Annotated in this window: 45 protein-coding genes and 1 riboswitch (1 of these 46 cut by a window edge); of the genes, 19 read left to right on the top strand and 26 right to left on the bottom strand. The window is 69.4% G+C overall.

Annotated features, from left to right (window positions below; genetic code table 11):
* The 4 genes from AVR91_RS16220 to AVR91_RS16205 form a co-directional block, all read right to left on the bottom strand.
* On the bottom strand, positions 1-684 hold the 5' portion of the coding sequence (locus AVR91_RS16220; RefSeq protein WP_063277118.1) for a glycoside hydrolase family 88 protein. The gene continues 528 nt to the left of window position 1, outside the view; 684 of the gene's 1212 nt are visible here — the first part of the coding sequence; its start codon is at positions 682-684; its stop codon lies beyond the left edge, outside the window.
* Between the two features lie 94 nt (positions 685-778).
* Positions 779-2164, bottom strand: a complete 1386-nt coding sequence (locus AVR91_RS16215; protein WP_063277042.1) for an FAD-binding oxidoreductase — start codon at positions 2162-2164, stop codon at positions 779-781.
* Between the two features lie 142 nt (positions 2165-2306).
* Positions 2307-3527, bottom strand: coding sequence for a hypothetical protein (locus tag AVR91_RS16210; protein ID WP_063277041.1), 1221 nt, complete (start codon positions 3525-3527; stop codon positions 2307-2309).
* Between the two features lie 135 nt (positions 3528-3662).
* Positions 3663-6614: an AfsR/SARP family transcriptional regulator gene (locus AVR91_RS16205; protein WP_143254017.1), complete on the bottom strand. Its 2952-nt coding sequence runs from the start codon at positions 6612-6614 to the stop codon at positions 3663-3665.
* 144 nt (positions 6615-6758) lie between these two features.
* On the opposite strand from AVR91_RS16205, the gene AVR91_RS16200 reads away from it, so the two are divergent.
* Complete coding sequence (locus AVR91_RS16200; RefSeq protein WP_063277039.1) at positions 6759-7415, top strand: SH3 domain-containing protein; 657 nt, start codon at positions 6759-6761, stop codon at positions 7413-7415.
* A gap of 43 nt (positions 7416-7458) precedes the next feature.
* The gene (locus tag AVR91_RS16195; protein WP_063277038.1) at positions 7459-9030 is read left to right on the top strand and encodes an alkaline phosphatase D family protein; all 1572 of its coding nucleotides are present in this window, start codon (positions 7459-7461) and stop codon (positions 9028-9030) included.
* Here AVR91_RS16195 and AVR91_RS16190 read toward each other — a convergent pair whose 3' ends face one another.
* Both AVR91_RS16190 and AVR91_RS16185 read right to left on the bottom strand, forming a co-directional pair.
* A complete protein-coding gene (locus tag AVR91_RS16190) occupies positions 9031-10035 on the bottom strand; it encodes a winged helix-turn-helix domain-containing protein (RefSeq protein ID WP_063277037.1) in 1005 nt (334 codons plus the stop codon).
* A 144-nt stretch (positions 10036-10179) separates the two neighbouring features.
* Positions 10180-11340: a glycoside hydrolase family 88/105 protein gene (locus AVR91_RS16185; protein WP_063277036.1), complete on the bottom strand. Its 1161-nt coding sequence runs from the start codon at positions 11338-11340 to the stop codon at positions 10180-10182.
* A 229-nt stretch (positions 11341-11569) separates the two neighbouring features.
* On the opposite strand from AVR91_RS16185, the gene folP reads away from it, so the two are divergent.
* Positions 11570-12436 (top strand): dihydropteroate synthase, encoded by an 867-nt coding sequence (gene folP / locus AVR91_RS16180; RefSeq protein WP_016332020.1) that lies wholly within the window; start codon positions 11570-11572, stop codon positions 12434-12436.
* Between the two features lie 216 nt (positions 12437-12652).
* Here the strand turns inward: folP and AVR91_RS16175 are convergent, their stop codons facing one another.
* Positions 12653-14173, bottom strand: a complete 1521-nt coding sequence (locus AVR91_RS16175; RefSeq protein WP_143254022.1) for a sensor histidine kinase — start codon at positions 14171-14173, stop codon at positions 12653-12655.
* Between the two features lie 216 nt (positions 14174-14389).
* Here AVR91_RS16175 and AVR91_RS16170 point away from each other — a divergent pair, with 216 nt between their 5' ends.
* From AVR91_RS16170 to AVR91_RS16155, 4 genes are all read left to right on the top strand, one after another.
* The gene (locus tag AVR91_RS16170) at positions 14390-15448 is read left to right on the top strand and encodes an ABC transporter substrate-binding protein (protein WP_063277035.1); all 1059 of its coding nucleotides are present in this window, start codon (positions 14390-14392) and stop codon (positions 15446-15448) included.
* 16 nt (positions 15449-15464) lie between these two features.
* Positions 15465-16247 (top strand): ABC transporter ATP-binding protein, encoded by a 783-nt coding sequence (locus AVR91_RS16165; protein ID WP_037346592.1) that lies wholly within the window; start codon positions 15465-15467, stop codon positions 16245-16247.
* On the top strand, positions 16234-17127 hold the full coding sequence (locus tag AVR91_RS16160) for an ABC transporter permease (protein ID WP_063277034.1): 894 nt from the start codon (positions 16234-16236) through the stop codon (positions 17125-17127). The genes AVR91_RS16165 and AVR91_RS16160 overlap by 14 nt, the downstream gene beginning before the upstream one ends.
* 90 nt (positions 17128-17217) lie before the next feature.
* Entirely contained in the window at positions 17218-18150 is a 933-nt protein-coding gene (locus tag AVR91_RS16155; RefSeq protein WP_063277033.1) for an acyl-ACP desaturase, read from the top strand.
* A 135-nt stretch (positions 18151-18285) separates the two neighbouring features.
* Here the strand turns inward: AVR91_RS16155 and AVR91_RS16150 are convergent, their stop codons facing one another.
* The gene (locus AVR91_RS16150) at positions 18286-19935 is read right to left on the bottom strand and encodes a DEAD/DEAH box helicase (RefSeq protein ID WP_063277032.1); all 1650 of its coding nucleotides are present in this window, start codon (positions 19933-19935) and stop codon (positions 18286-18288) included.
* 274 nt (positions 19936-20209) lie between these two features.
* Between AVR91_RS16150 and AVR91_RS16145 the strand changes: the two genes are divergently transcribed.
* Together AVR91_RS16145 and AVR91_RS16140 are read left to right on the top strand one after the other, a co-directional pair.
* Positions 20210-21547 carry a serine hydrolase domain-containing protein gene (locus tag AVR91_RS16145; RefSeq protein ID WP_063277031.1) on the top strand — a complete coding sequence of 446 codons (1338 nt, stop codon included), beginning with the start codon at positions 20210-20212 and terminating at the stop codon, positions 21545-21547.
* A gap of 25 nt (positions 21548-21572) precedes the next feature.
* Positions 21573-23303: an acyl-CoA dehydrogenase gene (locus AVR91_RS16140; RefSeq protein WP_063277030.1), complete on the top strand. Its 1731-nt coding sequence runs from the start codon at positions 21573-21575 to the stop codon at positions 23301-23303.
* A 69-nt stretch (positions 23304-23372) separates the two neighbouring features.
* Here the strand turns inward: AVR91_RS16140 and AVR91_RS16135 are convergent, their stop codons facing one another.
* Positions 23373-25745: a Tex family protein gene (locus AVR91_RS16135; RefSeq protein ID WP_063277029.1), complete on the bottom strand. Its 2373-nt coding sequence runs from the start codon at positions 25743-25745 to the stop codon at positions 23373-23375.
* A gap of 162 nt (positions 25746-25907) precedes the next feature.
* On the opposite strand from AVR91_RS16135, the gene AVR91_RS16130 reads away from it, so the two are divergent.
* Positions 25908-27398 carry a chitinase gene (locus tag AVR91_RS16130; RefSeq protein WP_063277028.1) on the top strand — a complete coding sequence of 497 codons (1491 nt, stop codon included), beginning with the start codon at positions 25908-25910 and terminating at the stop codon, positions 27396-27398.
* Positions 27399-27557: 159 nt separating this feature from the next.
* Here the strand turns inward: AVR91_RS16130 and AVR91_RS16125 are convergent, their stop codons facing one another.
* Genes AVR91_RS16125 through AVR91_RS16115 form a run of 3 tightly spaced genes read right to left on the bottom strand, consistent with a single transcriptional unit; the run spans position 27558 to position 31848 of the window.
* Positions 27558-29225 (bottom strand): GMC oxidoreductase, encoded by a 1668-nt coding sequence (locus AVR91_RS16125; protein WP_063277027.1) that lies wholly within the window; start codon positions 29223-29225, stop codon positions 27558-27560.
* Positions 29222-30679, bottom strand: a complete 1458-nt coding sequence (locus AVR91_RS16120) for a flavin-containing monooxygenase (RefSeq protein WP_063277026.1) — start codon at positions 30677-30679, stop codon at positions 29222-29224. The genes AVR91_RS16125 and AVR91_RS16120 overlap by 4 nt, the downstream gene beginning before the upstream one ends.
* 53 nt (positions 30680-30732) lie before the next feature.
* Positions 30733-31848: a winged helix DNA-binding domain-containing protein gene (locus AVR91_RS16115; protein WP_063277025.1), complete on the bottom strand. Its 1116-nt coding sequence runs from the start codon at positions 31846-31848 to the stop codon at positions 30733-30735.
* An 80-nt stretch (positions 31849-31928) separates the two neighbouring features.
* On the opposite strand from AVR91_RS16115, the gene AVR91_RS16110 reads away from it, so the two are divergent.
* On the top strand, positions 31929-32957 hold the full coding sequence (locus tag AVR91_RS16110) for an AraC family transcriptional regulator (protein WP_063277024.1): 1029 nt from the start codon (positions 31929-31931) through the stop codon (positions 32955-32957).
* Here the strand turns inward: AVR91_RS16110 and AVR91_RS16105 are convergent.
* Positions 32884-33549: a TetR/AcrR family transcriptional regulator gene (locus tag AVR91_RS16105; RefSeq protein WP_063277023.1), complete on the bottom strand. Its 666-nt coding sequence runs from the start codon at positions 33547-33549 to the stop codon at positions 32884-32886. The two genes, AVR91_RS16110 and AVR91_RS16105, sit on opposite strands and share 74 nt — an antisense overlap.
* A gap of 125 nt (positions 33550-33674) precedes the next feature.
* Between AVR91_RS16105 and AVR91_RS16100 the strand changes: the two genes are divergently transcribed.
* Complete coding sequence (locus AVR91_RS16100; protein WP_063277022.1) at positions 33675-33941, top strand: hypothetical protein; 267 nt, start codon at positions 33675-33677, stop codon at positions 33939-33941.
* A 183-nt stretch (positions 33942-34124) separates the two neighbouring features.
* Here AVR91_RS16100 and AVR91_RS16095 read toward each other — a convergent pair whose 3' ends face one another.
* The 3 genes from AVR91_RS16095 to paaI are packed head-to-tail and all read right to left on the bottom strand — an operon-like array spanning position 34125 to position 36387.
* Complete coding sequence (locus tag AVR91_RS16095; RefSeq protein ID WP_016332037.1) at positions 34125-34718, bottom strand: TetR/AcrR family transcriptional regulator; 594 nt, start codon at positions 34716-34718, stop codon at positions 34125-34127.
* Positions 34715-36001: a phenylacetate--CoA ligase PaaK gene (paaK, locus tag AVR91_RS16090; protein WP_063277021.1), complete on the bottom strand. Its 1287-nt coding sequence runs from the start codon at positions 35999-36001 to the stop codon at positions 34715-34717. Before paaK ends, AVR91_RS16095 begins: the two co-directional genes overlap by 4 nt.
* Entirely contained in the window at positions 35998-36387 is a 390-nt protein-coding gene (gene paaI, locus AVR91_RS16085) for a hydroxyphenylacetyl-CoA thioesterase PaaI (RefSeq protein ID WP_063277116.1), read from the bottom strand. The genes paaK and paaI overlap by 4 nt, the downstream gene beginning before the upstream one ends.
* A 199-nt stretch (positions 36388-36586) precedes the next feature.
* Between paaI and paaZ the strand changes: the two genes are divergently transcribed.
* From paaZ to paaE, 6 genes are read left to right on the top strand one after another with little or no spacing between them, the layout of a single operon-like run.
* Positions 36587-38617 carry a phenylacetic acid degradation bifunctional protein PaaZ gene (gene paaZ / locus AVR91_RS16080; RefSeq protein ID WP_063277020.1) on the top strand — a complete coding sequence of 677 codons (2031 nt, stop codon included), beginning with the start codon at positions 36587-36589 and terminating at the stop codon, positions 38615-38617.
* Positions 38614-39555, top strand: a complete 942-nt coding sequence (gene paaA, locus AVR91_RS16075) for a 1,2-phenylacetyl-CoA epoxidase subunit PaaA (RefSeq protein WP_037346626.1) — start codon at positions 38614-38616, stop codon at positions 39553-39555. Before paaZ ends, paaA begins: the two co-directional genes overlap by 4 nt.
* On the top strand, positions 39552-39836 hold the full coding sequence (paaB, locus tag AVR91_RS16070) for a 1,2-phenylacetyl-CoA epoxidase subunit PaaB (RefSeq protein ID WP_016332042.1): 285 nt from the start codon (positions 39552-39554) through the stop codon (positions 39834-39836). Before paaA ends, paaB begins: the two co-directional genes overlap by 4 nt.
* A gap of 1 nt (position 39837) precedes the next feature.
* On the top strand, positions 39838-40695 hold the full coding sequence (gene paaC, locus AVR91_RS16065; RefSeq protein ID WP_063277019.1) for a 1,2-phenylacetyl-CoA epoxidase subunit PaaC: 858 nt from the start codon (positions 39838-39840) through the stop codon (positions 40693-40695).
* A complete protein-coding gene (paaD, locus tag AVR91_RS16060; protein WP_016332044.1) occupies positions 40689-41177 on the top strand; it encodes a 1,2-phenylacetyl-CoA epoxidase subunit PaaD in 489 nt (162 codons plus the stop codon). The genes paaC and paaD overlap by 7 nt, the downstream gene beginning before the upstream one ends.
* A 1-nt stretch (position 41178) precedes the next feature.
* Positions 41179-42249, top strand: coding sequence for a 1,2-phenylacetyl-CoA epoxidase subunit PaaE (gene paaE / locus AVR91_RS16055; protein ID WP_063277018.1), 1071 nt, complete (start codon positions 41179-41181; stop codon positions 42247-42249).
* Positions 42250-42253: 4 nt separating this feature from the next.
* Here paaE and AVR91_RS16050 read toward each other — a convergent pair whose 3' ends face one another.
* The 3 genes from AVR91_RS16050 to AVR91_RS16040 form a co-directional block, all read right to left on the bottom strand.
* Positions 42254-43075, bottom strand: coding sequence for an ATP-grasp domain-containing protein (locus tag AVR91_RS16050; protein ID WP_143254015.1), 822 nt, complete (start codon positions 43073-43075; stop codon positions 42254-42256).
* Positions 43076-43088: 13 nt separating this feature from the next.
* Positions 43089-44387, bottom strand: coding sequence for a gamma-glutamylcyclotransferase family protein (locus tag AVR91_RS16045; protein WP_063277016.1), 1299 nt, complete (start codon positions 44385-44387; stop codon positions 43089-43091).
* A gap of 81 nt (positions 44388-44468) precedes the next feature.
* Positions 44469-46052 carry an ABC-F family ATP-binding cassette domain-containing protein gene (locus AVR91_RS16040; protein ID WP_063277015.1) on the bottom strand — a complete coding sequence of 528 codons (1584 nt, stop codon included), beginning with the start codon at positions 46050-46052 and terminating at the stop codon, positions 44469-44471.
* A 423-nt stretch (positions 46053-46475) separates the two neighbouring features.
* On the opposite strand from AVR91_RS16040, the gene AVR91_RS16035 reads away from it, so the two are divergent.
* Positions 46476-47564, top strand: a complete 1089-nt coding sequence (locus AVR91_RS16035) for a dihydrofolate reductase family protein (RefSeq protein ID WP_063277014.1) — start codon at positions 46476-46478, stop codon at positions 47562-47564.
* A gap of 204 nt (positions 47565-47768) precedes the next feature.
* On the opposite strand, the gene cobN is transcribed toward AVR91_RS16035, so the two are convergent.
* The 7 genes from cobN to AVR91_RS16000 all read right to left on the bottom strand — a co-directional run.
* Positions 47769-51350 carry a cobaltochelatase subunit CobN gene (gene cobN / locus AVR91_RS16030; RefSeq protein WP_063277013.1) on the bottom strand — a complete coding sequence of 1194 codons (3582 nt, stop codon included), beginning with the start codon at positions 51348-51350 and terminating at the stop codon, positions 47769-47771.
* Positions 51351-51403: 53 nt separating this feature from the next.
* Positions 51404-51476, bottom strand: a riboswitch (cobalamin riboswitch).
* A 53-nt stretch (positions 51477-51529) separates the two neighbouring features.
* Positions 51530-52207: a response regulator transcription factor gene (locus tag AVR91_RS16025; protein WP_016332050.1), complete on the bottom strand. Its 678-nt coding sequence runs from the start codon at positions 52205-52207 to the stop codon at positions 51530-51532.
* On the bottom strand, positions 52192-53637 hold the full coding sequence (locus tag AVR91_RS16020; protein ID WP_063277012.1) for a sensor histidine kinase: 1446 nt from the start codon (positions 53635-53637) through the stop codon (positions 52192-52194). Before AVR91_RS16020 ends, AVR91_RS16025 begins: the two co-directional genes overlap by 16 nt.
* Positions 53627-53863, bottom strand: coding sequence for a hypothetical protein (locus AVR91_RS16015; RefSeq protein WP_063277011.1), 237 nt, complete (start codon positions 53861-53863; stop codon positions 53627-53629). The genes AVR91_RS16020 and AVR91_RS16015 overlap by 11 nt, the downstream gene beginning before the upstream one ends.
* 56 nt (positions 53864-53919) lie before the next feature.
* The gene (locus AVR91_RS16010; protein ID WP_063277010.1) at positions 53920-55074 is read right to left on the bottom strand and encodes a glycerate kinase family protein; all 1155 of its coding nucleotides are present in this window, start codon (positions 55072-55074) and stop codon (positions 53920-53922) included.
* Between the two features lie 17 nt (positions 55075-55091).
* Positions 55092-56528 carry an SLC13 family permease gene (locus tag AVR91_RS16005; protein WP_083737587.1) on the bottom strand — a complete coding sequence of 479 codons (1437 nt, stop codon included), beginning with the start codon at positions 56526-56528 and terminating at the stop codon, positions 55092-55094.
* A gap of 277 nt (positions 56529-56805) precedes the next feature.
* A partial coding sequence (locus AVR91_RS16000) for an HNH endonuclease signature motif containing protein (protein WP_228709218.1) occupies positions 56806-57671 on the bottom strand: 866 nt, incomplete at its 5' end.

The following is a 57671-nucleotide window of genomic DNA, read 5'->3' as shown; positions in this document are numbered from 1 at the left end:
CGGGTCGAAGTCGAACACGTGCGGGGTCGAGCCGTCCGGGCGCACGAAGACCCGTTCGGTGGTCTTCGCGTGCGAGACGGCGATGTCGAGGTACTTCCGGTCGCCGCTCTGCTTGCTCGCGAAGGCCAGCAGGTCCAGGTTCATCATCGTGTCGACGATGACCCGGCCCGCGTTGCCCGGGGTGCCGAGCGCGCCCCACGCCCGGATGAACCGCCCCTTTTCGTTGTAGCGCTGGATGAGCGACGCGGCGGCGTTGAGCGCGCCGGCGCGCCACTTCTCGTCGCCGGTGAGCCGCCAGCCGGTCACCCACGACGGATAGAAGAGAAATCCGAGGTCGTGGTCCCGTGTCTCGTATTGACGCGGTGCGAGCTTTTCCGCCGACGCCATGGCGAGCGTGCGGAATCGCGTATCACCGCTGTAGATCGAGGCGAGCCACAAGGTGCCCGGCCAGAATCCGCCGATCCAGCCGCCGTTCTGCGAATAGGTCCATTTCTCGAATCGGGTGATCTCCGGAAACGCCGTCACGCCGGGGGCGACGGCACGCAGTTTGGTCACCGCGTAATCCGCCGTTCGGCGGAAAGTCCTCAGCCCGTCGGCCGCACTGGCGGCCGGGGTGATCGTCGTCGTCGCCGCGACGGCGGCACCGGCAGCGGTGGTCAAGAGTGTTCGCCGGGAAACGCTCACCATACCCGCCATTCGTCAGTGGGAAATGCGTTCACGGGAGTTTCGCACGATGATTACGGACTTGTGAAGAGCGTTCATGGTTGTGAATAGTGCGTCACTCAGCGGGACGGATATTCGCGTTGTGCCGGAACACGTTGTCCGGGTCGTACACCGCCTTGATGGCGGCCAGCCTCGCGTATTTCTCCGCGCCGAACGCCGTGCGCACGCGGTCTTCGTCGTATTCATTCATGAAGTTCAGATAGCCGCCGTAGTTGTTGGAATGCGGCAGGAGTTCTTCCCACAGCGCCCGCACCCAGGCGCGGTCGGCGGCCAGGAGTTCCGGTGTCGGCGCGGTCGCCGCGAGGCCGATGACGAAGCCGGGTGCCCGCGGCCCGCCGAACGCGGTCGCGTCGTCGGGCACCGTCGAGAACGTGTCCTGCAACGGCACGATCGGCAGCACGGTCGTCGGCGACGCCTTGTCCGGCAGGCGCGTGGCGATCACGTCGATGACCTTTTCGGACAGTGAGGAGACGTAAAGCGACTTCTCGTAGGCGAGGATGCCCCGTGGCGCGGTCGGGTCGAGCAGTTTCTGCAGTTCCGCGTACGGCATCGGGGTGACGAGTTCGAACGCCGCGGGCAGCCCGTCCCAGATCCGCTCGACGATCCGGGCGTGCCGCTCGGGACCGTCGAAGCCGGCGACGACCAGCGCGAGTCCCGGCGCGAGGTGATGCTCCGGCGGGACGAACGGCGCGGGCGGCGCGGTGATCCCGACGAGCATCGAACCGGTGCCCGGTGGCAGCGTCGCGATCACGTCCTTCGCGAAGCGCAGTGCTTCGGGCGCGTCGTCCAGTGTCCAGAAGAACAGCCCGACCTCGGCGAGGCCGACCCGGTGCAGCCGGAACTCGAATTCCGTGGCCACGCCGAAGTTCCCGCCACCGCCACGCAAGGCCCAGAACAGATCCGGATGCTCCGCCTCCGACGCCCGCAGGATCCGGCCGTCGGCCGTCACGACCTCCGCCGAAAGCAGATTGTCGATCGTGAGCCCGTGTTTCGCCGTCAGCCAGCCGAAACCGCCACCGAGGGTGAGCCCGCCGACGCCGGTGTCGCTCACCGTGCCGCCCACCGTCGCGAGCCCGTACCGCTGCGTCGTTTCGTCGACGTCGGCCCAGACCGCACCGCCCCCGACCACCGCGGTGCGGGCGTCGGGATCGACGGTGATCCGGCGCAGCCCGCCGAGGTCGATCACCAGGCCGTCGTCGGCCACGGCGGCGCCGCTGAAACTGTGCCCGCCGCCGCGCACCGTGATCTCGAGGCCCTTTTCACGGCCGAAGGCCAGCGCGGTGACGACGTCTTCGCGCGTGGCGCATTCGGCGACCACCGCCGGACGCCGGTCGATGTCGCCGTTCCACACGGCGCGGGCGGCGTCGTAACCGGGATCGGCGGCGGTGATCACCGTGCCGGAGAGCTTCTCGCGCAACGTGGTCGTTTCGGGCGGATTCATGGGACCCCCTCAGGTCGTGGCTACCGCCAGTCTCGATGGCGGACGCCCCGGCCCCAGGTCCGCACGAGCGGCGGAAAGGGCGGACAAAAGGGCGAAGGCCCGGCGTTATGGGGTACGCCGGGCCTTCGCGATCAGGAGTGCGTCAGCACTTGGGAGCCACCGGCAGGTCCGAGCCGGTCTGCAGGTAGGTGTCGGAGATGTAGTGTCCCGGGCCGATCCGGTCCCAGATGTTGCTGGTGCCGAACTTGCCGGTGACGGTCTCGCCCTCGACGTAGCATTCGATGTTGACCTTCGCGTAGTTCGCCGCGAGACCCTTGATCGCCGCCGAGGTGCTCGCCGACGCGCGGACGTTCATCGGGTCGCCCGCCGTGCTGACGACGCCGGTCGGGCCGGAGCCGGTCCACAGGTAGGAGACGTTGACCCAGCCGTTGTCCGTCATCTTCAGGCCGTCCCAGAAGGTGCCGTCCGCGAGGTCGATGCCCGCCGGGTTGGCCACCCGGCGGCCGAACTCGTCCTTGCCGCCGTTGTAGCCGTCCTGGTACGCGGCCTGCGCCTCGGGCTTGCCCTGCGGCAGGTTCTTCCACATCTGACGGGTGGCCGACGGGTTCCAGTAGTCGTCCTTGGTGTTCCACGGGCCGACGTCCCACACCGGCGCGTATTCGCAGCGGCTGTTGTCGGTGCGGCAGATGCGGACGGTGTAGTTGCCGGTGTTCTTCGGCGCCAGGCCGCGGCCCGACGGGAGCGCGACGAAGTGGTCGCGGGACTTGATCACGTGCCCGTTGGCGGTGGTGCCGCCGACGAGGCCTTCGCGGGTGCCGTAGACCTTGTACGTCAGGGGGGCCGCGGCCGCGCCTATCGCGTTGACCTGCGGGGCGAGCTCACCCAGGAGGGTGACGTCGCTGACCTTGGCGGTCACGCCGTCGTTGACCGAGCGCAGTCCGACACGGACCTGGACCGTGGAGACCGAAGCGGACAGCTGGGTGCCACCGTCGGCGGGCGTCCACTCCGTCCAGTCCTGCGAGTTGAGCTTGCCGCGGACGTCGACCTCGACCTCGGTGCCCTTCGGCGCGTCGGCGGTCACCTGGGCGGTGACGCGGTTGACCGGCTTCCCGAGCTTCTGCTCGGCCAGCAGCAGGTAGCCCTGGCTGCCGATGGAGTCGGGTTTTCTGTGCCAGGCGGCGTTTTCCAGGCTGAGCACGCCGCCGTCGCTGCGGACGTTGACGTCGTCGCCGTCCACAGTGGACAGGTCGGCGCGCCAGCTTCCTTCGGGCGCGGCGTTCGCGGGGCCGGCGGCGAGCGCGGTGACCGCCCCCATGGCCAGCACGGCCGCCATCACCCGGCGGGCCTTCACGGTCCGGACCATTCCGGTCTCCCTTCGAGCACTCTCGGTTGCTACGAAGGGAGCTTCGCCGGGACCTGTACACGATCGATACAAACGCAAGTCGGCACCTGATCGCGGTGCGTGAACACCGCGATCAGGTGCCGAAAAGCTGGAAGGTCAGGCGCTCGCGGAGTCGTTGTAGGACGCTTCGGCCGACTCCTGAAGGCGCGAAGCGAGCGCGGATTCCTGCGGCCGGGCGGAGAGTTCCCGCCACAACGCCAGCGCGCGTTCCGAATAGGTCCGCGACCGCTCGGGCTGGCTCAGCGCCTCGTGCAGTTCCCCGAGCAACTGCGACACCTCGGCCTCGGACCGGCGGTCCCCGTTGCGCCGGTGCACGCTCAGCGAATTGACCAGCAGCAGTTGCGCGTGCGCCAGATCGCCGCTGTGCAGGTACAGCTCGCCGAGATTCTGGTTCGCGTAGCCGACGCAGTGGTCGTCGCCGAGTTCGTTGAAGAGGGCGATGGCGCGGTCGACCCACTCCCTCGCCCCCGCGAGGTCGCCCTGGTGCTGCCGGAGCATCGCGAGCCGCTTCAACGCGTGCGCCTCCCGATGCCGGTCCCCGATCCGGGCGGACTGATCGAGCGCCTCGGTGAACCAGCGTTCCGCTTCGTCGAACCGGCGCCGCGCCAGCCACACCGCGCCGATCGCGATCCGCGCGACGGCCTCGCCGTGCGGATCACCCGCCGCCGAGAACTGGTCGAGCGCCGCGTGACAGTGCTCCAGCGCGACGGTGTCCTCGCCCTTGATCCGCAGCACGGTGCCGAGCCCGGCCAGCGCGATCGCCGCGCCCTGCGCGTCGCCGACCTTGTCGAACAGCAGTTGCGACTGCTCGAACGCGACCAGGGCTTCGGCGTAACTGTCCTGGTACAGCTGGATCTGCCCGAGGTTGCGCTGGATGATCGCCTCGCCGCGGACCTCGCCGGACCGGCGGGCGGCGGCCAGCGCGACGGCGTGCGTGTGCAGCCAGTCGTCCTGGTGCCCGCGCTGGTCGAAGTACGGCGCCAGCGCGGCGGCGAGCCGCCAGGCCAGCGCATCGAAGCCGAGGTCGGCGGCCAGCGAGACCGCGGCGACACAGGTGTGCCGCTCGGCGGCGAACCACGCGGCCGGATCCTCGATCAGCCGTCCGGTTCCGCGGGGGAGGGCGGGCTGGGCCGCGGCGTCGTCCCGGTACAGGCCGAAGAAGTGGATCGGCAGCCGGTCCGCGGCCTCGATCGCCAGCGCGAGATAGCCCTCCAGCACCCGTTTCGTGGCGGCGTGCGCCTTCGCCGGGACGTCCTGCGCGCGGAGTTCGAGCGCGTAACACCGCAACAGGTCGTGCAGGCGGTAGCGGGGCTCGCCGGTGGCGTCCGAGCCGCTGAGCTCGACCAGATGGGCGTCCACCAGCACGTCGAGGACGTCGTCGCCGTGCTCGCGGCCGAGCAGGGCCGCCACCACCCAGCCGGGGAACTGCACCGAGCCGAGGCCGCCGAGGCCGCGGAACGCGGTCGCCGCCGACATCGGCAGCAGGTCGTAGCTGAGGGTGACACTCGCCCGTACGGCGAGATCGCCGACGCGAAGTTCGTCCAATCTTCGTCTTTCGTCCCGCAGCCGGTCCGCCAGCACACGCAACGTCCAGCCCGGCCGGTGCGTCAGCTTCGCCCCGGCGACCCGGATCGCCAGCGGCAGATACCCGCAGTGGCGCAGGATCGCGGTCGCGCAGTCCGGTTCCGCGGCGACCCGCTCGGCGCCGACGATGCCTTCGAGCAGCGCCGCGGCCTCGGCTTCGTGAAGGAGCTCGATGTCGACCGGGGTGGCCCCGGCCAGATCCGGCATCCGGATCCGGCTGGTGATCAGCACCGCGCACGAACCCGCGCCGGGCAGCAGCGGCCGGACCTGCGCCGCGCTGCCGGCGTCGTCGAGGACCACGCACATCCGCATGGTCGACAGCCGGGACCGCAGCAGCGCGGCGCGTTCGGGGAGATCGCGCGGCAGTCCCGCGTCCGGGACGCCGAGCGCGCGGAGCAGTTCGGCGAGCACGGTCATCGGGGGCCGGGGCGAGGACGACGTCCCGGCGAGGTCGACGTGCAGCTGACCGTCCGGGAAATCGTCGCGGACCGCGTGCGCCACCCGGATCGCGACGGAGGACTTGCCGATCCCCGGTGCCCCCGAAAGCACCGCGATCGCGGGCTTTCCCTGCTCACGGCGTTCGCGGAAGAGGCCGACGAGCTCGTCGACCACGTCGTCGCGGCCGGTGAAGTCCGGCAGGTCCAGCGGCAGCTGGCAGACCGGCGCCATCGGCCGGGTGAGGGCGGCGGCCACCGCCTCCTGGGCCGCGGACGGCGTGCTCACCAGCGAGGCCCGCAGTTCCCTCAGCCGCGGGCCCGGTTCGGTGCCGAGCTCCTCGGCCAGCACCTTCTCGGCCGTTTCGTAGGCCTCGATCGCGTCGGCCGTGCGGCCGTCGGCCCGCAGCGCGACGATCAGCTGCTGCCAGAGCTCCTCGCGCAGGGGATGCTCGGTGACCAGGCCGCGCAGTTCGGCGACGGCCTCGGCGGTCCGGCCGAGTTCGATCCTCGCCCGCAGCCGCTGTTCCTGCACCGCCAGCCGCAGTTCCGACAGCCGCGCCACGGTCGCGCCCCAGCCGTGGTCGTGGGGGAGACCTTCGAGTACTTCCCCGCGCCACAGGGCTTCGGCTTGATCCAGCAGGTCGAGTGCGGATCCGGCTTCGCCCCGGCCGAGCGCGTCCTGCGCGCGGGCGGCCAATTCGCCGAACCGGATGTGGTCGATCTCCTCCGGCGTCGCCTTGAGGATGTAGCCGGACGCCCGGCTCCCGATGCGTTCCCCGAGTGCGGGGTCGTGGTCGGCGAGGCGTTTGCGGAGTGAATGGACGTAGGTACGGATGTTCGCGGCCGCCGACCGGGGAGCCGACGACGGCCACAGGACCTCGATCAGCAGCTCGGTGGAGACGACGACGTTGGGCTGGAGCAGGAGAGCGGCCAGCAGCAGACGTGGTTTGGGGCCGCCGAGCGGCACCACCTGCCCGTCCACCGCCACTTCGAGCGGACCGAGAACGCGAAACCCGAGAATAGTCACCTAAACCGCCAATACGGCAGGAGCCCCATATCCGCCGATAATATTGCCGTCCCGCCATGGTTGGCTAGATCCATTCGCATGCATGTGCAGACACCGGGCCGGCGTTTGTACGTGATGTGTACGACGCCGGTCGACCCTGCGGTCATGAAGCGTTCAAGTGTCCGGCGGCTCGCCGGTTTCTTTCTCGTGCTGGTGACGGCGGGCGCCTTGGGCCTCGCCGGAGCCACTCCCGCGGTGGCAGCGGCCACCGGGACCGTGAAGACGGCGGGTGATCCGCTGAACGTCCGCCGCGCCCCCAGCACCTCCTCGACGGCGGTGCGCACGGTGGCCAACGGCGCCACGGTGACCATCGACTGCCAGACGATCGGGACCTCGGTCGCCGGCCCGCTGGGCACCACGACGTTGTGGGACTACGTTCCCGCGCTGGGCGGCTACATCTCCGACGGCTACGTCTACACCGGCTCGGACCAGCGGATCGCACCCGACTGCGGAGTCGGTTCCGGCAGTGCCGAATGCTCCACCGGCGTCTGCGCGGGTGAGGGGCAGTTCCGTTCGTCGGACGCGCATTTCCTCGTCTACGACAAGAACGCCGACGGCAAGTCCGCCGTGGTCGCCTACTGGCTGAAGGGCGGCGCCGGTCCGTTCTACGTCTGGGCCTCCGGCGGCAACGGCACCCACGTCGACAAGGCCGTGCCGGTCGCGAAGGGATCGTGGGTCTATTACAAGGTCTGCGTCGCCGACGCCGCCGCCAATCCGACGCTCGAAGCCTGTAGTGGCGGCATCACCGATTACGCCTCGTGAAATCCCTCCCCGTTCTTTCCCCACTTCGAAAGGTTGAATTTTCATGGGCCAGGTGAATCGGCGCGCGGTACTCCTCGGCGGGGCCGCGGCGGTTTCTGCGGCGGCGTTGTCGTCGACGCTGCCTTCGTGGGCGAACGCGAGAACGCTGGCGGCGGCGCCCGCCATCCACGACCCGTTCCAGCTCGGTGTCGCCTCGGGTGACCCGCTGCCGGACAGCGTCGTGCTGTGGACGCGGCTCGCGCCCGCCCCGCTGAACCCCGACGGTTTCGGCGGGATGCCGGACGCTTCGTACACAGTGGACTGGGAACTCGCGAACGACCAGGCGTTCACCTCGATCGCGCAGCGGGGCACCGTGACCGCGGCCCGCGCCTCCGGGCACAGCGTGCACATCGAACCGGTCGGACTCGAGCCGGGACGTGAATACTTCTACCGGTTCAAGACCAGCGGCTACATCTCACCGGTCGGCCGGACCAGGACCGCTCCGGCCGCCGGTGCCGCGGTGAACCAGCTGAAGTACTGCTTCTCCTCCTGTCAGCATTGGGAGGAGGGCTGGTACCACTCGTACAAGGGCATGCTCGCCGACAACCCGGAACTGGTGCTGTTCCTCGGCGACTACATGTACGAGAAGAAGTCCGGCCGCGCCGCCGCCGAGCGGAATCCGCGACGGCTGGCGTTCACCGAGGACGTCACGACGCTCGCCCAGTACCGCGCGCGGCACGCCCAGCACAAGACCGACGCCGATCTGCAGAACGCGCACGCGATGGCGCCATGGCTCGTGGTCTTCGACGACCACGAGGTGATGAACAACTGGAACGGCACCACCAGCCCCGCGACGGACGCGCGCAAGGCCGCCGGCTTCCAGGCGTTCTACGAGAACATGCCGATCCGGTCGACCGCCAAGCCGAGCGGCGCGTCGATCCGTCTGTACCGCCAGTTCACGTGGGGGAACCTCGCGCGGTTCCACATGCTCGACACCCGTCAGTACCGCAGCGCGCAGGTGCCCGACCCGTCCGGTTCGGCCGGACCGTCGTGCACGGACATGCGGTCGACGTCGCGCGGCATCCTGGGCACCACGCAGGAAGCGTGGCTGCTGAAGGCGCTGGAGACGCACCCGGCGAAGTGGGACTTCCTCGGCCAGCAGGTCTTCTTCGCCACCCGTGACGGCGACGGCAACAAGGCGACGTGCGAGAGCCCCGACTCCTGGCAGGGTTATGAGGCTTCGCGCGACCGGATCGCGAAGGGCATCGTGGACCGCAAGGTGCCGAACCCGATCGTGCTGACCGGCGACGTCCACCGGCACTGGGCGGCCGATCTGCGGCGCGACTACTTCAACCACAGCGACCCGGTGTTCGGTTCGGAACTCGTGACGACCTCGGTGACGAGCAACAGCGACACCGCGACCGACCCGTCGTCGACGTGGCTTTCGCACAATCCGCACATCAAGTACTGCCGGGGAAAGCGCGGCTACGTCCGGGTGACGGCGTCGCAAACGCAGATGCGGGCGGACTTCATGACGGTCTCGGACACCACCGAGTACGACTTCTCGAAGGTGACCTTGGCCGCGGACCGTTCGTACGTCGTCGAGGCCGGTAAGCCGGGGCTGCAGCGGGTCTAGTCAGGAGAGCAGGTCCACCAGCGCGTCACCGCGAGGAGTCCGGACCACCAGGACGACCTGGCCCTCGCGGTGCCGCTGGATCAACCCCGCCGAAACGAGCTGTTCGCAGTGATAGGTCGCAGTGCTCGCGGCGCATGACAGCAAATTCGCGATCTCGCCCATCCGAGCGGGTTTTCCCAGATGCCGCAACAGTTTCGCGCGGTGGGCACCGACCACCAGATCGAGCCCGTCGACACCGGGGGCCGGCTCGGTCTTGCCGCCGTCGAGCAGGCCGTCGAGCCCCGGCAGCGGGTAGCCGATCCAGATGGCGTCCTCTTCGTCGAAGTTGGACACCACCGAGCGGCTGCCCGCGAGCATCGGGACGAGGATCAGCTTGCGGCCACGCGTGGTGTACCGCGCCGGTTCGGCGTCGGGCAGCAGGAGACATCCGTTGCTGAACCGGAAATGGGGCCGCAGCAGGCCGAGTACCGCGTCCGTCCCACCGCGGACGGAGGCGACGCCGATGCGTTCGATCTCGCGGTCGAGCAGGGGACGGGCCTTGGTCCAGAGATTTTCGGTCGCCAGCCGGGTCGCGGTGAAGGCGTCCGCGAGCGAGGCGACCCAGCGTCTCGGATGGTCGGCGGCCTGCCGCCACTGCGCGGGCAACCGGTCGCCGAAGACCTCTTCCAGGCCTTTCAGGACGTCGGCTTCCGGCAGCTCGCGCAGCATCTCCGCCTGGGCGGCGGCGGAAGAATCCTCGCCGGGGCTGACCGGGACGATGAAGTCCGGCTGCACCGAGGTGCCGCGGCGGGCGAGCGCGCCCGCCGCGCGGTAGCCCTGCTCGGGGATCGCCGAGCCCACCTGACGCCGCCAGGGGGCGGGAAGGCCGCGGTCGTACCCGCCGACGACCTCGACGAGCATCGAAACCAGCGAGATGTGCGGTGAAACCGTCACACCGACCGGGATCGTGCTGGTGTCACCGAGTTCGAGCCGGGTATAAGAAGCCGGGGGCGGCGTCTCGCGCATCCGGTCGTCCCTCCTGGGAGTGGGCTTCGCAGCACGCGATGTTAGCGCCTCCCGTCAATACCCGGCATCCGCCCGGAAAACGACCGAAGGACGCTTTCCCCAGGTCGGAAGCGGGGAAGGCGTCCTTCGGCCGGTGCGGCGACCTCAGCGGGCGAGTTGCTCATTCATGATGAGGAACGCGCCGAGACCGTGGAAATCGTTGGTGTTGCGTTTACGAGCGTAGTAATACGCCGTGTCGCCGACGTTGGTGCCTTCGGAAATGTTCGCGATATCGGTCAATCCTTCGGGATCGGTCGAAACCTGGGACAGCACCCCGCGGTAGCCCTTCGCGGCCACAGGCCCGTATTCGGGGCCGACGTAGCCGCGTTGCACCGCGCGGGAGAGCAGGAACGTGTACATCGCCGAAGCCGACGTCTCCAGCCAGTTGTCCTTGTCGCCGCCCCGGTCGACGACCTGGAACCAGCGGCCCGAAGCCCGGTCCTGCCAGCGCCTGTAACCGGCCGCGAGGAATTTGACGACGTCCACGAGACGACGCCGTCGCGGATGGTCGCGGGGGAGGATTTCGAGGAGGTCGATCGCCGTCATCCCGAGCCAGCCGATCGCCCGTCCCCAGTGGTACTTCGAATGCCGTCCGGCGCCCGAAGCCCACGGTTCCGAGCCGTCTTCGTCGTAGGCGTGGTAGAGCAGGCCCTTGGCGGGTTCCTTGAGATGGTCGAAGTAGACGCTGACGTTCTTCGTGGCCTCTTCGTAGCAGTAGGCGGCGTCGCCGAAGGTCTTGCCGTACAGGGCGAGGAACGGCTGCGCCATGTACACGCCATCGGCCCACAGCTGCCCGACCCGGCTCGTGGCGTGGAACATCCCGCCGTCGGACGTCCGGGGATAGGACGGGAAGCGGCCACGCAGCTGGTCCGCCGCGGTCTTGTACTTGGCCTGCCCGGTTTCGGTGTACAGCAAGGGGAACATCTGCCCGGAGCGCATCGCGTCGAGATTGGTGAACCCGTTGGAAATACCGCTGTCGGTGACGAAGCGGTCGTACCAGGCGAGGATGTAGTCGAGGTAGGACTTCTCGCCGGTGCGCCGGTACACCAGGTACTGGCCGTAGAGGTAGAGGCCGCGGGTGTAGCCCCAGCCGCCGAGCGTGGCCGGCGTGTGGCGCTTCATCGTCGAGTCGACGACCGCGCGCGACCAGTCCACCGGAGCCGCGGCGGCCACGCCGGGCAGGGTGAGCGCGCCGAGGGCGCCCGCGGTTCCCGCCAGCACGGTGCGCCGCGAAAGCCGTGCCGCGCGAAGAGGATCCGGTGCCATTCGAGGTCCTTCCTGCGCCGGGGAAACCGGGGGAATGAGTGGCCGGGATGCCGATCCGCCGTCCGTCGCCATCCCGGCTGAACAACGTCTACCCGCGTGTTCGGCGGCGAGTCAAGAGAGATCCGATCTCTTACGTCATATATCAGATACGCCACCCGAATGGGCGCTCCCGGTCCCTGGGACGGTCCCGCTGGGCGGCACTTTCCTTCCGCTCGCCTACGATCGGTGCGTGAACGAGCTGACCTTCCGCGGGCGCCGCGTCGCCCGGGACCGCGCCCTGGTCATGGCCATCGTCAACCGGACCCCCGATTCGTTCTACGACAAGGGCGCGACCTTCTCGGATCCGGACGCGCTCGCCGCCGTCGACCGGGTGGTGGCCGAGGGCGCCGACATCGTGGACATCGGCGGGGTCAAGGCGGGTCCCGGCGCGGACGTGGACGTCGAGGAAGAGATCCGACGGGTGGTCCCGTTCGTCGAGCGGATCCGCGAACTGCATCCCGATCTGGTGATCAGCGTCGACACCTGGCGCCACGAGGTGGGCAGGCGCGCGGCGGAGGCAGGCGCGGACCTGATCAACGACACCTGGGCGGGTGCCGATCCGAAACTGGCCGAGGTCGCCGCGGAATTCGGCACCGGCTACGTCTGCTCGCACACCGGGAACGCCGTCCCGCGCACCCGCCCGTTCCGGGTGCGGTACCCGGACATCGTCGCGGACGTCGTCGCGGAGACGACGGCTCACGCCGAAGCCGTCGTGGCGCTCGGCGTCCCGCGTGAAGGAGTGCTGATCGACCCGACGCACGACTTCGGCAAGAACACCTGGCACAGCCTGGCGCTCCTGCGGCACGCGCGGGAACTCGCGGACACCGGCTGGCCCGTGCTGATGGCACTGTCCAATAAGGACTTCGTCGGGGAGACGCTCGGCGTGGAACTCGCGGAGCGGGTCGACGGCACCCTCGCCGCGACGGCCTGGGCGGTGGCCGAAGGCGCGAAGGTGTTCCGGGTGCACGAAGTCCGGCGCACCCGGCAGGTGCTGGAGATGGTCGCGTCGATCCAGGGGACACGGCCGCCCGCGCGCGCGATCCGAGGGCTTGCCTAGCCGCGGTCGGTCGCCGGCGCGATTCGGTCTGCGATCGGGCATTTCGCGTGACCGCGGGGACGACACTGGTGATCAGATGGACGACACGCGTGATTGGATGGACGACACGCGCACGCGCCCGGGATCGCCGCGTGTCGTCCACCTGGACACGCGAGTCGTCCATCTGATCACGCGTGTCGTCCCTGCAATCACGCACGCCGGCCCGCAGAAGGGATCTTAGCCGTCCGTCGGGATGACGGCGGAAACCGTCGTGCCAGAGCCGGGTTCGCTCGCGACGGTCAGTTCGCCGCCGAGCGCGCGGACCCGGTCGCGCAGTCCGTGCAGCCCGGAACCGCCGCCGATGTCGGCCGTGCCGACGCCGTCGTCGTGGACGTCCACCCGCAGGCCGTCCTCCTCGACGCGGATGCGTACCCGGACCTGTTCGGCCTGCGCGTGTTTCAACGCGTTGGTGACCGCTTCGGAGACGACGAAGTACGCCGTGGCCTCCACGGCGCCGCTGAGCCGCGGCACGTCCGCCCCCACGAGGTCGACGGCGATCGGGACCCGGTCCAGCAGCGACCGGACCGCGGGGATCAGCCCGGCCTCGGTGAGGATCGGCGGCCGGAGCCCGCGCGCGAGCTCACGCAGTTCGGTGACGGTGGCCTGGAGTTCGTCGATCGTGCTCCCCAGCAGGGTCGCGACGGCGGGCGTGAGGTCGTCCCCGAGCCGCCGTTCCGCCATCCGCAGCAGCAGTACGACGCTGACCAGGCGTTGCTGTGCCCCGTCGTGCAGGTCCCGCTCGACCCGCCGCCGTTCGTCGTCGGCGGCGGCGACGATCCGGGCGCGGGAGGCCTGGACCTCGACGAGCCGTTCCTCCAGTTCCGCGGCCAGCCGCTGGTTGTCCAGCACCAGCCCGGCCGCGGCGTTGAGCGCGTCGATCGACCGGCTGTCCTTCCACACCTCGTCGTCCTGCACGAGCGCGGCCAGCCCGGAGCCGTCGCGTTCCAGCAGGAGCCGGATCATCTCCGCGTTGCCGACCCGCGCCCGCAGCACCCCGATCAGGAACGTCAGCGGCCACAGGCAGAACGAGATCCGGTAGACGTCCAGCAGCGGTTCGGAGAACGGGTGCCCGGCGCCGAGCGCGCTGCCGACCGTGGTGCTCACCGCGCCCACCACGGCGATCGCGAGGACGGGGGAGAGCAGCCTCCGCTGCGGAAGCCGCCCGGTGAGCCAGCGATAGAGCAGCACCACCACGACCCCGCCGCCGATCAGCGCGCCGACCAGTTCCAGCAGCCGTTTCACCAGCTGTTCGGCCTCCGGTGAGGCGGCGACCGCGGCGAGGTTCCGCGGATCGTCGTCGACCAGCAGGCCGAGCACGGCCGAGGAGAAGACCACGGCGTACGCGGAGAACGCGAGCACCCGCTCCCCGCGCGACTGGAGTTTCCCGTGGGGGAAGGCGAGCACGAGATGCGCGATCACCGGGCTGGACGCGGCCGCCAGCGCCAGGCCGGCGGTGTGCGTCAGCGGCTCGTCGGCGAATTGGAGATCCTCGGTGAACAACGCGAGCCCCACCAGGGCGATGAGCAGGCCGATGGGATTCGAGGCGCGGCGTACGTGCGCGACGGCGCCGGCGAGGAGGAAGAGGAACCCCGTCGCGGACGACAAGGTGGTGTCGAGAACGGTGTGCCCGCCGTCGGCGATTTTGAGGGTCGTCGCGACGACGCCCATGCCGATCCCGGCGGTCAGCACGCCCGCCATCGCGACGGTCCGAGGGTGCGTCACCACTAAGCGTGATTCGTCCGTTCGGCCCGGACCGTTACACCGGTCCTGATATGTGGAACAACTGTTCCGCCAGGTGTCAAGCTTTCTCAGCATCTTTCCCGTCATTCGGATGCCGATGCAGGCACGTGGGTGAACATGCGACTCTCGCGCCATCACCCGAGCCGAGTCGTACCCTCCGAAAGGCGACCTGCCGTGCGCACCCACCACAGAACCCGCTTGCTGGCCGCGGCCTTCGCCGCCCTGACACTGGCCGGCGGGATCACGGGGTGTTCGCGTGCCGACAGGGGTACCGAGGTGGAGCAGAAGAGCCAGGGCGCCGCGGCCGAGGTGCGCGTCGGGTACTTCCCCAACGTGACGCACGCGCCCGCGCTGATCGGCGCGAAGAACGGCTTCTTCGCCAAGGAACTCGGCTCGACGAAGCTCACCACGCAGACGTTCAACGCCGGCCCCGAAGAGGTCAACGCGCTGCTCGGCAACTCGCTCGACATCGCCTTCATCGGCTCCGGGCCCGCGATCAACGCCTTCACCAAGTCCAAGGGCGCCATCCAGCTCGTCTCCGGCGCCGTCACCGGCGGCGCGCAGCTGGTGGTGAAGCCGGAGATCACCACGCCCGAGCAGCTGAGCGGCAAGAACATCGCGACGCCGTCGCTGGCGAACACCCAGGACGTCGCGCTCAAGAAGTTCGTCGCCGAGAAGAAGCTGCCGGACGTCAAGGTCACGAACCTCGACAACCCGAAGACGTTCGACGCCTTCAAGAAGGGCGAGCTCGACGGCGGCTGGCTGCCCGAACCGTGGTCCTCGCGGCTCGTGCTGGACGCGGGCGCGAAGGTCCTGCTGGACGAGAAGAACCTGTGGCCCGAGGGCAAGTTCCCGACCACGGTCGTGATCGTCCGCAGCGAGTTCCTCCAGCAGCACCCCGAGACCGTCACCGCCATCCTCAAGGGTGAACTCGCCGCGATCGAATGGGCGAAGACCAACCCCGCCGAGGCGAAGAAGGTGGTCAACGGAGAACTCAAGGCGCTCGCGGGCAGCACACTGAGCGAGGCCGTTCTCGACCGCGCGTTCTCCGGCATCGAACTCGGCATCGATCCGGTGGCGTCGACCTTCACCCAGCTCGCGCAGGACTCGGTGACCGCGGGCGTGGTGAAGTCCGCGGTGGACCTCAAGGGGTTCGCCGATTTCGGCCCGCTCAACGCCGTGCTCAAGGAGCAGGGCAAGCCCGGCGTGAACGCGCCCGGGCTGACGAAGTGACCGGAGGGGATCAGCGATGACGACCACCTTGGAGCCCGGCCTGTCCACCGAGGTCGCCGTGCGGCTCGACGGGGTGCGGAAGGCGTTCGGGCCGACCGGCCGCGCCGTCGTGGCCCTCGACGGGATGGACCTGACGGTCGCGCCCGGCGAGTTCGTCTGTCTCCTCGGCGCCTCCGGCTGCGGCAAGAGCACCCTGCTGAACCTGGTCGCCGGCCTCGACCAGCCGACGTCGGGCTCGATCACGCTCGAAACCTCCCGGCCCGCGGTGATGTTCCAGGAGGCCGCGCTGATGCCGTGGCTGACCGCGGCCCGCAACGTGGAACTGCCCCTGCGGCTCGCCGGTTTCGGCCGGGCCGAGCGCCGCGAGAAGGCGGCGGAACTGCTCGAACTCGTCCGCCTCGGCGGCGCGGGCGACAAGCGGCCGCACGAGCTGTCCGGCGGGATGCGGCAGCGCGTCGCGCTCGCCAGGGCGCTGGCCGCGACCCTGCGCGTCGGCGGCGACGCGGAACAGTCGCTGCTGCTGATGGACGAGCCGTTCGCCGCGCTCGACGCCATCACCCGCGACGTCCTGCAGGGTGAACTGCTGCGCGTCTACCGCAGCACCGGCACCTCGGTGCTGTTCGTGACCCACGACGTCCGCGAGGCCGTCCGGCTGGGCCAGCGGGTCGTGCTGCTGTCGTCGCGGCCGGGCCGGGTCGTGCGGGAATGGCGCGACGTCCAGGCCTCCGACGCCGAAGAGCTGACCTTGGAGATCACCGGTCACCTCCGGGAGGTGATCAGTACCCATGCCGCGGCTTGACCGCCCTGAAACCGCGGTGGAAGACGCCGACGAGGCCGTCGGCGCGGGGCTCGACTCGCTCGACACCCCGACCGGCGAACGCCGGGAAAGCCGGGGCAAGCGGTTCCTGCGCGGCTTCGTGCCGCCGGTGGTCTTCCTGGCGCTGCTGGTCGCGTTGTGGCAGGCACTGTGGGCCGCCGCGTTCTGGCCGGAGGCGATGCTGCCCGCGCCGCTCGCGGTATGGGACGAACTCGTCGGCATCACCGTCGACGGCGAGATCTTCGAATTCGTCTGGACGTCGGTGCACCGGGCCGCGCTGGGCTTCCTGATCGGCGTGGTCATCGGGACCCCGCTCGGCCTGCTGGTGGCGAAGGTCCGCATCGTGCGCGCCGCGGTCGGGCCGTTCCTGACCGGGCTGCAAAGCCTTCCGTCGGTGGCGTGGGTGCCGGCGGCGATCCTGTGGTTCGGGCTGAACGACGCCTCGATCTACTTCGTGGTGTTGCTGGGTTCGGTGCCTTCGATCGCGAACGGCCTCGTCTCGGGCATCGACCAGATCCCGCCGATCCTGCCGCGCGTCGGCCAGGTGATGGGCGCGAACCGGTTCTCGTCGGCGCGGCACATCCTGCTGCCGGCCGCGTTGCCCGGGTTCCTGGCGGGGCTCAAACAGGGCTGGGCGTTCTCGTGGCGTTCGCTGATGGCCGCCGAGCTGATCGCGCTGTCCCCTGCGCTGGGCAAAGGGCTCGGCGCGTACCTCAACGAGGGCTCGTCGTTCAACAGCATGGAAGGCGTGATCTCGGCGATCTTCCTGATCCTGCTGGTCGGCGTCGGTATCGAGCTGCTGGTGTTCCGTCCGCTGGAACGTTCGGTCCTGCGGGCGCGGGGACTGACGGCTTCGCTGTAAGTCGTTCATCCTCCGGAGGTGGCAAACCTACGGCACCGTAAGTTACGGTGTCGTAGGTAGCGTTTTCCGTACCCTGGAAGGACGAAACGCATGGCGGTCCCCGAAACCACCCGGCTGATGCTCGAGCTCGAGGGGACGGTCGAGGAGAACCTCAACCGGCATCTCTCGGTCGCCAAGGAATGGATGCCGCACGAATACGTGCCGTGGGACGAGGGCCGGAACTTCGCCGACCTCGGCGGGGAGGCCTGGGATCCGGAGCAGTCGAGGGTGTCGCCGATCGCGCGGACGTCCTTGGAGGTCAACCTCCTCACCGAGGACAACCTGCCGAGCTACCACCGCGAGATCGAGCGCGCCTTCGGCCGCGACGGCGCGTGGGGCACGTGGGTGCACCGCTGGACCGCCGAAGAGGGCCGTCACGGCATCTGCATCCGCGACTATCTGCTGGTGACGCGCGCGGTCGATCCGGTCGAGCTGGAACGGATGCGGATGCAGACCATGCAGGCCGGGTACGACAGCGGCGACAAGGAGCTGCTGAACGTCTTCGCGTACGTGTCGTTCCAGGAGCTGGCGACGCGGATCTCGCACCGCAACACCGGCAAGTACACGCAGGATCCGTTGTGCGAGAAGCTGCTCGCGCGGGTCGCGATGGACGAGAACCTGCACATGCTCTTCTACCGGAACCTGGTGCAGGCGTCGCTGGAGCTGTCACCCGACGCGATGATGCGCGCCATCACCGACGAGGTCGTCCAGTTCCAGATGCCGGGCGCGGTGATCCCGAGCTTCGTGCGCAAGGCCGCGCTGATCGCGAAGGCGGGCATCTACGACCTGCGGATCCACCACGACGAGGTGATCTGGCCGTTGCTGCGGCAGTGGAAGATCTTCGAGCTCGAAGGGCTCGGCGAGGTGGGGGAGAAGGCGCGGGACGAACTCGACCAGTTCCTGAAGGCCCTCGACACCCAGGCTTCGCGCTTCGAAGAGCGTCGCGCGGCCGCCGAAGCCCGCGCCGCCGCCCGCCACGCGTGATCGGAGCCGTAACTCACGTGATCGGAGCCGTAACTCGCGTGATTGGAGCCGGATCACGGAGTTACGCCTTCAATCACGCGAGTTACGCCTCCGGACACGCGTGATCGGCCTTCAATCACGCGTGTCCGGGGTGGGTCAGCGCGAGCGGCGCGAGCCGGCCCGGGTCCCCGAGGAGAACGCGGCGGCACCGCCGCGGCGGGCCGGAGCACCGCCGGACTGGTTCCGCGAGGATTGGGACTTCGCGGCGCCGGAGCCGCGGCGCGGCTGCGCCTCGGCGGCGGCGCGACGACCCTGGCCGCCCTTGGGGGCGCCTTCGCGACGTCCGGCGGACTCGGCGCCGCGACGACCCTGGCCCGCGGAAGCACCGCGACGGTCGCCCTCGGAGCGCGAACGGCCGTCCGAGGAGCCACCGCGACGTCCGCCGCCCGAAGCACCCCGTCCGCCGCCGGAAGCGCCACGGCCACCGGCCGAGGGACCACGGCCACGGCCGCCGCGGGCGCCACGTCCACCGCGGGCCGGACGCTCTTCGTCGTCACCCTTGGCCGGTATGGCCTCACCGGACGCGGTGACCTTCTTCGGCCGCGTGTCCACGATGGGCCGCCGCGGCGACGCGGTGAACGAACGCTCACCGGGCGCCAGCTCCGACAGCAGCGGGTGGCCGGGGCCGAGCTGCGTCGTGGTCGGCTTGATACCCGCCTTGCGGGTGAGGTCGCGGACGTCGCCGATCTGCGCGTCGGTCATCAGCGTGACGACGGTGCCGGACGCCCCGGCCCGCGCCGTCCGGCCGGACCGGTGCAGGTACGCCTTGTGCTCGACCGGCGGGTCGGCGTGGATGACGAGCGTGACGTCGTCTACGTGGATCCCGCGGGCGGCGATGTCGGTCGCGACCAGCGTCTTCGCCGCGCCGGAGGCGAACGCCTCCAGGTTGCGGGTCCGCGCCGTCTGGCCGAGGTTGCCGTGCAATTCGACCGCCGGCACGCCGGAGGCCATGAGCTTGCGCGTCAGCTGCTTCGCGCGGTGCTTCGTGCGGGTGAACACCAGCGTGCGGCCCGGGGCGGCGGTGAGGTCGATCAGCACCGGCAGCCGGTGGGTCTCCTCCAGGTGCAGCACGTGGTGCTTCATGGTCGAGACCGGCGACTGCGCCGAGTCGACGCTGTGCGTCACCGGGTCGTGCATGAAGCGCTTGACCAGCACGTCGACGCCGGCGTCGAGGGTCGCGGAGAACAGCAGCCGCTGCCCGCGCTCCGGGGTCTCGGCCATGATGCGCCGCACGTCGGGCAGGAACCCGAGGTCGGCCATGTGGTCGGCCTCGTCCAGCACGGTGATCTCGACGTGGTCGAGTTTCGCCTCGCCGGAGCGCATGTGGTCGGCGAGCCTGCCGGGGCAGGCGACGACGATGTCGACGCCGTCACGCAGGCGGGTGATCTGCGGGTTCGGGCTGACCCCGCCGAAGATCGTGGTGACCTTGAGGCCGAGCGGTTTGGCCAGCGGCAGGAACGACGCCTCGATCTGGGTCGCCAGCTCGCGGGTCGGCGCCAGCACCAGTGCGCGCGGGCGGCCGGGGCGGCGCCGGGTCGGGCCGTCGGCGAGCCGGGCGAGGACGGGCAGCACGAAGCCGTACGTCTTGCCGGAGCCGGTGCGGCCGCGGCCGAGGACGTCCCGGCCCGCCAGCGAATGCGGCAGCGTGGCGGCCTGGATCGGGAACGGGCTGGTGACGCCCTGTTCGGCGAGCGCGTCGACGAGGGTCTTGGACAGGCCGAGCTCGGTGAAAGTAGGTGTGCTCATAAGCGTGTGGGCGCACGGGCGCCCTGGTATCTCCGTAAGAGTAGAAACGGTTGTCCTGCCCGGCGCAGACCTCGGGGGCCGCGGCGCGTGGTCTTCGACAACGAAACGCGGCCCGAGGCAGAACTGAGCGGACCGCGTGGTCCAGTGTACTGGGTCGTGATCTCCCGGGCTACGTGATATCGCCCGCACCGGCCCGCCGATGTTCGTCGGTTCGTACGAGCCGGACCCGGCCTCGCGGTGAAACGCTGGCCTGACCGGACGAAAGGGGACACGGGTGTCGAACGTTCAGGAACTGCAAGGGGTGCTCGACGAGGAGGCGCGTCGCGCGAGCGTCCCCGGGGCCGTGGTGGGGGTGACGCACCGGGGCGAGGAGTCGGTGTTCGCCACCGGGGTGTCCAGTGTGGACACCGGGCTCCCGGTCGATCCCGGCACGTTGTTCATGATCGGTTCCACCAGCAAGACGTTCGCCGCGGCCGCCGTGCTCGCACTGGTCGAAGACGGCGTGCTGGACCTGGACCGGCCGGTCGTCGAGCACCTTCCCGATCTCCCGCTGGCGGATCCGGTGGCGCGGAAGACGGTGACCCTGCGCCATCTGCTCACGCATTCGGCCGGCTTCCTCGGCGACGTGGACTTCACCACCGGGTGGGGTGACGACGCGCTGGCCCTGGCGATCGCGAGGTTCGGCGAGCTCCCGCAGAATTTCGCGCCCGGTGAGGTGTTCTCCTACTGCAACGCCGGGTTCCAGCTGGCCGGACGGGTCGTCGAGGTGGCGGCGGGCGAGGCCTTCGAGGACGTCGTCCGCGCCCGGCTGCTCGAACCGCTGGGCATGACCGAGTCGTATTACCTGCCGTGGGAAGTGCTCACCCGCCGTCACGCCGTCGGTCACGTGCTGCGAGACGGCGGGCCTGCCGTCGAGCACACCGTGGGCCTGAGCCGGGCCGACAGCGCGAGCGGCGGCTTGTGGTCCACCGCGGGCGACCAGCTGAAGTGGGCACGGTTCTTCCTGACCGGCGAGGCCGAGGGGAAGCCGCCGCTCAGCGAGGCCACCCGCGATCTCATGCGCGCGCCGCAGCGCAAGGCGGCCCTGCGCTTCGAGGAGGTCGGCCTGAGCTGGCTGCACACGACGCACGGCGCGGCCCGGCTGGTCCGGCACGGCGGCAACGTCAGCAACCTGCAGCTGTCGGAGTTCGTGACCTTGCCGGAGTCGGATTTCGCCGTCACGGTGCTGACCAACAGCGCGGGCGGATCCGCGCTGGGCGCCAAGATCGTCGACTGGTGTCTGGAGAACGTGGTCGGGCTGCCTCCGCTCGCGAGCTCGCCGCCCGTGCCCCAGCCGGATATCGCCGAGTACCTGGGCCGCTACCAAACCGGGGACCTGACGTTCGTGGTCAGCGACCGGGACGGCGCCCTCTGGACCCAGCTCGTCGCGGAAATCGAGGACTTCCCGTCGCCTCCGCCGTTCGAGGCCGTCTTCGTCGGCGGAGACGCGATCGCCCCGGCCGCGGACACCCGCAAGCCCACCGCGCGGTTCCTGCGCGACGAGCGTGGACGGGTGACTTCGGTCGAGTTCGGTGGCCGGACGGCGAAGCGGGACGCTACGGTTACCGGGTAGTAACTTCGGCTGACCAGGAGTGACCATGAGCGAAAAGGCGACCGCGTTGTTGCTGAACCCGGGTGGGTACGACCCCCAGCAGTTCGACCCGGAGACGCGTCGCCTGTTGCGTGCCACCATCGAGTGGTTCGAACAGCGTGGCAAGCGCAAGCTCGTCGAGGACTACCACGACCGGACCTTCTACGCGGACTTCATCGAGTTCGCGGGCAAGGAAGGCCTGTTCTCGACCTTCCTCACTCCCGGCGCCAACGCCGAGGGGAACCCCGACAAGCGCTGGGACACCGCGCGGGTCGCGGCCCTGTCGGAGATCCTCGGCTTCTACGGCCTGAATTATTGGTACCCGTGGCAGGTCACCATCCTCGGCCTGGGCCCGGTGTGGCAGAGCGCGAACGAGGCCGCCCGCAAACGCGCGGCGGACTCGCTCGCGGCCGGTGGCGTCGCCGCGTTCGGGCTGTCCGAAAAGGAGCACGGGGCCGACATCTACTCGTCGGACCTCGTGCTCACCCCGGACGGCGCTGGCGGCTACCGCGCGAACGGCTCGAAGTACTACATCGGCAACGGGAACTGCGCGCGGACGGTGTCGGTCTTCGGCCGCATCGAAGGTGTCGAGGGTCCGGACCAGTACGTGTTCTTCTACGCGGACTCTGAGCACCCGAACTACCGTGTGGTGAAGAACGTCGTGCCGTCGCAGATGTACGTCGCCGAGTTCGAGCTGAACGACTACCCGGTGTCCGAAGAGGACATCCTTCACGTCGGCGCCGAGGCGTTCTCCGCGGCGCTGAACACGGTCAACATCGGCAAGTTCAACCTGTGCTTCGGCGGCATCGGGATGTCGACGCATTCGCTGTACGAGGCGATCACGCACGCGCACAACCGGGTGCTCTACGGCAAGAAGGTCACCGATTTCCCGCACGTGCGCAGGGAATTCGTCGAGGCGTACGCGCGGCTCGTCGCGATGAAGCTGTTCTCCGACCGCGCCGTGGACTACTTCCGCAGCGCGAACGCGGACGACCGCCGGTACCTGCTGTTCAACCCGATCACCAAGATGAAGGTGACCACCGAGGCGCAGAAGGTCATCGGCCTGGTCGCGGATGTGTTGGCGGCCAAGGGTTTCGAGGCCGACACCTATCTCGCGATGTCCAAGAACGACATCGACGGCCTGCCGAAGCTCGAAGGCACGGTGGCGGTGAACCTCGCGCTGATCGCGAAGTTCGTGCCCGCGTACCTGTTCGCGCCGCAGGCCTACGAGCCGGTGCCGACCCGCTCCGACGCGGCGGACGACGAGTTCCTGTTCCGCCAGGGCCCCGCGCGCGGGCTGTCGAAGGTGCGGTTCCACGACTGGCGTGAGGCGTACGCCAAGGCGTCCGCGATCCCGAACGTCGCACGATTCACCGAACAGGCCGAGGCGCTGGTGAAACTGTTCACCGACGCGGCCCCGGACGAGGCGCAGCAGCAGGACCTCGACTTCGGCCTCGCGCTGACCGAGTTGTTCACGCTGGTCGTCTACGGGCAGCTGGTGCTGGAGCAGGCGGAGATCACCGGGATCGAGACCGAGATCGTCGATCAGATCTTCGCCGTGCTGGTGCAGGACTTCAGCGTCGCCGCGATCGACCTGCACGGGAAGTCGTCCTCGACCGACACGCAGCAGGCACTCGCGTTGGCTTCGATCCGGAAGCCGGTCGTGGACGCGGATCGCTTCGACCACGTGTGGTCCCTGGTCCGCGATCTCTCGGGTGCCTACGCGATGAACCCCTGACCCAAGTACATGAAGGCCCCCATCCTTGCGCCTAGGTACAGGATGGGGGCCTTCATGTACTTCTGAGCCTTACTTGCCGAAGCCGGCCTTCCGGAGCGCGTCCGCCATGGCGCCGCCGCCACCGAAGTTGCCGCCGCGGTCACGGCCGCCGCCACGACCGCCCTGACCGCCGCGCTGGCCGCCTTGACGCTGACCGCCGCCCTGGCCGCGGTCACGACCGCCGCCACCCTGCTCGCGAGCGGGCTTGCCGGGCTCGTCGTCGAGGCGCAGGGTCAGCGAGATCCGCTTGCGCGGCACGTCGACCTCCAGCACCTTCACCTTGACGATGTCGCCCGGCTTCACGACCTCACGCGGGTCCTTGACGAAGTTCTTCGACAGCGCCGACACGTGCGCGAGCCCGTCCTGGTGCACGCCGACGTCGATGAACGCGCCGAACGCGGCCACGTTCGTCACGACACCCTCCAGCCGCATCCCCGGCTTCAGGTCGCCGATCTTCTCGACGCCATCGGCGAACGTCGCGGTCTTGAACGCCGGACGCGGGTCACGGCCCGGCTTGTCGAGCTCGGCGAGGATGTCGGTCACGGTCGGGAGACCGAAGGTGTCGTCGACGAACTCGGACGGCTTCAGCGCCTGCAGCGTCCGCGTGTTGCCGATCAGCGAACGGATGTCGGTACCGGTCGACGAAAGGATCCGTCGCACCACCGGGTACGCCTCCGGGTGCACCGAGGACGAGTCCAGCGGGTCGTCGCCGTCCGGGATCCGGAGGAAGCCCGCGCACTGCTCGAACGCCTTCGGCCCCAGCCGCGCGACCTCCTTGAGCCCGCTCCGGGTCTTGAACGGCCCGTTCTCGTCGCGGTGCGCGACGATGTTCTCCGCCAGCGTCGTCGTGATGCCCGAAACGCGGGTCAGCAGCGGCGCCGACGCGGTGTTGACGTCCACGCCGACGGCGTTCACACAGTCTTCGACCACCGCGTCGAGTGAACGCGACAGCGAGATCTCCGACAGGTCGTGCTGGTACTGCCCGACGCCGATCGACTTCGGGTCGATCTTCACCAGTTCCGCCAGCGGGTCCTGCAGCCGCCGCGCGATCGAGACCGCGCCGCGCAGCGAGACGTCCATGCCCGGCAGCTCCTGCGAAGCGAACGCCGACGCCGAGTAGACCGACGCTCCGGCCTCCGAGACGACGGCCTTGGTCAGCTTCAGTTCCGGGTGCTTCTTGATCAGTTCGCCGGCGAGCTTGTCGGTCTCGCGCGACGCGGTGCCGTTGCCGATCGAGATCAGGTCCACCTTGTGCCGGGCGCAGAGCGCGGCGAGTTCGGAGATGGACTGGTCCCATTTGTTCGCGGGCTGGTGCGGGTAGATCACGTGCGTGTCGACGACCTTGCCGGTCGCGTCGACGACGGCGACCTTGACACCGGTCCGGAAGCCCGGGTCGAGGCCCATCGTGGCGCGGGTGCCCGCCGGGGCGGCGAGCAGCAGGTCGCGCAGGTTCGCGGCGAACACGCGGACGGCGTCGTCCTCGGCGGACTGGCGCAGCCGCATCCGCAGGTCGATGCCCAGGTGCAGCAGGATCTTCGTCCGCCACGCCCAGCGGACGGTGTCGCCGAGCCACTTGTCGGCCGGGCGGCCTTCGTTGGCGATGCCGAACTTGTGCGCGATGCGGTTCTCGTACTCGGTCGGCCCGGTCTTCGGTTCTTCGGAGGGCTCCTCCGATTCCATCGACAGGTCGAGGATCTCTTCCTTCTCGCCGCGGAACATCGCGAGGATCCGGTGCGAGGGGAGCTTGGTGTAGGGCTCGGAGAAGTCGAAGTAGTCGGAGAACTTCGCGCCCTCTTCGGCCTTGCCGTCGCGGACCTTCGAGGCCAGGCGGCCTTCCGCCCACATCTTCTCGCGCAGCTCGCCGATCAGGTCGGCGTCCTCGGCGAAGCGCTCGACGAGGATGGCGCGGGCGCCGTCCAAGGCGGCCTGTGCGTCCGCGACACCCTTGTCGGCGTCGACGAACACCGCGGCGGCTGCCTGCGGGTCGGTGTTCGGGTCGCTCAGCAACCCATCGGCGAGTGGCTCCAGGCCGGCCTCGCGGGCGATCATCGCCTTCGTCCGCCGCTTGGGCTTGTACGGCAGGTAGATGTCCTCGAGGCGGGACTTCGTGTCCGCCGCCATGATCGAGGCTTCGAGCGCCTCGTCCAGCTTGCCCTGGCTGCGGATCGACTCCAGCACCGCGACCTTGCGCTCGCCGAGTTCCCGCAGGTAGCGGAGGCGTTCTTCGAGGGTGCGGAGCTGGGTGTCGTCCAGCATCCCGGTGACCTCTTTGCGGTACCGGGCGATGAACGGCACGGTCGATCCGCCGTCCAGCAGGTCGACGGCCGCCTTGACCTGCCCCTCGCGCACGCCGAGTTCTTCGGCGATCTTCTGCTCGACTGTCTGCAGGCCCTGCACGCTCACTCCCACGCTCCTGAAATCCGCCCTCGGGTGCTCTCGGACCCTGCATTCTGCCGCTCGCGCCGAGCCGACTTTCGTATGGCCTCCCCTAACCCAACCCTTGACAGTTGTATTGGTCTGTACCATTTTGATGTGGCCGACATCACCTGTTCGTGGAGGCCAGTCGTGAAAGTGAAGCCGAAACACGCGTTCCTCGCCCTGTTGTCGTCACTGGCCGTGTGCCTGGGGGTGACTTTCGCGGTCTCGGGCAACGCCTCGGCCGCCAACATCCTGACCAACCCGGGCTTCGAACTCGGGACCACGAGCGGCTGGACCTGCACCGGCACGAACGCGGTCGTCACCACGCCGGTCCACTCCGGCACCCGCGCGCTCAGTGCCACCCCGGCCGGACAGGACAACGCCCGCTGCTCGCAGAGCGTGGCCGTGAAGGCCAACACCGCGTACACGCTTTCGGCGTGGGTGCAGGGTAGCTACACCTACCTCGGCGTCACCGGCACCGGGACGGGTGACAAGAACACCTGGACGCCGGGCGGCGGGAGCTGGAGCCAGCTCTCGCTGAGCTTCACCACCGGCGCGTCCACCACCAGCGTCGAGATCTACCTGCACGGCTGGTACGGCCAGCCCGCGTACTTCGCCGACGACGTGAACCTCGACGGCCCCGGCGGCTCGCCCACCACGACGCCGACCACGCCGACGACGTCCACGAGCCCGACGACCACCACGTCGAACCCGCCGACCACCACGACCAGCACCCCGCCGACCGGGAATCTGCCGAAGCACGTGATCACCGGCTACTGGCAGAACTTCTACAACGGCGCGAAGGCGCTCAAGCTCGCCGACGTCCCGACGAAGTACAACATCATCGCGGTGTCCTTCGCCGACGCGACGGCCACGCCGGGCGCGGTCAGCTTCACCCTCGACTCCGGTCTGTCGAGCCAGCTCGGCGGCTACACCGACGCGCAGTTCAAGGCCGACATCAAGACGGCGCAGGCGCGCGGGCAGAAGGTCATCCTGTCCGTCGGCGGCGAGAAGGGCACGATCCGCGTCGACTCCTCGGCCGCGGCGACGAACTTCTCCAACAGCATGAAGTCGCTCATCGCGACCTACGGTTTCGACGGCGTCGACATCGACCTGGAGAACGGCGTCAACGCGACGTACATGGCGCAGGCGCTGCGCAGCATCCACGCGGCGGGTGGCTCGATCATCACCATGGCGCCGCAGACGATCGACATGCAGAGCCCGGCGGCGGAGTACTTCAAGCTGGCGCTGAACGTCAAGGACATCCTGACCATCGTCAACATGCAGTACTACAACAGCGGCACGATGCTCGGCTGCGACCAGAAGGTGTACTCGCAGGGCACGGTCGACTTCCTCACCGCGCTGGCCTGCATCCAGCTGCAGAGCGGTCTGCGGGCCGACCAGGTCGGTCTCGGCCTGCCCGCGTCGGGCTCGGCGGCCGGTGGCGGCTACCAGGCGCCGGGCAACACGGTCAACGCGCTGAACTGCCTGGCGAAGGGCACGAACTGCGGCTCGTTCAAGCCTTCGACGACGTACCCGACGATCCGGGGCGCGATGACCTGGTCGATCAACTGGGACGCCTCACAGGGCTACGCGTGGTCGAACACGGTGAGCGCGGGCCTGGCCGGCCTCCCGTGACGACCCGCTAGACCGGGGCGGGGCACCGTCGTCGCGCGGGCGACGGTGCTCCGCCCTTTCCAGTGGCGGCGTTGCTGAGGCCGTCTCAGATGTCATGAAAGGGTCGTTCAGGACATTTTGTGTCCTGAACGACCCTTTCATGACACTTGGAAACCGCGGTCAGAGGGGCGTGAGCGGCAACCGCAACGCTGCCGGAGCCTCCGGTGGCACGACGGGCTTGAGCGGGGCGACGGGGGACAGGCGCCGGTAGGCGGAGCCGAGCGGCGGCCGCGGGTCCTCCTCGCCCTTGTTGGGCCACAACGACATCGCGCGTTCCGCCTGCGCGGTGATGGTCAGCGACGGGTTCACGCCGAGGTTCGCCGAGATCGCCGAGCCGTCGGCGATGTGCAGCCCCGGGTACCCGTGCACCCGCTGGTACGGGTCGACGACGCCGGTCTCGGCGCTGTCGCCGATCGCGCAGCCGCCGATGAAATGCCCGGTGATCGGGATGTTCGCCAGATCCGTCCACGCTCCCTGCGCCAGCCCGCCGATCTTGTCCGCCACCCGCCGGGTGACCTCGTGCCCGGCCGGGATCCACTCGGGGTTCGGGTCGCCGATGCCTTGTTTCGTGGTCATCCGGCGGCCGAAGAACCCGCGTTTCGTGTACGTGGTCACGGAATTGTTCAGCGTCTGCATCACCAGCAGCCCGACCATCCGCTCCGACCAGCGTCGCGGGTTGTGCAGCCGCACCAGCCGCCGCCGGTTCCGCCACAGTTCGCGCGCGCCCAGCACCCATCGGCGTTTTCCCGGCTCGGCGTCGACGAGCACCGTCGTCAGCAGGCCCATGAAGTTGCTGCCCTTGCCGTAGCGCACCGGCTCGACATGCGTGACGGCGTCGGGATGGATCGACGACGTGATCGCGACGCCGCGGGTGAAATCCGTGTCCTTCCGCAGCGAGCGCGCCGCGAGCACGGCCTCGGAGTTCGTCCTGGCGAGCAGACCCAGCCGCGGCGACAGCTCCGGCAGCGTGCCCGCATCCTTGAGCGAGTGCAGAAGCCGTTGTGTGCCCAGGGAAGCGGCGGCGAACACGACCTGTTCGGCGGTGAAGGTCCGCTTGCCCTTGCGCGCCCAGCGTCCTGTTCGGACGGTGTCGATCGCGTAGCCGCCCTCGATCGGCCGGACCGAAACGGCGGTGGTCAGCGGATGGACCTCCGCGCCCGCTTTCTCCGCCAGGTACAGGTAGTTCTTGACCGTCGTGTTCTTCGCGCCGACCCGGCAGCCGGTCATGCACTCGCCGCAGTGCGTGCACGGCTTGCGCAGCGGGCCTTCGCCGCCGAAGAACGGGTCGACGTCGCGCTCGCCGAAATGGACGCCGACCGGGGTCGGCCGGTAGGTGTCCGCGATGCCCATGTCTTCGGCCACCTCGCGCAGCACGCGGTCGGCCGGGGTGACCAGCGGGTTCTCCACCACGCCCAGCATCCGTTTCGCCTGGTCGTAATGCGGGGCGAGTTCGGCCTTCCAGTCGGTGATGTGCGCCCACTGCGGATCCCGGTAGAAGGTGTCCGGGGGTTCGTAGAGCGTGTTCGCGTAGACGAGCGAGCCGCCGCCGACACCCGCGCCGCTCAGGACGAACGTGTTCTTCAGCAGGGTGAGCCGCTGGATTCCGTAGCAGCCCAGTTTCGGCGCCCACAGGTATTTCCGCAGCCGCCACGAGGTCTTCGCGAACTCGTCGTCGGCGAACCGGCGGCCGGTCTCCAGCACGCCGACGCGATAGCCCTTCTCGGTGAGCCGCAACGCGCTCACGCTGCCGCCGAAACCGGAGCCGATCACCAGCACGTCGTAGTTCATCGCGGCCCCACCGTCCGGTAGTCGCCGAGGTCGAGGGTCTTCGTCCGGCGGTCGTATTCGGTGACCAGACCGGGCCAGTTCGTGCTCACGCGGCCGTTCTCCTGGCGATACCAACTGGCGCAGGTCGTCCAGACACTGCGGCCGAGCCGTCGCTGGATCTCCTCGTCGTAGCGCTGCTCGACCTCCGGGACGACGTCCATATAGGACACTCCGGGTTTGGCGAGGTGTTCGACGGCCTGGCGGATGTAGCGGGCCTGCCGTTCGATCATGTAGATGATGGAGCCCGCGCCGAGGTTCGTGTTGGGCCCGTAGACGCAGAACAGGTTCGGGAATCCCGGCACGGTCATGCCGAGGTACGCCCGCGCACCGCCCTTCCACGCGTCCGACAGCGCTTTTCCGCCGAGGCCTTCCACCTTCAGCTCGCCGAGGAAGTCGGTCGCCGCGAAGCCGGTCCCGTAGACGATGACGTCGGCCTCGTGCTCGACACCGTCCTCGGTGCGCACACCGGACGGGGTGATCGCGCTGATGCGCCGCGTCTCCACGGCCACGTTGTGCTGCGCCAGCGCGGGCAGGTACTCGTTGGTGAACAGGATCCGTTTGCAGCCCAGCGGGTAGTCCGGGGTGAGTTTCTCCCGCAGCGAAGGATCCTTGATGTGACGGCGGCGCAGCTGGGCCGTCCGCAGCTCGAAGACCTTGGCCAGCAACGGATGCTTCGTCATCGCGTACGTCGCGTACTCGGCGAGCAGGAAGATCCGGAGCCTGCCGAGCAGCTGCGTCGCGGGCAGGTGCCGGAACAGCCGCTGCTGCCAGCGCCGGTAACTGGTGTCCCGTTTCGCCATGATGTAGGGCGCGGTGCGCTGGAACACCGTCAGCTCGCCGGCCTGGCGCTGGAGTTCGGGCACGAACTGGATCGCGCTCGCGCCGGTGCCGATCACCGCGATCTTCTTGCCGCGCAGGTCGGCGTCGTGATCCCAGTGCGCGGAATGGAAGCTGGTGCCTTCAAAGGTCTCCTGGCCGGGGATGTCCGGCTGGACGGGCCGCGAGAGCTGGCCGACGGCGGGGACGAAGACGTTCGCCTCGAACGTCTCGCCGCCCGCGGTCTCCACCCGCCACAGCCCGCGCTCCTCGTCGAAGGCCGCGGAGGTGACGCGGACGCCGAACCGGATGTGCGGTTCGAGCCCGTAGCGGCGCACCACGCGTTTGAGGTACTCGTGGATGTCCGGTTGCAGCGAGAACCGCTTCGGCCAGTCGGGGTTGGGCTCGTAGGAGAACGAGTACAGCGGCGACGGTATGTCGCAGCCCGCGCCGGGGTACGTGTTCTCCCGCCAGACGCCGCCGGGTTCGTCGGCGCTCTCCAGGATAGTGAAGTCGTCGAATCCGGCGCGTTTGAGCTCGATCGCCGTCCCGACCCCGCCGAAGCCCGTCCCTACGATCAGCACGCTCGTATCGCCCATGCCGATCGAAGTTACCCAGCGGTCATCCCTGGTGGAAGTACACGAGCGGCCACTCAATCGAGATTTTCGGCCACGACCTCCACCGAGTGGGTCTCGGCCTTCGGGTGCGCCCAGGCCAGGAGGCGGTATGCGGAACTCTCCAGGGTGTCCATATCGCGCTTCGGGACGCGCTCGAACGGCGTGATCACCACCGAAGCCGTCTTCTTCACCGTCTTGATCTCCCAGAAGCCCTTCACCATCCCGCCGACCAGGATCGTGCCCTTGACCAGGCCGTTCTGGGTGATGACGACCTTACGGTGCTCGTCGCTGATCACCCGCGTGCGGTCGGCGTAGGACAGGACGGTCTGGTCGAACGGACCCAGCAGCCGGGCGGGCGCGGGGGTGTCCGGATCCGGGCGGGAGGCTTCGGGCAGGTCGAAGAGCTCGCGGCCGTTCTCGTCGCGGAACGTCCGCAGCTCCGGGCGCAGCCGCTCGGCGACGTCGCCGAGTTTCGTGATTCCGGCCCACGCCTGCGCGTCCTGCACGCTGGCCGGTCCGAAAGCGGCCAGGTAGCGCCGGAACATCGCTTCCGGCGACGGCGCGGAGTCCGGCTCGGCGCCCAGCCAGTCCCCGGTGGTCTGGTAGGTCGGCTGCCCGGACTTGCCCCAGACGCCGCGCGGCGGGATCTGCACCAGCGGCAGCAGCGCCCGCGCGACGTGCACCAGCGACGACGGCGCGACGCCTTCCCAGTGCTTCGCCAGTTCCGCGCCGAGGCCTGCCGACGAAAGCGGCCGCTCACCCAACAGCTTGCGGGCGGTGCGGGCGATCTCCTGGTGGTCGAGGCCCTTGATGTCGGGGCCGTGCTGGGTGTTGCCGAGCACCGAGCGGTCGTAGAGCGGCTGCACGAGGGGGCGCCACGCGAGCGCGTCCGACGGCGTGACCAGGTGCACCGTGCCGCGCATGAGCGCGATCCGCACGACGCTCTTGTCGAGCAGAAGGCTCGCCAGGTCTTCCTGGCGGAAGCCGTGCAGCCGGGTCCACAGCGCGAAGTACGGCGGGTTCGGCGCCTGCGCCTGCAACCCGGCCAGATGCTCGACCGCTTCGAGCGCGGTCATCTTCGAACGCCGGAGCAGCAACTGCCGGTCCAGCATGGCGCGGTTCAGCGCGCGCCTGCTCAACGTGTCGGACATGCCGCTCACCCTAAAGGGGATCAAGGACAGTTACGGTCCTCAATGGGCCGATCGTCGGCCGGGGATCCATAATCCCGGCCATGGAACTACCGCCGCCGGTGATCCGGGACTGGGACTACCCGCGCGGCACGGCGAGCATCGTGCTCATGGCCCGCTTCGCCGCCGAGAACGGCGTCGAAGGCCTGGAGTCCTACGAGTACGCCCCCGTGGACGGCCAGGTCGACGCGCGTCAGGAACTCGCGGTGGTCCGGGCGCTGGTCCGCGGGCTCGGCGGCGAGGACGCCGTCGCGCTCCGGTTGAGCAGGCGATACCGCGTCAGCGCGTTCGGCATCTTCGGCTTCGCGTGCATCAGCAGCCCGACGCTGGGGGACGCGATGCGCTTCGCCCTGCGCTACCTGGACCTGAGCTTCACGTTCTGCATCCCGCACGTGACCGTCGAGGCGGGACGGCTCGCGCTCGCCATGGACGACAGCCGCGTGCCCGGCGACGTCGCCCGCTTCCTGCTGCTGCGCGACCTCGGCGCCATCCACACCGTCATGCGCGACATCCTGCCGGACATCTCCTTGCGCTCCTTGGCCTTCCGGCACGACAAACCCTCCACTGTGGACGAATACGTGCGAACCTTCGGGCTGGCTCCGTCGTTCTCGGCGCCGTCGCACGTCGCCACCCTGGACCCGCTCCTCCTCGACAAACCACTGCCGCAGGCGAACGACCAGACCGTCGCGGTGTGTGCCGCGCAATGCGAGCTGCTGGTGTCGCGGAAACGGGAGCGGTCCGGGATCGCCCAGCAGGTGCGGGAAAGACTGGTGCGGCTCGGCGGGGTCGACGCGGGCATGGAAGAGGTCGCGCGGCAGCTCGCGGTGAGTCCGCGCACGCTGCGGCGACGGCTGTTCGAGGCCGGGACCGGCTACCGGGCCCTGCTCGACGAGGTCCGCCAAGCGCTGGCCGAGGAGATGCTGGACACCGGCGCGCTCACCGTGGAGGACGTCGCGCTGCGGCTGGGCTACGCGGAGGCATCGAGTTTCATCTACGCCTTCAAACGCTGGAGGGGGATGACGCCGGCGGCCTATGCCCGGCGGAACGCGTTGCGAGCACGGCCGGGTAGGTGACCCGCAGCAGGTGCAGGATCGACTCGGTGAGGAACACCCGCAGCTCCTCGCGGCCGAGCGTGCCGCGGATCAGCCATTCGCGTGACGCCGCGCGCAGCATCCCGCCGTACGACCGGATCATCGCGCGGAGTTCTTCGCGACCCTCGGTGACGTCGCTCATCAACGCGGCGGCGAGTACGCGATCGGCGGCGATCTCGTCACCCTCCAGCATGATCCGCTCGATCTCCGGGTCGCGGCCCACCGCCTCCGGCCCGATAGCCGTCAGCCAGGCCTGCTCGTTGCGCTCGACGACCTCGATCCAGTGCCGGACGCTGATCGCGAGCCGCTCTTCGGCGGTCGTTTCCGGCAGGTTCTCGATCACCGGCGCCGGGACGATCATCATCTGCCGGACGACTTCCAGGTACAGCTCGCGTTTGCCGCCGAAGTAGTGGTTGATCAGCGGCCGGGCCACCCCGGCGGCCTTCGCGATGTCCGAGGTCGAAACCGAGGCGTACGTGCCCTCGCCGAACAGCCGCCGGGCCGCGGTCAGGATCTCGGCGCGCCGGGCGGCCGGTTCGAGGCGGCGCCGCCTGGCCTCCGGATCGGTGCTCATGGGCCGAGCGTAACCGTTTCACGTGGCCGCCTGCCGTTACTCATTCGGAACAACCCGCTGGTAACCCCTGGGGCCCGCACGGCGACGTTCGGGGCGGGGGGACCGGGCGTCATGGGTAGGGACGAATGACCAGTGCTGAACGCGATCCGGTTCGCCGTGCCGGGCGGTGGGTCAGTGTGCGGCTGCAGCATCGTGACGTCCGCATCCAGGACGAATGCGTCTCGTACGCGGGGATCGTGATCACCAGTTTCGAGAACGGCGCCGAGGTCGGCGAACGCTGGATCCCGCTCGGCGCGGATCCGTCGGAGGCCGACGACGAACAGCTCATCCAGCAGCTGCGCGACGCACTGGTCTGGCAGGCGCGGCGGCCGCCGAAAGCCGCGGGGGAGTAGCGCGGCTCGCCGCGGCCGAGGTTGCGAAAGCCACTTTCGCAACGTTGGAGGTTGCGAAAGTGGCTTTCGCAACCCGCTCGGCGGCAGCCGGCCCTGCCGAGCGTCGTCCGCCGACAGGGGGCGAAGGCTCCTTTCGTCACATCAGACTCGGTGAAGGGAGCCTTCAGCCCACGACCGATCCGACTATTGGGTCCGCAGGCCGTCGAAGGCGATCTTGCACACCGCGTCCGCCAGCTCGGTCCCGGCCGAACCACGACGCGGCCGGTACCACTCGATCAGCGAGTTCACCATGCCGTACAGCAGGCGCGCGGTGACGGCGGGATCGATGTCCGGCCGCACGTCGCCCTCGGTTTCGGCCTGTTTCACCAGTTCCGTGACGAGCCGGTCGAATTCGCGCCGCCGCGCGAGTGCCGCCCGTTCGATTTTGGTGTTGCCGCGCACCCGCAGCAGCAGGGTCACGAACGGCAGCTGGTCGACGAGCACGAGGACACTGCCCCGCACCAGATGCTCCAGCTTTTCGATCGCCTTGCCCTCGAAGGATTCCGTCTCGGCGGCGACGGCGAACAGGCCGTTCAGCGCGCGGTCGACGGCGAGCCGCAGCAGCTCCTCCTTGCTCGGCACGTGGTGGTAGATCGCGGATTTCGTGATGCCGAGCTTGCGGGAGAGGTCCTCCATGCTGGTGCCGTCGTAGCCGCGCTCGTTGAACAGCTTCACCGCGACCAGCAGCAGCGACTCGAGGTCGTAACCGGGGCGACCCCGGCGGGCGGGGGTGCTCAACCGCGGTCCCGTTCGTCGAGGACGCGGCGCATCTTGCCCAGCGAGCGTTCCAGTGTGTCCGGATCGACGACCTCGACGCCGATGCTCACGCCGACCCCGTCCTTCACCCCGGCGATCAGCCGGGCGGCGGCTTCGGCGCGCTGCTCGGTGGTCGCGTCCGGACGCGCTTCGACGCGGACGGTCAGGTGGTCCATCCGGCCCTTCGTCGACCGGATCAGCTGGAAATGCGGCGCGAGCGCGGGGGTCACCAGCACGACTTCCTCGATCTGCGTGGGGAAGACGTTGACGCCACGCAGGATGATCATGTCATCGCTGCGCCCGGTCACCTTCTCCATCCGCCGGTACGCCGGCCGCGCGGTGCCCGGCAGCAGGCGGGTCAGGTCGCGCGTGCGGTACCGGATGATCGGCAGCGCCTGTTTGGTGAGCGAGGTGAACAGCAGCTCGCCCTCGGCGTCGGTCGGTTTCTCGGTGAACGGGTCGATCACCTCGGGGAAGAAGTGGTCCTCCCAGATGTGCAGCCCGTCCTTGGTCTCGACGCATTCCTGCGCGACGCCGGGGCCCATCACCTCGGACAGGCCGTAGATGTCGACGGCGTCGATGCCGACGCGTTCCTCGATCTCCGTGCGCATCTGCTCGGTCCACGGCTCCGCGCCGAAGATGCCGACCTTGAGCGAGCTGGTCTGCGGGTCGACGCCCTGCCGCTCGAACTCGTCGAGCAGCGTCAGCATGTACGACGGGGTGACCATGATGATCTCGGGTTTGAAATCGGTGATGATCTGCACCTGCCGCGCGGTCATGCCGCCGGACGCCGGGATCACCGTGCAGCCGAGCTTTTCGGCGCCGTAGTGCGCGCCGAGCCCGCCGGTGAACAGGCCGTAGCCGTAGGCGACGTGGACCTTGTCGCCCGGCCGCCCGCCCGCGGCGCGGATCGAGCGCGCCATCACCGTCGCCCAGGTGTCGATGTCTTCGGACGTGTAGCCGACGACGGTCGGTTTCCCGGTGGTACCGCTCGACGCGTGGATGCGGCTGACCTGCGACTCCGGCACGGCGAACATGCCGAACGGGTAGTTGTCGCGCAGATCCTGTTTGGTGGTGAAGGGGAACTTCGCCAGATCTTCCAACGCCTTGCAGTCGTCCGGGTGAACGCCCGCTTCGTCGAACTTCCGCGTGTAGAAGGGCACGTTGTCGTACGCGTGCCGCAGCGTCCACCGGAGGCGTTTCAGTTGCAGCGCCTGGAGCTCGTCGATGGTGAGGTTCTCGGCTTCGTCGCTGAAGGCGTTCATCGTGATGCTTTCTGGATGGTGCGGCTGCGGCCGCGGAATTCGGCGACGACCTCCGGCCCGTCGGGGGTCTCCCGGTGCACGGTGACGTCGTAGATGCCGTTGCGGCCGTAGCGGGTCCGCTCGGTGGCGGTGGCGATGAGGTGGTCGCCGAGTTTGCCGGCGGCGACGAAGGAGATCTCCGCGCCGGCCGCGACGGTCACCGGTCCGTGGCTGTTGCAGGCGCAGGCGAACGTCGTGTCGGCCAGCAGGAAGACGTAGCCGCCATGGGCGATGTCGTGGCCGTTGACCATCGTCTCGGTGACCCGCATGGTGGCGACGGCGTGGCCTTCGGCGGCCTCGATCAGCTCGATGCCCAGCGCCTTCGACGCCTGGTCGTCGGCGAACATCGTGTGCGCGGCGTTGGTCAAGCCAGACCCCCTGGTTACTGACCGAATGGACGGTTGGTGAAGGGTGCCGCAAGTAAAGGCGCGCTTTCGGGCAGATGTCAAGGGTCCACCGCCGTCGGGGGGTTTGCAAGACCCCGGTCAGGAGCTACAGTGAATTACTGAACGGACGGTCTGTAAATCCACCATGAAGGGTCGCCCCATGGCTTTGCTGCGCAGCTACGTCTCCGGCGGATGGCACACGGCGGACAACGACGGCGTACCGCTGCACGACGCCTCCACCGGCGAAGAGGTCGCCCGGGTCTCGTCCGAGGGCATCGACTTCGCCGCCGCGCTGGACCACGGGCGCCGCGTCGGCGGCCCCGCGCTGCGCGAGCTGACCTTCCACCAGCGTGCCGCGCTGCTGAAGGCACTGGCCTCCCACCTGCGCGAACACCGCGAGGAGCTGTACGCGCTCTCCGCGCGCACGGGTGCGACCAAGACCGACTCGATGGTCGACATCGACGGCGGCATCGGCGTGCTGTTCGCCTACTCCAGCAAGGGCAAGCGCGAACTGCCGAACGACACCGTCTACGTCGACGGCAACGTCGAGCCGCTGAGCAAGGGCGGCACCTTCGTCGCCCAGCACATCGCCGTCCCGCTGCGTGGCGTCGCCGTGCAGATCAACGCGTTCAACTTCCCCGTCTGGGGTCCGCTGGAGAAGTTCGCGCCCGCGTTCCTCGCCGGGGTGCCGAGCCTGATCAAGCCGGCCAGCCAGACCGCGTACCTCACCGCGCGGCTGGTCGAGATCATCATCGAATCCGGCATCCTGCCCGAGGGCACGCTGCAGTTCGTCGCGGGCAGCGTCGGCGACCTGCTCGACCACGTCACCGCGCAGGACCTCGTCTCGTTCACCGGCTCCGCGTCGACCGCGCAGAAGCTGCGCGCGCACCCCGCGATCGTGCGCAACTCCGTCCGGTTCAACGCCGAGGCCGACTCGCTCAACCTGTCGATCCTGGGCCCGGACGCCAAACCCGGCACCACCGAGTTCGATCTCTTCGTCAAGCAGCTGACCACCGAGATGACGGTCAAGGCGGGCCAGAAGTGCACCGCCATCCGCCGCGCGTTCGTCCCCGCCGACCTGGTGGACGACGTCGCCGAGGCCGCGAGCGCGCGGCTGGCGAAGACCACCGTCGGCAACCCGACCGCCGAGGGCGTCCGGATGGGTGCCCTGGCCAGCCTGGAGCAGCGCGAGGAGGTCCGGCGGTCGCTCAAGGCGCTGCTGGACGTCGGCACGGTCGTCTTCGGCGACCCGGAGCAGGTCGAGGTCATCGGCGCCGACGCCGAACGCGGCGCGTTCATCTCACCCGTACTGCTGAAGGCCGACCCGGAGCGCTCCGAGCCGCACGAGGTCGAGGCGTTCGGCCCGGTGTCGACGCTGCTGCCCTACACCTCCACCGAGCAGGTCATCGAGCTCGCCGCCCGCGGCGGCGGCAGCCTCGTGGGTTCCGTCGTTTCCGCCGACAAGGAGTTCGTGCGCGAGGTCGTCCTCGGCGTCGCGCCGTACCACGGCCGCCTGCTGGTGCTCGACGCCGAAGACGCCAAGGAGTCCACGGGTCACGGTTCCCCGATGCCGCAGCTGGTGCACGGTGGCCCCGGCCGCGCCGGTGGCGGCGAGGAGATGGGCGGCGTCCGCGGCGTGCTGCACCACATGCAGCGCACGGCGGTCCAGGGTTCGCCCGCCGCCCTGAGCACGGTCACCGGCCGCTGGGTCGCGGGTGCGCCGCGCACCGAAGGCGACGTCCACCCGTTCCGGAAGTCCTTGGCGGAACTCAAGATCGGCGACTCCGTGGTCGCAGGCCCGCGCACCGTCACCCAGGAGGACGTCGACCACTTCGCCGAGTTCACCGGCGACACCTTCTACGCCCACACCGACCCCGAGGCCGCGGCGGCGAACCCCCTGTTCGGCGGGATCGTGGCGCACGGGTATCTCGTGGTGTCCTTCGCGGCGGGCCTGTTCGTCTCGCCCGAACCCGGTCCGGTGCTGGCGAACTACGGCCTGGAGAACCTGCGGTTCCTCACCCCGGTCAAGGTCGGCGACTCGCTGACCGTGACCTTGACCGCCAAGCAGATCACCCCGCGGATCGACCAGGAGTACGGCGAGGTCCGCTGGGACGCCGACGTCACCAACGCCGACGGCGACTCGGTCGCCAAGTACGACGTGCTGACCCTCGTCGCCAAGGAGCAGTCATGACCGCGACATTGCCCGAGGAAGACCTCGAACGGCATTTCGAGGCGACCATCGAGCGCGACCAGCGCATCGAACCGCGCGACTGGGTGCCCGAGGGTTACCGCAAGACGATGATCCGGCAGATCGCGCAGCACGCGCATTCGGAGATCATCGGCATGCAGCCCGAGGGCAACTGGATCACCCGAGCGCCTTCCTTGCGGCGCAAGGCGATCCTGCTCGCCAAGGTGCAGGACGAGGCCGGGCACGGGTTGTACCTGTACTCCGCGGCCGCCACGCTCGGCGCCGACCGCGCGGATCTGACCGACAAGCTGATCAACGGCAAGCAGAAGTACTCGTCGATCTTCAATTATCCGACGCTGACCTTCGCCGACGTCGGCGTGATCGGCTGGCTGGTGGACGGCGCGGCGATCTGCAACCAGGTCCCGTTGTGCCGCAGCTCGTACGGGCCGTACGCGCGCGCCATGATCCGCATCTGCAAGGAGGAGTCCTTCCACCAGCGGCAGGGTTACGAGCTGCTGATGACGATGATGCGCGGTACCGAGAAGCAGCGCGAGATGGTGCAGGAGGCGGTGAACCGCTGGTGGTGGCCGTCGCTGATGATGTTCGGCCCGCCGGACGCGGATTCGCCGAACACCGCGCAGTCGATGGCGTGGAAGGTCAAGCGGCACACCAACGACGAGCTGCGGCAGCGCTTTGTCGACATGTCCATTCCACAGGCCGAGGCGCTGGGCGTCACCTTCCCGGACCCGGACCTGAAGTGGAACGCCGAACGCGGGCACTACGACTTCGGCGCCGTCGACTGGGACGAGTTCAAGAACGTGTTGAAGGGCAACGGCCCCTGCAACGCCCAGCGCGTCGCGCACCGGCGGCGGGCCCAGGAAGACGGCGCGTGGGTGCGGGAAGCCGCCTCGGCGCACGCAGCGAAGAAGGGTTCGCGATGAAACACGACTGGCCGTTGTACGAGGTGTTCGTCCGGGGCAAGCGCGGGCTGAACCACGTGCACGTGGGTTCGCTGCACGCGGCGGACGACGACATGGCGTTGCACCACGCGCGGGATCTGTACACCCGCCGCAACGAGGGCGTGTCGATCTGGGTCGTGCGCGCGAGCGCCATCACGGCGTCCTCGCCGGACGAGAAGGATCCGTTCTTCGCGCCCAGCGGTGACAAGGTGTACCGGCACCCGACGTTCTACGAAATCCCCGACAACGTTCCCCACATCTGACATGAGCTTCGACAACGCCTACGAGGCGATCACCGAGGAGAACGACTCCCGCTGGGCCTTCGGCACCGGGTTCGAGGATCCGCTGTCCGGTGTGGACACCACGGTCCCGTCCGGTGTGGACGGTGCGCGGCTGGCGGCCTACTGCCTGATGCTCGGCGACGACGCGCTGATCTTCTCGCACCGGCTGCAGGAGTGGTGCACGAACGCGCCCGAACTCGAGGACGAGGTCGCGATCGCGAACATCGCGCTCGACCTGCTCGGGCAGGCCCGGCTGCTGCTGGCCCGCGCGGGCAAGGCCGACGGCAGTGAGCGTTCGGAGGATTCGTACGCCTTCTTCCGGAGCGAACAGGAATACCGCAACGTCCGCCTGGCCGAACTCGAAGGCGGGCACTTCGGGCATCTGATCGCGCGGCTGCTGGTGTTCTCGATCTGGCGGCTCGCCCTGCTGCAGCGGCTTCAGTCCTCTGTGGACCCCGTGCTGGCGGCCATCGCGGACAAGGGTGTCAAGGAAGCCGCGTACCACCGCGACTACGCCGCCCAGTGGGCCGTGCGCCTCGGCGACGGTACCGAGCTGTCCCACGCGCGGATGCAGGAAGGCCTCGACGCGGTCTGGCCGTACGTGGACGAGCTTTTCGCGTCGCACGAGGTCGAGTTCGTCGAGTCGCCGTCGCTGCGGCCGGAGTTCGACGCCATCCTGGACCAGGTGCTGGCCGTCGCGACGCTGAAGCGGCCCGAAATCGGTGCCATCGCCGGGGTTTCGGGCCGGATGGGCCGCGACGGCGTGCACACCGAGCGGATGGGCTACCTGCTGGCGACGCTGCAGAGTGTCGCCAGGGAACATCCGGACGCGACATGGTGACCGCGTACGCCGTGGCGGCCACGGTCACCGACCCGGAACTGCCGATGCTCACCCTCGCCGACCTCGGCGTGCTGCGTGAAGTGTCCGAAGAGGACGGCCGGGTGGTCGTCGCGATCACCCCGACCTACACCGGCTGCCCGGCGATGGACACCATGCGCGACGACCTCGTGCACGCGCTCACCGGCGCGGGCTACGGCGAGGTCGAGGTCCGCACGGTGCTCCAGCCGGCGTGGTCCACCGACTGGATCACCGAGGACGGCAAACGGAAACTGGCCGAAGCCGGGATCGCGCCGCCAGGAGCCGCGCCGCGGCGGACCGGGCCGATCCCGCTCACGCTGAGCCCGCCGGTGTCGTCGGTCCGCTGCCCGAACTGTGGTTCCGCGGACACCGAGGAACAGTCCCGGTTCAGCGCGACCGCGTGCAAAGCCTTGCGCCGCTGCCGGTTCTGCCTCGAACCGTTCGAACACGTCAAGGAGATCTAGCGTGACCGCAACCCTGCGCCGCACGGGATTCCACGCCCTGAAGGTGGCGGACGTCCAGCGCCTGTGCGACGACGCCGTCGCGGTGACCTTCGACGTGCCCGAAGAGCTCGCGGACACCTTCCGCTTCAAGGCGGGGCAGTCGCTGACCCTGCGCCGGGAGATCGACGGCCGCGACGAGCGCCGGTCGTACTCGATCTGCGCGCCCGCCGGCGCGGCGCCGCGGGTCGGCGTCCGCGAGGTGCCGGGCGGGCTTTTCTCGTCGTGGCTCGTGCGCGACGTGAAACCCGGCGACGAGATCGAGGTGGCGCCGCCGACCGGCAACTTCAGCCCCGATCTGGAAGCGGCCGGGCATCACGTGCTGATCGCGGCCGGATCCGGGATCACGCCGGTGTTGTCGATCGCGTCTTCGCTGCTCGGCGACTCCGACGCGACGGTGACCGTGCTCTACGGCAACCGCCGCACGGACACCGTCATGTTCGCCGACGACCTCGCGGATCTGAAGGACCGCTACCCCGCGCGGCTCGAACTCGTCCACGTGCTCTCGCGTGAGCCGCGCGAGGCCGAACTGTTCACCGGGCGGCTCGACGTGGAGAAGCTGCGGCGCCTGTGCAGCGTGCTGATCCCGGTCGAGGACGTCGCGCACTGGTGGCTGTGCGGGCCGTTCGAGATGGTGACCGGCGCGCAGGAACTCCTGCGCTCGCTGGAAGTCCCCGACGAGCGCGTGCATCAGGAACTGTTCTATGTGGACACTCCGCCGGAGCCGGTGCACCACGTCGACCCGGCCGTCGTGGGTGCGTCCAGCGAGGTCACGCTGGTCCTCGACGGCCGGTCGACGACGATGACACTGCCGCGCGGTACCTCGGTGCTCGACGGCGCGCAGAAGTTCCGCCCGGACCTGCCGTTCGCCTGCAAGGGCGGCGTGTGCGGCACCTGCCGGGCGAAGATCTGCGACGGCAAGGTGGACATGCGGCGCAACTTCGCACTGGAGAAGGCCGAGGTCGACGCCGGTTTCGTGCTCACCTGCCAGTCGGTGCCAGTCTCCGATGCCGTCACCGTGGACTTCGACGCCTGACCCGTCACGGGAAGCAGGCTCGGACCGCTTCGCCGTAGACCTTGCCCGCGAGGCGGTAGTTCTCCTCGCCGTACCGGCTGAATCGCTCCAAGGAGACGCCGCTGTTCACTTCCAACACGAGGAAACCTCCCTCGACGGTGACGATGTCGACCGTGGCGAAGCGCAAGGACAACGCATCCATGGCGCTTCGCCCCAAGGCCGCCAGCCGCTCGCTTGTCAGTGGATCCGTGCACACCTCAGGCACCGCCCCGAAGTGCAGATTGTGTCGCCACTCCCGGCTGCCCGGCGGCCGCACCTTGCGGTAGGCGAGAAGCAGCTCGCCGTCCAGGAGAACGGCCCGGAACTCGTTCTCGACGTCGAGAAGAGGGGACCAAGCCAGCGCGCGATAGCGCTGCGAGAGCGTGGAGACCAAGTCCTCCAGCTCGCCTTCAGTGCGGACACGGTGGACGTCGCGACCGCCGCTCTCGGCGTTCGGCTTGAGTACGATGGGGAGTTCGACCAGCCAGTCGACGGGCCGGTTACCCCGCCAGGCCGGCCGCCACAGGTACTGGGGCAGACAGGACACGCCTGCCGCCCGCATGATGGTGGAACTGGCCGCCTTGTCGTCGGCGATCTTGGCCGCCACGACGTTGTTGACGGGAAAGGCGTAGCCGAGGACGAGCGCGCGGTCCGTGTCGCGGCGGATCTCCGCCAGCCAGTGGTCGGCGTGCCACGCGAGCGTCCCACCCGCTTCGGCGACGGCGTTCTCGAGATGGCGGACGAAATGCCGGTCGGCCAGGCCCGATCTCGGCGAGTCGGCGTGCATCACGCTACTGAGGTCGTTCACAGATGTCCTTCGTTCAGTGGGTCAAACTCGCCCGGATGTCCAGCCAAGCGACGACTATCGTCGCGAGAACGGCGGTGGCGATCGCCACGAGACCACGAAGCAGACTGGGCAGTGTGGGCGCGAACAGGGCGAGCAACTGGCTCAGCGACGCTATTCCGAGGAAGAAGGTCACCCCGTACCTGGCGATCCGCTGTTGCAACAGGCGGCGCACGCTGGGCCGGACCAGGACGGGGCGATTCAGAAAGCCGGCCCGGTCCACCGGGAACCCCAGCTCGGTCCGGCATTCACGGTCCAGATGGACATGATCGAAACCGGGGTATTCGCGAGCCTGGTCGGCGCGCTTTTCCGAGGTGTGGGCGCGGAGCTTGATCCTCTTGACGGAGAGGTCGCCGAATTCCCCTCGCCACACATTCAGGATTTCGACGTGCTCGCCTTCCTTGATGCCCAAGAGCGCGAGGCTGCGTTCGTGGAGTACGCAAATCCTCTTCTCGCTGTCGATCCAGTTCGTCTGATGGACGAGGAGGGTGAGGCTGCGCGGCCTGACCAGGTCGACCCTGTTGCGCATTCCACTGAGCGGCCGGACCGACACCGTGTAGCCGTAGCAGTTCTGTCCGATCATGCCCAGGGCGTGGCGGAGGTTCTGGTCCATCTCGCAGGAGTGTTCGGCGACCTCTTCGGCGGCGTCCAGAGCGGCCACGGTGACGCGGCCGTCGAACTCGACGGTGGCCAGCCCGCTCTTCGTCGTGCCCAGGGTCCGCGGGTTGACCCGGACGAGGTAGTGCCCTCCCGCCCTGTTCCGGACGTTCGTACCGGAGACCAGAAGTCCTTCGCGCAGCGGCGGGACGTCCGTCTCCATCGCCCGCCTTCGCAGCCACCGGAGGAAAAGGGCGTAGGCGGGGAAGTTCATCTCTTCGACCTGGGTCAGCATGGCGGAGAGATAGTCCGCGGACGGGATCTGCTCGACGTCTGAAGGCGATGCGACGGCGAAGGACTTGGCCGCCCTGTTCCTTCTTTCCGCGAAGGAGAACACGGTCACGTCGACGACGCGGTAGGCGGGCTCCTTCATCAGTGCGCCTTCTTTGCGCAGTATCCCCTTCCATTCCGAGTCCGGGATCTCGTACAGGACTCCCATCACCATGAACCCCGGCCCGGCGACGATGTCCGCGACACCGGTCCCCGTCCGTTTCGACTTCCGGCCGAACCGGATCCGGTGATCCGGGAGCCGAGCCTTGCCGACGCGGGCCGCCGAGGGGGCTCTGTCGAGGACCGCTTCTTCGGACATGTTGCTGCCGTAGGCGAAATACAAGACCACGAACGCTCCTGGGGCAGGCGAGCCGACACTCAGGGTCACCTGCAAGTCGGGATCGAGGTCGCCGGTGTTACTCGCGCGCGTTCACCCGACCGGGGGCTGTCCGAGCTCAAGCCGGCGGGTGATGCCGATGTCGGCGAGGAACGGCCGGTCGTGGCTCGCCACGATCAGCGTGCCCCGGTAGGCCAGCAGCGCCTCGGTGAGCCGCCGCACGCTCGCCAGGTCGAGGTTGTTGGTCGGCTCGTCGAGCAGTAGTAGCCGTGGCGTGGGCTCGGTCAGCAGCAATGTCGCCAGCGCCGCCCTGAACCGTTCCCCGCCGGACAGCGACGCCACCTCGCGGTCGGCCGCCTTGCCCCGGAACAGGAACCGTGCGAGCCTCGCGCGGATTTCGTTGTCCGTGAGCGACGGCGCGACGAGCCGCACGTTGTCCACAATGGACAGCGTGTCGTCAAGCACGTCGATCCGCTGGGGGAGCAGCCTCGCGGGGACGAACAGCCCCACCTCGCCCGACTTCGGCGGCAGCTCGCCGGTGATCGTCCGCAGCAGGGTGGTCTTCCCCGAACCGTTCGGGCCGACGAGCGCGATCCGCTCGGGGCCCATGACGTGCAGGTCCACCGCCGGTCCGAACCGGGGCACGGCGTCGATCCGGAGCACGTCCGTGCCGCGGGCAACGGTCGTTTCCGGCAGTTCGACGCGGATCTCGGCGTCCTCCCGCACCAGTTCCTCGGCGGCCTTCAGCGCCTCGACGGCATCCTCGAGCCGGTCGGTGTGCAGGATCCGGTACTTGCCCGCGGCGATCTGCGCGTCCTCCTGGCGTTTGCGCATCCGCACCTTGGGCTCGCGTTTCCGGTCCCACATCTGCTGGCCGTAGCGGGCGCGCCGGGCGAGTTTGATCCCGGCCTCGACCAGCTCCCGCTTCTGTCGTTTGACGTCCGACTCCGCCGCGCGCAGGTGCCGCCGCGCCGCCTCCTGCGCGACCTCGACGGCGTGTTCGTAGGCCGCGAGGTCGCCGCCGTACAGGGTGACCTCGTGGTCGCGGACCTCGGCGATCCGGTCGACCAGCCGCAGCAGCTCGCGATCGTGCGAGACCACCACGAGGATCCCGCCCCAGCCAGCGACCTCGCGGTGCACGAGTTCACGCGCCCGCAGGTCGAGGTTGTTCGTGGGCTCGTCGAGCAGCAACGCGGCGGGACGGCGCAGCAGCAGGGCGGCCAGCCCGAGCAGCGTGAGTTCGCCGCCGGACAGCTCGCCCGCCCGCCGGTCCAGGCGGACGGCGCCCAGGCCGAGCCGGTCGAGGATCGCGCGGATGCGTTCCTCGACGTCCCAGTTGTCGCCGATGGTGGCGAAGTGCGCTTCGGTGGCGGAACCATCCTCGACGGCCCTGATCGCCGCGCGGATCGCGGTGACGCCGAGGACGTCGTCGACGCGGCGCCCGGTGTCGAGGACGAGGTTCTGCGGCAGGTAGCCGAGTTCACCCGGTGTGGTGATGGAACCCGTGGTGGGCCGCAGCTCGCCGGCGAGCAGCCTGAGCAGCGTGGACTTACCGGATCCGTTGGTACCGACCAGGCCGGTGCGGCCGGTGCCGAGGGTGAGCGAAAGACGCTCGAACGCCGGTGCGCCGTCGGGCCAGGTGAAGGTGACGTCGGAAAGTGTGAAGGAAGAAGACATGAGACTCCCTGCGAAGGAGGTGGATGAGGGCGCAGGTTCGTCTCAGAAGATCACCGCGACAGGTTAGCTCGTGGGTGGTCGTGTGGCGATCGATTTTTGCGGAGCTTGCGCGGGCATCTGGTCTGCGGCGTTCGGCCGTCGGGAGGATGTTTCGACGCGGGACCGTTGCCGTCCGCTGGAGGTTCTGGATCATGGACTGGTGCCATCGTCGGCGGGACTTCTTGGGGAGCTGCCTGGATTCAGGTGTGTTGTATTGCCGGATTATGGCGACGGCGCGGGTGCGTTGACGTCGGTATCGTGACTTCGGGTCGAGTCGTGGGCCCTGCTGGTCGTCGCCGAATCCCGGCAACAACCGACCGGCCACAAGCCCCGCCCCCAAGACACGCCCTGTCCCAAAGACCCGCGAGGGGCATACTGGCGGTCGTGATCGAACGCCCTCATGTCCTGCTCTCCGCCGCGGTCTCGCTCGACGGCTACCTCGACGACGCGAGCGACACCCGGCTGGTGCTGTCGAACCAGGAGGACTGGGCCAGGGTGGACGGGCTGCGTGCCGCGTCGGACGCGATCCTGGTCGGCGCGAACACGGTGCGCGCGGACGATCCGCGGTTGCTGGTCCGCTCGCCGGAGCTCGTCGCGAAAAGGGTCGCGGAAGGACGCCCGGGGCAGCCGGTCAAGGTCACCCTCACGCGGAGCGGGTCACTCGATCCGGCGGCGCAATTCTTCACCGTCGGTGATGCCGAAAAGCTGGTCTACGCCCCGCCCGGCGTCGTCACGGGAGTGAAAGCGACCGTCGTCGAACTGTCCGGCCTAAGGGAAATGCTGGCCGATCTCCACGCGCGCGGCGTCCGGCGGCTGATGGTCGAAGGCGGCGGCGCGATCCACACCCAGTTCCTCACCGAAGGCCTGGTCGACGAACTGCACCTCGCCGTCGCGCCGTTCTTCGTCGGCGACCCGAACGCGCCGCGCTTCGTCGGGCCAGGCGCGTTCCCACGCGGGCTGACCTTGGTCGAAAGCACAAGGCTGGGCGACATCGCCGTCCTGGAGTACCACGCGACGCCGGAACCGTCCGATGTGGACATCCAACACCTGCGCGAGGCCATCGCGCTGGCCGAGAACTGCCCGCCACGCACGTTCCGCGTCGGCGCGGTGATCACCGCCGCCGACGGTGAGGTGATCTCCACCGGTTTCTCGGGCGACGGCGATCCCGCCAATCATGCCGAAGAAGCCGCGCTCGCCAAACTCGAACCAGGTGATCCGAGGCTGGCGGAGGCGACGATGTACACGTCACTGGAGCCGTGCAGCTCGCGGATGTCACATCCGCGAAGCTGCACCCGGCTCATCCTCGACGCCGGAATCCCGCGCGTCGTCTTCGCCTGGCGCGAGCCGTCGGTGTTCGTCGACTGCGTCGGCGCCGAGACACTGGAGGCGGCCGGACGCCGGGTGATCGAGGTACCCGCCCTCGCCGCCGACGTCCGCCGCGCGAACACCCATATCCCGGGTGTCCACCTCTGAGTTCCTACTTGCAGGCGTCGCAGCAGCCGCAGCCCAGACCGGTGCACGCCGAGCAGCAACCGTGGCGAAGCACGACCTTCAACAGACGCTTGATCATCGCTGTCCTCCCGATCATTGACGTCCCACCGCCCTTGTCACGCTAAGTTCTGCGCATACGACAGTGGTACCGCCGGGAGTGCCACGGCACTGCTCCAGCGGGTGATGTCAGGACTCGAGATCCCCCTCCAGCGATAGGTAGACCTCGCGCAGCTGAGCCAAAAGATCGGCGTCCGGCTCCGCCCACAGTCCCCGATCGGCCGCCTCGTTCAGCCGCTCGATGATGCCGCGCAGCGCCCACGGATTGGCCTGGCGCAGGAACTCCTGGTTGACCTCGTCGAGCACGTAGGACTCGGTGAGCTTCTCGTACATCCAGTCGCCGACCACCCCGGCGGTGGCGTCGAAACCGAACAGGTAGTCGACGGTCGCCGCCAGTTCGAAAGCGCCCTTGTAGCCGTGCTTGCGCATCGCCGCCAGCCAGCGCGGGTTGACCACGCGGGCCCGGAAGACGCGGGCGGTCTCCTCGCCGAGCGTGCGGGTGCGGACGGCGTCCGGGGTGGTGCTGTCGCCGACGTAGGACGCGGGCGCGGTCCCGGTCAGCGCGCGGACCGTCGCGATCATCCCGCCGTGGTACTGGAAGTAGTCGTCGGAGTCGGCGATGTCGTGCTCGCGGGTGTCGGTGTTCTTCGCCGCGACCACGATCCGCTTGTACGAGTTCTCCATGTCCTCGCGCGCCGGCCTGCCGTCGAGGTCGCGGCCATAGGCGAACCCGCCCCAGACCGCGTAGACCTCGGCGAGATCCTTGTCGTCGCGCCAGTTCCCGGAATCCATCAGCGGCAGCAGGCCCGCGCCGTACGCGCCCGGCTTGGAGCCGAAGATCCTCGTGGTGGCCCGGCGTTCGTCGCCGTGCGCGGCCAGATCCGCGCGGGTGTGGGCCCGCACGAAGTTCTGCTCGTCCGGCTCGTCGAGGTTCGCCACCAGGCGCACGGCGTCATCCAGCAGGGTGATCACATGCGGGAAGGCGTCGCGGAAGAACCCGCTGATCCGCACGGTGACGTCGATCCGCGGACGGCCGAGTTCGGCGAGCGGGATGGCTTCGATCCCGGTGACGCGTCGCGAAGCCTCGTCCCAGATCGGCTGGACACCCAGCAGGGCGAGGACTTCCGCCGCGTCGTCACCCGACGTGCGCATCGCCGACGTGCCCCAGACCGACAGACCGACCGAACGCGGCCAGTCACCCGTGTCCTCCTTGTAGCGACGGAGAAGCGAGTCCGCGAGCGCCTGCCCGGTCTCCCACGCGAGACGGCTCGGGATGGCCTTCGGGTCGACGGTGTAGAAGTTGCGGCCGGTCGGCAGCACGTTGATCAGGCCGCGCAGGGGAGAGCCGCTGGGACCGGCCGGGATGTAGCCGCCGTCGAGCGCGTGGAGCACGGCGTCGATCTCGGCGCCGGTACCCGCCAGCCGCGGCACGATCTCGGTGGCGGCGAAGGTCAGCACACGGGCGACCTCTTGGTGTTCCGGCACTTCGGCGACGACCTCGGCGACGGCGGCGGGAGACCAGTCCCTGGCTTCCATCGCCTCGACGAGCGAGCGCGCCGTCTGCTCGATGGCGTCCACTTCGGACAGTGGGGCGTCGCTGTTCTCCTTGAGCCCCAACGCGGACCGCAGACCGGGGACCGCGCCCTGTTTGCCGCCCCACATCTGCTGGGCGCGCAGCATGGCGAGCACGAGGTTGATCCGCGCCTCGCCCACCGGCGCGGCGCCGAGGATGTGCAGGCCGTCGCGGATCTGGGCGTCCTTGACCTCGCACAGCCAGCCGTCGATGTGCAGCAGGAAATCGTCGAACTCCGCGTCGTGCGGGCGTTCCTCGACACCGAGGTCGTGATCGAGTTTCGCGGCCTGGATCAGCGTCCAGATCTGCGCGCGGACCGCGGGCAGTTTCGCCGGGTCCATCGCGGCGATGTTGGCGTGCTCGTCGAGCAGCTGTTCGAGGCGGGCCATGTCGCCGTAGCTCTCGGCGCGGGCCATCGGCGGGATCAGGTGGTCGACGATCGTGGCGTGCGCGCGCCGTTTCGCCTGCGCGCCCTCGCCGGGGTCGTTGATCAGGAACGGATAGATCAGCGGCAGATTACCGAGTACCGCGTCCGGCGCGCACGAGTCCGAGAGACCCGCGGTCTTGCCGGGAAGCCATTCCAGCGAGCCGTGTTTGCCGAGGTGGACGACGGCGTGCGCGCCGAATTCCTCTTCCAGCCAGCGGTACGCGGCCAGGTAGTGGTGGCTCGGCGGGAGGTCCGGGTTGTGGTAGATCGCCACCGGGTTCTCGCCGAAGCCGCGCGGCGGCTGGATCATCAGGATGACGTTGCCCGACTGCAGGGACGCCAGGACGATGTCGCCGTTGTCCACATAGAGCTCGCCGGGGGCGGGACCCCAGTGCTCCTCCATGCCCTCGCGCAGTTCCGCGGGCAGTTCGGCGAACCACTGGCGGTACTTGTCGGCGGGCACGCGGATCGGGTTGCCGGACAGCTGTTCCTCGGTGAGCCACTCCGGGTCCTGTCCGCCGGCGGCGATGAGCGCGTGGATCAAGGCGTCGCCGTCGGGCTGGTCGGTGCCGGTGGGCTCGACGCCGGGAAACGGATCCTCGCCGAGGTCGTAACCCTGGTCGCGCATGCGGCGCAGCAGTTCGATCGCGGACGCGGGCGTGTCGAGTCCCACGGCGTTGCCGACGCGGGAGTGCTTCGTCGGGTACGCGGACAGCATCAGCGCGATCCGGCGCTCCGGCGGGGGAGTGTGGCGCAGCCGGGCGTGCGCGAGCGCGATCTTGGCGACCCGTGAAGCGCGCTCGGCGTCCGGCACGTACTTCGGGAGGCCGTCGTCGTCGATCTCCTTGAACGAGAACGGGACGGTGATGAGGCGGCCGTCGAACTCGGGGACGGCCATCTGGTTGCCCGCGTCGAGCGGGGAGAGGCCGTCGTCGTTCGCGGACCAGGTTTCGCGGTCGCTGGTCAGGCACAGCGCCTGCAGGATCGGGATGTCGAGCGCGGCCATCTCGGCGACGTCCCACGCCTCGTCGTCGCCACCCGCGCCGACCTCCGACGGCCGGGTGCCGCCGGCCGCCAGCACGGTGACCAGGAGCGCGTCGGCCTTGGCCAGCTCGGCCATCATCTCCGGCTCGCGGGTGCGCAGGGAGGCGCAGTGGATCGGGAGCGCGCGGCCCCCGGCGTCCTCGACGGCGTCGGAGAGGGCGTGGACGAACTCGGTGTTCCCGGACAGGTGATGTGCCCGGTAGTAGAGGATCGCGACGATCGGGCCCTCGGTGCCCTTCGGCTCGCGCTCCAAGACACCCCACAGCGGCTGCACGGCGGGCGGCTCGAAGCCGTCACCCGTCAGAAGGAGCGTGTCGCTCAGGAACCGGTGCAGCTGGGTGAGGTTCTCCGGCCCGCCCTGCGCGAGATACGCGTGCGCCTCCGCCGCGGTGCCCGCCGGGACCGTGGAGAGCTTCATGAGCTGCGCGTCCGGCGTCTGCTCGCCGCCGAGGACCACCACGTGCGCGCCGCTCGCGCGGACCGTGTCGAGCCCCTCCTGCCAGCTGCGCTCGGAGCCGAGGATCCGGACGACGACGATCTTGGCGCCGTCGAGCAGGGCGGGCAGCTCGGCGAGGTCGAGGCGGGCCGGGTTGGCCAGCCGGTACTCGGCCTCGCTGGAGCGGGCGCTGAGCAGGTCGGTGTCCGAAGTGGACAGAAGCAGGATCACGGCAGTCCTCACTCGGGGTGTCCGCGCCCCGGGTCGTGTGGTCGCGACGGCCGGAGTTCCTGGCTCCCCTCCCTGGGCGGGAGGGTGACAGTGGCGGGACCGCCCCGGACTCTCACCGGGTTCCTCCCTCTGCCGTCGCGTGGGTCTTCGGTTCACTCTCCGGTGCGCTCCGGCGCGAGTCAAGGTGATGTGCGACCGGGGTCGAACGCGTAACCCATGCCGCGCGCGGTGCGGATGTGGCCCGCCCCGATCTTGCGGCGCAGGGTGCGGACGTAGACGTCGACGATGTTGGAGCCCGGGTCGAAGTCGTACCCCCACACGTGGGAGAGGATCTGCTCGCGGGTCAGCACCTGGCCCTGGTGGCGGATGAACAGCTCCAGCAGGGCGAACTCGCGCGAGGTCAGGTCGACGCCGGTGCCGTCGACGTCCGCGCGGCGCGTGCGCAGATCCAGCGACAGCGGGCCCGCGTGCAGCACGGTGGTCTCGGCGACGAGTTCGGTGCGGCGCAGCCGGAGCCGGATCCTGGCCAGCAGCTCGTCGAAGCGGAACGGTTTGGCCATGTAGTCGTCGGCGCCGCCTTCCAGCCCCGCCAGGGTGGTCTGCGGCGAATCGTGCGCGGTGAGGATCACCACCGGGGTGGTGTTGTGGTGTTCACGCAGCGTCCTCAGCACCGACAGGCCGTCGCGGGAGGGCAGGCCGAGGTCGAGCACCAGCAGGTCGTAGCCGTCGCCGAGGGCGTACTGGAGGGCCTGCTCACCGTCCGCGACGACGGTGGTGGTGAAGCCGTTGGCGACGAGCCCCTTGCGGACGAACGAGGCGATGCGCTCCTCGTCCTCGGCGATCAGGATACGGGCCACGGCGTGCCTCCTTCGACGGCGTGAACAGGGATTTCGATGGTGAACCGGGCGCCGCGGCCGGGTGCCGACTCCAGGCGCACCAGGCCGTGCTGAGCCTCGGCGATGGCGCGCACGATCGCCAGTCCGAGCCCGGCCCCGCTCCGATGGCCGCCTGAGGGCCCCCGGTTGAACCGCTGGAAGATCCTCTCGGCGTCCTCCTGGGGGACACCCGGACCATGGTCGGCCACCCAGAACGACACGGTGTCCTCGGAGACGGCCGAGCCGATCAGGATCTCGTCGCCGTCTTCGGTGTGCTGGACGGCGTTCTGGGCCAGCTGCACCACGGCCTGGGTCGTGCGCTGTTCGTCGAGCGGCACCTGGCCCTCACCGAGCGCCTCCAGCCGCCAGCGACGATCGCCGATGGTGCGGACCTTGGCGTAGAGATCGCTGGTCAGCTCGGTGACGTCGGTGGGGGCGAGGGTGACGAAGTCGGGCTGCTCGGCCTTGGCCAGCAGCAGGAGATCGCCGACGATGCGGTTCATCCGGTCCAGTTCGTCGACGCACAACCGGATCGCCTCGGCCCGCGCGGCCGGATCGTCATCGAGCAGTTCGAGGTGGCCGAGCACGATCGTGATGGGGGTCCGCAGCTCGTGGCCGGCGTCGTCGAGGAAACGCCGCTGGGTGGCGAACGCGAGGTCGAGCCGGTCGAGCATGGCGTTGAACTGTTCGGCGAGCGCGGCGACGTCGTCACGGCCGTCCACCGGGATGCGGCGGGTCAGGTCGTGTTCGGTGATCTCGGCGGCGGCGCGGCGCACCAGCCGCACTGGCGCGAGGATCTGCCCGGCGACCAGCCAAGCCGCGGCCCCGGCCAGGACGAGCCCGAGCAACCCGACGAACAGCAGGGTCCGCACGGTGGTGGCGATCTCGGCGCGGTCGCGGTCCACGAAGTAGCCGACGACGAAGGAGCCCCGGTCACCCTCGCGGGTGCCGGACGCGTCGACGCGGATCCAGCGCATCTCCCCGGCGGGGGTCTCGACGCTGCCGCTGCGCGCCGGGTCGGCGAGGATCGGGTTCAGCAGTCCCGGGCTCTCGCCCAGCCGGAACGGTTCCTCGCGGTCCTGCAGGATCGGCCCGGACGACGGCGTCCAGGCCAGCACCACTTCGTCGTCGTCGACGTACTGGCGCCGCAGATGCGCCGACAGCGCGGACCGCACGTCCGGGAACGGCTGCCCGGTGGCGCGGTCCACCCCTTCTTCCAGCACCTGGCCGAGTTCGGCGGCCTCCTGTTCGAGCGCGGCGTTGACGTCGCTGTCGACCTCGCGCAGCAGCAGGTTGTAGGTGACCAGCGTCGTCGACACCGTCACCACGGCGACGAGCAGCAGCAGCCAGCCCATGATCCGGATCCGCGCGGGGACCGCCCGCATCCTGGGCCGCCGGGGTTCAGTCGTCACTGTCGTCGTCGTCCTGGTCGTCGCCGGGCGGGACCACCGAGGGTGGTGGCACGACCACCGGCGTGGAACTGCTCGGTGGTGGTGACGGCGCCGGGTGATCTCGCAGCTTCACCTCGATCGGTGCGCGCGGCGCGGGCGGCTCCGGCCACGCCCAGGTGACCGCCGCCGCACCGAGCGGGAGCGCCACGGCGGCGACGAGGAGGGCGATACGCGGCGAACGGGCCATGGCTCCACCTTCCCGGCCGTCGATGTGGCGAAAATGAGGACAAGATGAAGGAATCTTCACATAGCGGACGCGGACAGGCGGGTGCCGACCAGCACGATCCGCAGCAACCGTTCGGCGGCGTCGGTCAGGAACTCCGCTCCGCGCAGGATCGCCTCGTCCAGATCCACCGGACCGGGCTGGATGGCCTGGAAGGCGTCGATACCGACCGCGTAGGTGGTGTCGGCGTCCAGACCGATCCGCCCGGCGAGCGCGACCACCGGCTTGCCGTGCGCCTTGGCCCGGCGCGCGACCTCGGCGGGCACCTTCCCGTGCGGGGTCTGGGCGTCGATCGTCCCCTCGGCGGTGACCACGAGATCGGCCGCCGCCAGCCGTGCGTCGAGGTCCACGTGGTCCAGCAGCACCTCGAACCGGGGGAGAAGCCGGGCTCCCAGCGCCGCGCACAGCCCCGCGCCGAGACCGCCGGAAGCACCCGATCCGGGAATGAGCGCGACGTCGGCGCCCAGGTCGCGGCGTAGGACACCGGCCCAGTTGTCCAGCGCGGCGGCGAGTCTTTCCACCTGCTCGGGGGTCGCGCCCTTCTGCGGGCCGAACACCCTGGCCACGCCGCGGGGACCGCACAGCACGTTGTGCGGGTTGACCGCCAGCCGGAGTCCGGTGTCCGCGAGTCTCGGATCGAGTCCGGACACGTCGATGTGCCGGGCCCGCGCCAGCTCCGCCCCGCCGGGGCCCACCTCCTGACCGGCGCGATCGAGCACCCGGGCACCCAGCGCCTGGAGCGCCCCGGCCCCGCCATCGGACACCCCGGAGTCGCCGCAGCCGACGAGCACCGACGAACAACCCGAGTCGAGCGCGGCGACCATCAGCTCGCCGACGCCCCGGCTGGTGGTGCGCCCTGGATCGCGGCGATCGGCGGGCACCAGGCGGAGACCGGCGGCCGCCGCCATCTCGACCACCGCCGTCGAGCCGTCGCCGAGAATCGCGAAATGGGAGCGCACCGGCAGCCCGACCGGGCCGGTGACGACGGTGTCCACGATCTTCCCGCCGGTGCTCCCCGCCAGCGCCGCGGCCGAACCCTCTCCGCCGTCCACGAGCGGGACCCGGTCGATCTCCGCGAACGGGACGACCCGCAGCACACCCTCGGCGATGGCGTCGGCGGCGGCTTCGGCACCGAGACTTTCCTTGAACCCACTGGGGGCGACGACGATCCGCATGACTTCCTCCTGATGGGTTATGGCACGAGTGACAGGCCGAGGGACGGCCAGACGAGCAAGGCGAAGACGGTGACCACGACCACGTGCAGCGGAGCGAGCACTTTCGAAAGCCGGAGCAGGTCGCGGGACGAATAGGTCGGCACGCCGTCGATGCCGGAGAACAGGGCGACGGGTTTGGCGGACGAGGTGAGGGTGTGGCAGAACCCCGCCGCCGCGGTGGAGGCGAACACCGCCGCGGCCGGGGCCAGCCCGGTCGCCGCCGCGAGCGGGATCACCACCGGCACCAGCACCGAAGACCGCGCCGACCGGGACTGCACCGCCAGATGAGCGGCCGTGCTCACCACGATCACCGCCACCAAGACGACCCACGCCGGCGCGCCCCGGACGGGACTCAAGGCCACGTCCGCCACCCACGCCGCCGCGCCCGACGCCACCAGCGCCCCGCCCAGCGCGGCCGTCGCGGCGGTGAACAGCAGCAACGACCACGGCACGGTCTTCAGCGCCGTACCCGTGGTGACCCGGTGCGGCGGCACGCACATCGCCAAGGCACCGACGAGGCCGACCAGCGCGGGCGGCAGTCCGTGCCACGGCTCGGTGCACCACAGCACGAGAACGGCTCCGATGGTGACCGCCGCGAACCGCTCCGTCCGCGTCCACGGCCCTCGGGGCGGGAACTCGGCGCGCAGGTCGAACCGCTCACGGCGGTCCTCGCGGGTGGTGAACAGCCGCAGGACGACCTCGGCCGCGAGATGAGAAGACACCACCGCCAGCGGCAGGCCCAGCAAGAGCCAGCGCAGGAAGCCGATGCCGTCGCCGGTCGCTTCACGCAGGAGCTGGTCGGCCACAAGATGCGCGCCCGCGCCGATGAGCGTCGAGACCGCCGAGAGCAGCACCACCGTCGGGAACAGCACCGAGAGCGCCTTGACCATCCGAGGGAGCGCGCCCGCCAAGGCGGTGAACACCGGCACGGCCAGCGCCGCCCGCCCCGACGTCGAGGGGACCACCAGCGACGAGACCACCAACGCGACCGTCGACAGATGCGCCAGCCCGCGCACCGATCGCGCCCGTGCGGGAACCATGGCCACGAACCGGTCGACCAGCCCCGACCCGGTCAGCCCGGCCGCCAGCACGAACGCCGCGATCAGGAGCCACACCAGATCCGCGCCGAGAGTGGCGAACAGGTCGGCGGGTGCCAGAATCCCTGCCACAGCAAGGACGGCCACCGCCGCCAGCGCGATCCACGTGTCGTCCAGGCTGGTCAGGACCCAGGCACCCACCGCCGCGGCGAAGACGGCCAGGACCAGTGCGCCTTGCCAGCCCGGCCCACCGGGTACGAGCGCGGTGCCCAGCGCCGGGATGGCTGCCGCGGGGATCAGCCATGCCTTGGTGTGCTTGGGTTTTTCGGGTTCGGTGGGCTTTCTCGGTGGGCTGGTCGTGTAGGTGTAGGCGGTCACGGTGATCAGCTTGTGACGCGCTCCTGAATCGTCCGTTAAGGACGGATGAGGAGGTCTTCATGTTTGGCTTCGCGGCTGTTGCCGTGCGGCGGGCAGGTTCTGAGGGGCTCTGGTTTTGCGGGTGCCGGTGTTTCGGTCGTGACCGGTCTGGTGGTGATGGACTGTGTGGATCTTGGGACGTTGGATGTCCCGAAATCCACACGGTCACCAGCTCCTGTCCGGCGCTGGGCATGCCGAGGGGCCCGTCGCCTGGGGTGGCTGGCGGGCTCCTCGGGGCCTAGACGTGATGCAGGGTGTTACGTCGGGGTTTTCGGAGCGGGTCCCGGTATTGAGGTGGGATGAACTCCGGTAACCCGTCGGCGGCCATCCGTACTTCCCAGTCACCGTGGTGGATCAGCCGGTGATGAAAACCGCAGAGCAGCACGAGATTCCGGAGATCGGTGGGTCCGCCGTCTGCCCAGTGCTCGATATGATGAGCGTGGCAGCTCTTGGGTTTTCGGTGGCAGCCGGGGAACGCGCAGCCGCCGTCGCGGAGGTTCAGCGCCCGTCTTTGGCCCGGTGTGACGAACCGTCTCAGGCGTCCCATATCCAGCGGTTCACCCGAGCCGCTCATCACCACCGGCAGCATCAAGCAATCGCAGGCCGCGAGCCGCGCTTCCCGAGCAGTCATCGTCCCCACGAAGTCCAGGCACGCGGTCCCGAGACCCGATCTGAGTTCCTCAAGCCCGACGGTCACATTCACCAAGGTCCGGTAGCCACTGGTTCCCGGCTGATCCGGACACGCGATCGCCAGGTCCAGGAGCTCGGCCCAGGCGTCTCCCATGCGTTCGCACTTCATCCGCAGATCCGCCTGACCGAACTCGTCCACCGGCCGCGGCTGGGCATGCGCCTCCAACGCGGCCGCGGTCCGGGCCCCGGTCTCATCGTCGAGCAGACCGGTCAGCTTCCAGAACCCGTCTTTCCGGCGCTCCAGGGTGATTTCCCGGCGTGGATCCTTGGGTTCAGGGTCTTTGGGATCGTTGCCATCGGGGTCGAGCCAGCCCAGCAGTTTCGCCTCAGCCTCGGAGAGTTGACGGGGACCGGCGTGCGGCGCGAGGTTCGCGAGGATCTTCTCCGCGCACGCCCGATCCTCAGCGGAGGTGT

The organism is Amycolatopsis keratiniphila subsp. keratiniphila (assembly GCF_001620365.2).
GTDB lineage: Bacteria > Actinomycetota > Actinomycetes > Mycobacteriales > Pseudonocardiaceae > Amycolatopsis > Amycolatopsis keratiniphila.
This window is presented reverse-complemented; position numbering and strand designations above follow the sequence as displayed.

Coding starts and splice junctions, on each gene's coding strand:
- AVR91_RS16215 (WP_063277042.1), bottom strand. CDS start 2,164: ATGAATCCGCCCGAAACGACCACGTTGCGCGAGAAGCTCTCCGGCACG.
- AVR91_RS16210 (WP_063277041.1), bottom strand. CDS start 3,527: ATGGTCCGGACCGTGAAGGCCCGCCGGGTGATGGCGGCCGTGCTGGCC.
- AVR91_RS16200 (WP_063277039.1), top strand. CDS start 6,759: ATGAAGCGTTCAAGTGTCCGGCGGCTCGCCGGTTTCTTTCTCGTGCTG.
- AVR91_RS16195 (WP_063277038.1), top strand. CDS start 7,459: ATGGGCCAGGTGAATCGGCGCGCGGTACTCCTCGGCGGGGCCGCGGCG.
- AVR91_RS16190 (WP_063277037.1), bottom strand. CDS start 10,035: ATGCGCGAGACGCCGCCCCCGGCTTCTTATACCCGGCTCGAACTCGGT.
- AVR91_RS16185 (WP_063277036.1), bottom strand. CDS start 11,340: ATGGCACCGGATCCTCTTCGCGCGGCACGGCTTTCGCGGCGCACCGTG.
- AVR91_RS16175 (WP_143254022.1), bottom strand. CDS start 14,173: ATGGCGGGCGTGCTGACCGCCGGGATCGGCATGGGCGTCGTCGCGACG.
- AVR91_RS16165 (WP_037346592.1), top strand. CDS start 15,465: ATGACGACCACCTTGGAGCCCGGCCTGTCCACCGAGGTCGCCGTGCGG.
- AVR91_RS16160 (WP_063277034.1), top strand. CDS start 16,234: ATGCCGCGGCTTGACCGCCCTGAAACCGCGGTGGAAGACGCCGACGAG.
- AVR91_RS16155 (WP_063277033.1), top strand. CDS start 17,218: ATGGCGGTCCCCGAAACCACCCGGCTGATGCTCGAGCTCGAGGGGACG.
- AVR91_RS16150 (WP_063277032.1), bottom strand. CDS start 19,935: ATGAGCACACCTACTTTCACCGAGCTCGGCCTGTCCAAGACCCTCGTC.
- AVR91_RS16140 (WP_063277030.1), top strand. CDS start 21,573: ATGAGCGAAAAGGCGACCGCGTTGTTGCTGAACCCGGGTGGGTACGAC.
- AVR91_RS16125 (WP_063277027.1), bottom strand. CDS start 29,225: ATGAACTACGACGTGCTGGTGATCGGCTCCGGTTTCGGCGGCAGCGTG.
- AVR91_RS16120 (WP_063277026.1), bottom strand. CDS start 30,679: ATGGGCGATACGAGCGTGCTGATCGTAGGGACGGGCTTCGGCGGGGTC.
- AVR91_RS16115 (WP_063277025.1), bottom strand. CDS start 31,848: ATGTCCGACACGTTGAGCAGGCGCGCGCTGAACCGCGCCATGCTGGAC.
- AVR91_RS16110 (WP_063277024.1), top strand. CDS start 31,929: ATGGAACTACCGCCGCCGGTGATCCGGGACTGGGACTACCCGCGCGGC.
- AVR91_RS16105 (WP_063277023.1), bottom strand. CDS start 33,549: ATGAGCACCGATCCGGAGGCCAGGCGGCGCCGCCTCGAACCGGCCGCC.
- AVR91_RS16100 (WP_063277022.1), top strand. CDS start 33,675: ATGACCAGTGCTGAACGCGATCCGGTTCGCCGTGCCGGGCGGTGGGTC.
- paaK (WP_063277021.1), bottom strand. CDS start 36,001: ATGAACGCCTTCAGCGACGAAGCCGAGAACCTCACCATCGACGAGCTC.
- paaI (WP_063277116.1), bottom strand. CDS start 36,387: ATGTTCGCCGACGACCAGGCGTCGAAGGCGCTGGGCATCGAGCTGATC.
- paaZ (WP_063277020.1), top strand. CDS start 36,587: ATGGCTTTGCTGCGCAGCTACGTCTCCGGCGGATGGCACACGGCGGAC.
- paaA (WP_037346626.1), top strand. CDS start 38,614: ATGACCGCGACATTGCCCGAGGAAGACCTCGAACGGCATTTCGAGGCG.
- paaB (WP_016332042.1), top strand. CDS start 39,552: ATGAAACACGACTGGCCGTTGTACGAGGTGTTCGTCCGGGGCAAGCGC.
- paaC (WP_063277019.1), top strand. CDS start 39,838: ATGAGCTTCGACAACGCCTACGAGGCGATCACCGAGGAGAACGACTCC.
- paaD (WP_016332044.1), top strand. CDS start 40,689: ATGGTGACCGCGTACGCCGTGGCGGCCACGGTCACCGACCCGGAACTG.
- AVR91_RS16040 (WP_063277015.1), bottom strand. CDS start 46,052: ATGTCTTCTTCCTTCACACTTTCCGACGTCACCTTCACCTGGCCCGAC.
- AVR91_RS16015 (WP_063277011.1), bottom strand. CDS start 53,863: ATGGCCCGTTCGCCGCGTATCGCCCTCCTCGTCGCCGCCGTGGCGCTC.
- AVR91_RS16010 (WP_063277010.1), bottom strand. CDS start 55,074: ATGCGGATCGTCGTCGCCCCCAGTGGGTTCAAGGAAAGTCTCGGTGCC.